This window comes from Salinicoccus roseus, from assembly GCF_003814515.1.
Classification (GTDB): Bacteria; Bacillota; Bacilli; order Staphylococcales; family Salinicoccaceae; genus Salinicoccus; species Salinicoccus roseus.
On the sequence record NZ_RKQJ01000002.1, the window covers coordinates 346,030 to 402,992 of the forward strand.

Sequence of the window (56,963 nt, forward strand, 5' to 3'; positions counted from 1 at the left end):
CGCCTGATGCGGTGCAGGGTGTTCAGTACGCTTCTTCTGTCGAGGGCGAGCTCCCTGCAGACATCGCTGATGCCATGGCCCTTTTCGAGGTGCTGGAGCACCTTCCTTTCAAGCGGAGAGCAGATCCCCCGCTTATGCATGAGATACTGGAGCTGCTCCTCCTTCACCATGATGTTGATGGGGTTGACCACCTTCTCCTCCGGTTCGGCCGGTTCCACTATACCTTTGTCCCCCGGCGGCACAAGCACCCTGTACGCCCTCATGTCCCGCTTCCTGCGCGAGCGCATTTCAAGATGCAGCGTGCGGAACAGATAATGGCGGTACCTCCCCCTGTCATGCTGATAGCGGCTGCACAGCCTGAGCGCCTGTTCCATCATCTCCTGCTCGACATCTTCACGATCATGGAAATCATTCATATACCGATAGCTCATACGGTGGACCTGCGGCCTCAGTCTGGCATCGATCAGATCGAAGGCCTCCATATCCCCCGCACGGACCCTGAACGCCAATGCATCCAGTTCATCATCGGAATCTTCCCTGACAAAAAAATGAAACGTGGCAATCTGGTACATATCCATCCCCCTATCCTGTTAATAGGAATGATAAGAGGGAACGGGGGCAAACACAATACGCTAGAATCGCCCCCGGCGCCATTTTTCAAGTTTCGCCTGGACATCATCGCGGATATCCAGTTTCTGCCTTGGCATTTTTTCATTAATCGTATCTATTTTCCTGCTGATATTCTTTTCGGCTTCCGCCAGGTTCACCCACATCTCCCGTGAGGGGATCCTGTAGGCACCGAGCGCAAATATTGCATTCTGTTCAGTCAGGTCGCTCGTCACCACACTGATTTCACATAGGTGGGGATGATAGTGGTCGTGGACGAAGCGCTCAATATACTCATCAGCCGTCTCCTTCTCCTTCGTATACACTACAGTGACACCATGATAATCAATGATGCTCTCTTTCGAGCGCACTTCGTAGGCATCGAATACGCAGATGATCTCGTAGTTCGCAACCGACTGGTATTCAGCCAAGGCTGCCAGTATCTTCTCTCTGGGCATCTCGAGCGAATGGAGGGACTCCCTATGCAGTTCCTGATCCGCACCAATCAGATTATAGCCATCCACAATCAGGATGCGCCTTTTCTTCCGCTTCATATCATCCACGCCTGACGTCGTTCTGCTTGCGGAACACTTCATACATCAGCAGTGCGGCCGATACCGAGGCGTTGAGGCTGGTGATGTGGCCCACCATCGGAATCTGTACGACAAAATCACATTTCTCCAGCGTCTTTCTGCTGATCCCTTTACCTTCGCTTCCTATCACAAGCGCTGTATTGACATCTGCCGCCATTTCCCGGTAATCCATCGTACCCTTGCCGTCACTGCCCGCAATCCAGAATCCCTTCTCCTTCAGCTTGTCGATGGTCTGGTTGATGTTCGTCACGCGGACGACCGGCACATGTTCTATCGCCCCTGTGGACGTCTTGGCGACCGTATCCGTCAGCTGTACGGAGCGGCGGTTCGGAATGATGACACCATCAAATCCGGTCGCATCACAGGTCCTGAGGATGGATCCAAGGTTGTGCGGGTCCTCCAGGCCATCAAGTATGACCAGGTTCGCACGCTTCCCCTCGATCCTTCCCATCAATGTTTCAAGCGGCATATAGTCGTGCGGACTGCCGAGGGCCACTACACCCTGATGCCGTTCATCAGTCAGCCCATCAAGCTTCGATTTGGGGACCGTCTGGACGACCACCTTCTTTTTTCTTGCGATATCAAGTATATCCTTGATCTGTCCCTTGTTTACGGAGTCCTGGATGAACACCTTGTTGATGTCTGCATCCCCCATGAGCGCCTCACGCACTGCATGGCGCCCCGCTATCACTGAATCACTCATCTCTATCCCTCCCTGATTCCAATATGATATGCATCAATTCATCAAGCCTCGCCTTCTCCCCCTTCAAATGGAGGTGGCCGATCAGCGCCTCCAGTCCCGAAGCATTCCTGTAATCCTTGATCGATGCGTTTTTTGCCCGTGTTGCACTCGACTTATTGCGTGCCTTCCGCGCAATATCCCACTCTTCCTCCGTCAGGACATGCTTGCGCAGATGGTCCAGGGCTTCTGCCTGGGCACTCGCCTTCACCATCCGGTTGGCCGCCTGATGGATGGCATCCGGTTTCAGATGGGGGCTTTCGACCAGGAGATGGGTCCGCACATAGACGGAGTACACTGCATCTCCGACAAAGGCGAGGGACAGGGGCTGCATACCGTCGGTATTATGCTCACCCACGTCTGAAACGCACGCCTTCCTTGGTATCCTCGAGGATGATCCCCTGCGCCTTCAGGTCGTCACGGATTTCATCAGCACGTGCGAAATCCCTGTTCTTTCTCGCTTCATTCCGTTCTTCAATCAGTGCCTCGATCTCCTCATCAAGCAATACTTCAGCCTCATCGAGCTCGAGGCCGAGGACTGTGCTGTAGATTTCGAACACTTCGACGAAGCGTTCCAGCACTCCTGTGGATGTCGTATGGCGGCGCAGATATTTGTTCAGTTCGGTCGTGAGGTCATGCCATGCCGTAATGGCATTTGCCGTATTGAAGTCATCATCCATATGCGCCTCGAATGTCTTGATGTTATCGTCGATGATCTTCAGCATCACCTCGTCCTCACCGTTGCCTACGGCACTGGCAAGACGTTCCTTTGCCTGCAGGTAGCTGGACTGGATCCGCTTCAGCCCGTTCTCGGCAGCCCCGACCAGTTCCCGGTTATAGTTGATCGGGTTGCGGTAATGGACGCTGATCATGAAGAAGCGGAGGACATTCGGATTGATTTCCTTGATGATGTCGTGGACCAGGATGAAGTTCCCGAGGGACTTCGACATCTTTTCATTGTCTATATTGATGTAGCCGTTATGCATCCAGTAGTTTGCGAATGTGCTGTCCGTCATGCACTCGCTCTGTGCAATCTCATTTTCATGGTGCGGGAAGGTGAGGTCCTGGCCGCCTGCGTGGATGTCGATCGTATCCCCCAGATGATGGCGCGCCATGACGCTGCATTCGATATGCCAGCCCGGGCGCCCTTCCCCCCATGGGGCGGACCATTTGATTTCATTCGGCTTGGCCTGCTTCCACAGCACGAAGTCCAGCGGATCCTGCTTCTTCTCCCCAGATTCAATCCTCGCTCCAACCTTCAGGTCATCCACCGACTGATGGGAGAGCTTCCCGTACCCATCAAAGGAACGTGTCCTGAAATAGACATCGCCGTCTGATTCATAGGCGTGCCCCTTGTCGATCAGCACCTGTATGAAATCTATGATATCGTCCATGTGGTCCATTACACGTGGATGGTGTGTGGCAGGCTTCACGTTCAATGCCCCCGTGTCCTCGAAGAAGGCTTTTATGAAACGGTCGGCGATGACCGGGACCTCCTCCTTCAGCTCGAGTGATGCCTTGATGAGCTTGTCATCGACATCAGTGAAGTTGGAGACATATTCCACTTCATACCCTTTATATTCAAGATAGCGGCGTACCGTATCGAATGCAATCGCCGGACGCGCGTTGCCGATGTGGATGTAGTTGTACACGGTAGGACCGCACACATACATCTTTACCCTGCCATCCTCCATGGGTTTGAATTCTTCCTTCTGCCGCGTCAAAGAGTTAAATATGAGAACCATTTTCTACCTCGTTTCTGACTTCGTGTCTAAAGTCCTTGATTTCATCTTCCAGTCCGTGGATCATATCGAGAATCGGGTCGGGCAGATCGGTGTGATTCAGATCCCTGGCGTTCTTGACCTTCTCTCCCGCCTGCTTGACCACATAGCCCGGAATGCCTACAACGGTCGCATCACGGGGTACATCCTTCAATACTACGGAATTTGCACCGATTTTCGAATTTTCGTGGATGCGTATATTTCCCAGTACTTTGGCACCCGCAGCAATGAGCACATTATCGTCGACGTCGGGGTGCCGCTTCTGCTCCTCCTTGCCGGTCCCGCCAAGCGTCACTCCCTGGTATATCGTCACATTGTCGCCGATGCGGCATGTCTCCCCTATTACCGTACCCATACCATGGTCGATGAACAGTCTGCGTCCGACCTGGGCCCCCGGGTGGATTTCGATGCCGGTGAAGAAACGGCTCATCTGGGAAATGATGCGCGCACTTGTCGTAAACTTCTTCTTGTACAATTTATGGGCAATCAGGTGCGACCAGATGGCATGGAGCCCTGAACAAGTGATAAATACTTCCATGCGATTTTTGGCTGCCGGGTCCAATTCCAGCACCATATCGATGTCTTCCTTCATTCTATCCAGCATTTCGTCTTCCTCCATTCTAATAAAAATGCCCCTGTCCATTTAGGACAGAGGCGCATTAAGCACGGTTCCACTCTGCTTGCAGCACATACTGCACTCTCGGTATGTTGAGATTTCCACAGAGGGCAATTCTGATCAGTGACCGGTTATCCTCACACCTGCCGGATAATCTCTGGTTTCCGTCAAAAGATCATACTCGTTTCTCTGTTCTAACAATCATAATGGATTCCGCCCCATGCTGCAACTGGTTTGCCCGGCTACTTCAACTTTCCGATGCGCACCAGTGCCTTTTCCCTGCCGATCAGTGAGATGGTCTCCGGCAGCTCCGGACCCTTCGTCTGGCCTGTCACGGCCACGCGGATCGGCATGAAGAGCTTCTTGCCCTTATAGCCGGTCGACTTCTGGACTTCCTTGATTGCCGCCTTGATGGCTTCTGGGGAGAAATCATCCATCATGCTGAACTTCTCATGCAGGGCTGCCATCAGTTCAGGGATGTGTTCCTGTGCGATGACTTCGTTCGCCGCTTCGTCAAATTCGATATCATCCTTGAAGAACTGCTCGGACAGGGTCGTGATCTCCCCTGCAAAGCTCATCTGCTCCTGATAGAGCGCTACGAGCTTGCGGGCCCAATCCAACTCGGCTTCGGAGGCGTTCTCTTCAACAAGTCCCTCCTTAACAAGATGGGGAAGTGCCATCTGGAAGACCGTTTCAGTATCCTTTTCCTTCATGTACTGGTTATTGATCCAAGTCAGCTTCTGCTTGTCGAAGAACGCCGGGGACTTGGACAGCCGCGTCTCATCAAACAGCTTGATGAATTCCTCCTTGGAGAAGATCTCCTCTTCTCCTTCAGGCGTCCAACCGAGCAGCGCGATGAAGTTGAACAGGGCCTCAGGCAGATAGCCGAGATCCTTGTACTGCTCGATGAACTGGATAATCGAACCATCGCGCTTGGAGAGCTTCTTCTTGTTTTCATTGACGATGAGGGTCATATGGCCGAACTTCGGCTCTTCCCAGCCCATCGCCTGATAGATCATCTGCTGTTTTGGTGTATTGGAGATATGGTCATCCCCGCGCAGTACGTGGGAGATCTCCATCATGTGGTCGTCGATGACGACAGCGAAGTTGTACGTCGGTACGCCGTCCTTTTTGACGATGACCCAGTCCCCGATACCGTTCGATTCGAATGACACTTCACCTTTTACGATATCCTCGAATACGAAGGTCTCATCCTTCGGCACACGGAAACGGATGCTTGGCTGCCTGCCTTCATCGATGAAGGCCTGCTCCTCCTCTTCCGTCAGGTTCGCATGCTGGCCGCCGTATCTCGGCATTTCACCGCGGGCGATCTGCGCTTCCCGCTCCGCTTCCAGTTCTTCCGATGTCATATAGCACCGATAAGCTTTACCTTCCTCCAGCAGCCTGTCGATGATCGGCTTGTAGATGTGCTGGCGTTCCGACTGGCGGTACGGTCCGTATCCTCCATCCTTATCCACACTCTCGTCCCATTCCAGACCGAGCCACTTCAGATAATGGAGCTGGGACTCTTCACCCGCTGCCACATTCCGCGCACTGTCCGTATCTTCGATCCGGATGATGAAATCTCCGTCATAGCGACGGGCAAAAAGATAGTTGAACAATGCCGACCGCGCGTTACCGATGTGCAGATATCCTGTCGGACTTGGTGCATACCTCACTCTTACTTTATCCATTGTTATTCCTCCACTTTTTCAATTAGAACTACCGCTTCAGAAGCGATGCCTTCGCCCCTGCCTGTAAAACCGAGCTTTTCCGTAGTTGTCGCCTTAATATTAACATTTGAAAGATCCGTCTTCAAAAGGGAGGCGGCAACATCCCGCATATCATCGATGTGCGGCCTGAACTTGGGACGCTCCGCCATGATGACTGCATCGATGTTCCCTATCCTGTACCCTTTTTTGACCATCATCTCGACCACTTCAGAAAGCAGCACTTTGGAATCCATATCCTTGAACGCCGCATCCGTGTCCGGGAAGAACTTGCCGATATCCCCGAGAGCCAGGGCCCCGAGGATGGCATCCGCCATCGTATGGAGCAGCACATCCGCATCCGAGTGTCCCTTGAGTCCACGGTCATGGGGAATCTCGATGCCACCGATGATCAGCGGCCGGCCTGCTTCGAACGCATGGACGTCAAATCCGTGACCAATCCTGAGCATGTCATTCACTCCCTTTCTTCATAATGGATTCAGCGACCTTCAGGTCTTCTTCAGTCGTTATTTTAATATTATCATAAGTCGACGCCGTCACGTGGACCCTTTTCCCGAGTGCTTCCACCATCATCGAGTCATCCGTCACGGAAAGGTTCTTCTCCGCCGCATTCTGATATGCACGCATGAGCAAATCATATTGGAAAGCCTGCGGTGTATGGACCGCGATGACCGACGCACGGTCGATCGTCTCTTCCACTTCGTCCCCGGATATACGCTTCAGCGTATCCTTCGGCTTTACGCCGCAGATGACTGCCTGATGCATTTCGACCGACGCCTTCAGATCATCCAGCGTATGCTGGCTGACGAAGGGCCTCGCCCCATCATGTACAAACACATAGTCTGCAGGTTCGATGGCCCCGAGGACATTATGGATGCTGTGCTGGCGTTCCCTGCCGCCTTCATGGATGCCTTTGACCTTGGTGCATCCCTGAAGCATCTCCCATAGTGTGTCCATTTCCCCCTTGCGCCCAGCAAGATGGATGGCTTCACAGTCGGGGTCTGCTTCAAATTTCTCTACAGTCATCCGGATGATCGGGGTGTCCCCCAACCTGATGAAAACCTTATTGTAATCCATATGCATTCTGCTGCCCATTCCGGCAGCCGGAATTATTACTGTATATTTCATTTCCTTCTCACTTTCCTAGCGAATACGATGCGCCCGGAATTTGTCTGGAGCACACTTACCACCTCTACTTTGACGGTCTTATTTATAAGGGACCTGCCTTCTTCAACCACGACCATCGTACCATCTTCAAGGTAGCCGACCCCCTGGTTCTCTTCTTTGCCCGTCTTCGAGATCAGCAGATTGAATGTGTCGCCCTGGATGACGACGACTTTGATTGCCTCGGACAGCTGATTCACATTGAGGACCGGGATCTGGTGCAGCTGGCATACCTTGTTCAGATTATAATCGGTGGTGATGATGGCACCCTGTTCCGCTTTCGCAGCTTCGATCAGCTGATGATCGACATCAAGCTTGTCGTAATCGACCGGCATGATGGTGACATTATCACTCTGCTCCTGCAGGGTGTTCAGCATATCCAGCCCCCTCTGCCCCTTGTCCCTTTTGATCGGGTCTGTAGCATCGGCAATGAGCTGGAGTTCATCCAGCACGAACTGCGGAATCACGAGCTCCCCTTCGATGAACCCCGTCTTTGCCACATCCACGATCCTTCCATCTATGATGGCACTCGTATCGAGGAACTTACGCGGAATCCTCTTCTCCTCTTCCTGGGATTTCGAAAAATTGCCGGGAAGGAAATCCAGAACTTCACTGAACTTCTTGAGCCCGATCTGGAACCCGAGATACCCCAGTATCACAGCCAGTATGAAGGGAATGATATCGCCGATCAGAGGAATGTCGATGGCATTGATCAATAGGGAAATTAAGACAGCAATTAAAAGGCCGACGATCATTCCTAGTGTGGCGGACACAATCTCTGCAAGGCTGCGGTTCAGGATCAGGGCTTCGCTCCTCCGGATAAGCGATTCGACCTTCGGCACCGTCCACAGGAAGAGGAGGAGAAACAGCAGCAGCCCGGCAAGGCCATGAACCAATACATTATCGATCACCATCGGCAGATCGAACGGAAGCAGCTGGAAGAGCGTCGGCATGAGCCAGACGCCGAGTGAAACCCCGATAAGTACGTACAGAATATAAAGCAGATACTTCAACATGGATATTCACCTCCCCTACTTCTTGATTGCGGCTTTCAGCGCATCCTTCAAGGTGCGGACGCTGATGACCTCGATGCCTTCCGGCACCTCCAGTCCACTCATGTTCGACGCCGGGATGATTGCACGGTTGAAGCCGAGCTTCGCCGCCTCCTGGAGCCTCTGTTCAATCTTGGTTACACGTCTGATCTCACCGGTCAGCCCGACTTCACCGATGAAGCAGTCGTCGCCGCGCACCTGTGCGGCCTTGAAGCTTGAAGCGATGCTGACGATGACGCTGAGGTCGACTGCCGGTTCATCCAGCCGGGCGCCCCCAGCGACCTTGATGTAGGCATCGTGCTGCTGCATGAGCAGCCCTTCACTCTTCTCCAGCACCGCCATCAGAAGCGACAGACGGTTCTGGTCGATGCCTGTGGCCATGCGCCGCGGGTTATGGAAGTGCGTCGGTGTGACGAGTGCCTGGACCTCAACCAGCAGCGCCCGCGTTCCTTCCATGGTGGCCACTATGGCCGATCCGGGGGTATTCTTCGAGCGTTCCTCGAGGAATACCTCCGATGGATTGAGCACCTCCTTCAGCCCTTCGCTCTTCATCTCGAACATGCCCATTTCATTCGTGGAGCCGAAGCGGTTCTTGACCGCCCGGAGCATCCGGTACGTATGATGCTGATCCCCTTCGAAATAGAGCACCGTATCCACCATATGCTCGAGCATCCTCGGCCCTGCAATCTGTCCCTCTTTGGTCACGTGGCCGACGATGAAGGTGGCGATGTTGCCGCTTTTCGCGATGTTCATCAGGCTCTGTGTACACTCCCGCACCTGCGAAACACTGCCGGGGGCGCTTGTCACATCCGGGTTGAATACGGTCTGGATGGAGTCGATGATCAGGAAGTCCGGATCCAGCCGCTTGATCTCGTCATGGATGTAGAAGAGGTTCGTTTCACTGTAGACGTTCAGCTGGTCGCTTCCTTCGGTCAGCCGGTCCGCACGCAGCTTTATCTGCTCCAGTGATTCCTCACCGGAAACATACAGCACTTCGTGGTTCTGGGACAGGGTCAGCGCAGTCTGGAGCAGAATCGTCGACTTCCCGATTCCGGGGTCACCCCCGATCAGTATCAGGGAGCCATCGACGATGCCGCCGCCGAGCACCCGGTCGAACTCGCCGCTCTGGGTCAGCGTCCTCGGTGTGTTGCTTTTGTTTACGCGTTCAAGCTTCCGGCTGCGCTGGCGGCCTTCTGCCTCAGGCTTGCCGAATGTTCCCCTGCCCTTGGTCTCCTTGTGGACCAGTTTCTCCTCCATCTGGTTCCATGCACCGCAGTTTGGACATCTGCCCATCCATTTGGGCGACTCATGTCCGCACGCCATACACTCGAAAATGTTTTTCGTCTTTGCCATGTCTAGAGACTCTCCTGTAATTTGAATTTATTATTAATATTGTATAACTATTACCTATGATTTTAAAGCGGAACCTCATTGCAGCCCGAGGCCCCATGATGAAAAAACCGGGATGGTTTCCCATCCCGGCGTGCCACTCCTTCTATTCCACTGCAACTTTTTCTTTCGTGCTTACATTGAATTCGTCATCCTTGTAGTCGATTGTGACGACTCTGCCTTCGAGTTCCTCGCCGGAAAGCAGGGATTCACTGAGCGTATCTTCGATATGACGCTGGATGGAGCGTGCGAGTGGACGCGCACCATATTCAGGGTCATATCCTTCCTCGGCAATCTTTTCGGTGGCCGACTCGGTGACTTCAAGATGGATATCCTGATCGCTCAAACGCTCTGTCAGCTGATTGATCATGAGCGTCACGATTTCTTTGAGGTGTTCCTTCTCGAGGCTGTGGAAGACGATGATATCGTCCACACGGTTGATGAATTCCGGACGGAAGCTGTTCTTCAGTTCCTTCATCATCGTATTTCTGATCGTGTCGTAGTCCTGGGACTGCGCCGTCGTACCGAAGCCTGCAAACTTGTTGTCCCTGAGCTCCTGGGCACCGACGTTCGATGTCATGACGATGATCGTGTTCCTGAAGTCGACGGTGCGTCCATTGGAGTCCGTCAGACGTCCGTCATCCAATACTTGCAGCAGCATGTTGAAGACGTCCGGGTGAGCCTTCTCGATTTCATCGAAAAGCACGAGTGAATAAGGTTTCCTCCTCACTTTTTCCGTCAGCTGGCCGCCATCATCATAGCCGACATAGCCCGGTGGTGAACCGACGAGACGGGAGACGGAGTGCTTCTCCATGTACTCGCTCATGTCGACGCGGATCATCGCATCCTCTTCGCCGAACATCGCTTCGCTGAGTGCCCTGGCAAGCTCCGTCTTACCGACACCCGTCGGACCGAGGAAGATGAAGCTGCCGATTGGACGCTTCGGATTCTTGAGTCCGGCGCGTGCCCTTCTGACCGCTTTCGAAATGGAAGCTACGGCGTCTTCCTGACCGATGACGCGGTCATGCAGGATGGACTCCAGGTTCATCAGCCTCTCCGACTCGTCCTCTGCAATCTTGGAGAGCGGGATGCCTGTAATGCTGCTGATGACAAGTTCTATATCACTTCTCGTTACAGACTGTGATGCCTGTCCCTGTTCCTTCTTCCAATTGTCTTCACGCTTCTTAAGCTCATCTTCAAGCTTCGTCTGCTGATCCCTGTAGTTCGCCGCTGCTTCAAACTCCTGGCTCTGTACGGCTGCGTCCTTCTCCTTCTTGATGGCTTCGAGCTTGCCTTCAAGATCCTTCAGATCCGGTGGGGACGTATAGCTTCTGAGCCTCACTTTGGATGACGCTTCATCAATCAGATCGATCGCCTTGTCCGGCAGGAACCTGTCCTGGACATAGCGGTCACTCATGACCGCTGCCGCTTCCAGCGCCTCATCCGTGATGGTAATCCTGTGGTGTGCTTCATAGCGGTCGCGGAGACCCCTCAGAATGAGTATCGCATCCTCGACATTCGGCTCATCCACCTGTACGGGCTGGAAACGGCGCTCCAGTGCCGCATCCTTTTCGATGTGCTTGCGGTATTCATCAAGCGTCGTCGCCCCGATGCACTGCAGCTCGCCGCGTGCAAGTGCAGGCTTCAGGATATTGGAGGCATCGATTGCACCTTCGGCGCCGCCGGCCCCGATCAGTGTATGCAGCTCATCGATGAACAGCACGACGTTGCCGGCCTTATGGATCTCCTCCATCACCTTCTTCATGCGTTCCTCGAATTCACCACGGTACTTCGTGCCTGCCACGACGGTCCCCATGTCGAGTGACATGACGCGCTTGTCCTTCAGTGTCTCCGGCACTTCGTTTTTGATGATCGCCTGGGCAAGGCCTTCGGCAATCGCCGTCTTGCCGACACCAGGTTCACCAATGAGTACCGGGTTATTCTTCGTCCTTCTGCTCAGCACCTCGATCACACGGGTGATCTCCTTGGATCTGCCGATGACCGGGTCGAGCATTTCATCACGGGCAATCTGCGTAAGGTCGCGGGCCAGTGAATCCAGGGTTGGTGTATTGTGGTCCTTCTTCATGCCGTCCTTCTGCTGGAATGACTCAGGGTTGCCGAGCATCTTGATGACTGCGGCACGGGCCTTCGTGATGTTCAGGTCGAGGTTGGAGAGCACGCGTGCGGCCACGCCTTCACTTTCCCTGATCAGGCCGAGCAGGAGATGCTCCGTGCCCACGAAGTTATGGTGGAGCTTGCGCGCTTCATCCATTGAAAGTTCAATGACCTTCTTCGCCCTCGGCGTGTAGTGGATGGAAGAGGAAGGTTCACTGCCTTCGTTGATCAGGTTGAACACTTCCTCCTTCACTTTCTCTTCAGTGATGTTGAAGGATTCGAGGACCTTCGCGGCAATGCCTTCGTTTTCCTTTACGAGCCCAAGCAGCAGGTGCTCGGTTCCGATATTCGAATGCTTGAGGTTGATTGCTTCTTCCTGTGCATAGGCCAGCACTTTTTGCGCTCTTTCAGTCAGTCTGCCAAATAACATATTATTCCCCTCCTAGTAATTGTCTCATCAAAGCCGCACGCTCTTCTTCAACAGCATGCTCCAAGGACGTGATTTCTATATCTTTTTCATTCAGGCGCATCTTGATGAATGCTGGCTGAATAAGTTGAATCCATTTCTGGAATTGGAAACCTTCCAGTTCAATCAGATTGAGGTCGGTGCCGAGCTTCAGATCGCTCAGACACTTTGCCGCTTCTTTCAATGGCATCCTGTAGGCATGCTTCAGGAGGCCGTAGGAGCGGTAGACCGAATCCTTCACTTCGAGAAGATGTTCACTTTCAAGCCATGAGCGCATCTCCATCTCTTCTTCGACAATGCGTTCCTTCAGTTCGTCAAGGTTGTTGATGATCTCCTCTTCCGTCTGCCCGAGTGTCAGCTGGTTCGACAGCTGGTATATATGTCCGAGCGGGACGGATCCTTCTCCATATATACCTCTTAATGTGAAACCGAAACGGCTCAAATTTGCAGACAGCGGCTGGATGCGGCTGCCGAAGGTGAGCGCCGGCAGATGGAGCATCACAGAGGCACGCAGCCCGGTGCCGACATTCGTCGGACAGGCGGTGAGGTAACCATACTTTTCGTCAAATGCATAATCGACTTCCGACTCCAGCATATCATCGATCGCATCCGCTTTTCTATAGAGATCCATCATCGGGAGGCCGACGCCCATCGTCTGGATGCGCAGGTGATCCTCTTCGTTGACCATGATGGAAACGGATTCGTCTTCACTAATATAACTGAGCAGCCCCTGCTTCGTAAACAATGGGCTCACCAGGTGCTTTTCGACCAGCAGCGCCTTGTCCTCGAACTGGAGGCCGGACATCTCCACACGCCGGTAGCCTGTGAGTGTCTTTTCCAGTTTCTCAAGCACCGGCGCAATGGCATCATTTCCCTTCATCATGTATGGGAAGGGCAGATGACTCACGTTACGGGCGAGCCTCACCCGCGCGGACATTTCAACCGGCAGCTCCTCTGATTCCTGCATCCACGGGCTGATGTGATCATATCCCATCATCATCACCTGCCTGTTCCAGCGCCTTGATTTCATCACGTACTACCGCTGCCTCCTCGAACTCCTGCGCTTCGACGAGCTTTGCGAGTTCACCCTTCAGCTGTTCGAGCTGCTTCTTCGTCTTCAGTTGGGCACGCGCCTTCACAGGCACCTTCCCGACATGCTCCGACTGGTGGGCCTGCACCCGGCTGATGATGTCGGCTGCCTGACTGCCGAAAGTGGTATAGCAGTCGGGGCATCCGAATTTCCCCATCTGTACGATGGTGTTGATGGTGGACCCGCATGTCGCACACTGCTTCGGACGCCGTTTTGTCTGCTGCAGGGATGGGTGCTCGGACAGTGATTTGAGCAGCTTCTGTATGTTGAAGCTGTCGTCCGGATAACTGAAGTCATTCTCGAATGAGGCATTGGCACACTGCTCGCACAGGAACTTTTCGGTCTTTTCGAAGCCATTGCCCTTTGAGATATGGATCGTTGCCTCTCTTTCGTTGCATGATTCACATTTCATCTCATCACTCCTCTGTGTAGAGAATGACATCTATCACCCTCATCAGTATATTCGCACGGAGGCGGTCACGGTATGGCAGATCGAGCATCAGAGATTCCCTCTCCAGTACTGCATCTATGATTTTCGCTTCCTTCATTGTAATTACTTCGTTCTCCATCAGCGACTGTACGATGTGCTTGGCATTCTGCTGAGAGATGCCGTCGCCGATCAGCTGCTTCAGGCGTGCCAGATACTCGGATTTGGAGTGGGTCTCCACCTTGGTGATCCGGATGTATCCGCCGCCGCCCCTCTTGCTCTCCACGGTGTAGCCATGTTCATTGGTGAAACGGGTCTTTATCACGTAGTTCAGCTGCGAGGGGACACAGTCGAATTTCTCTGCGATATGCGCGCGTTTTATTTCCACGACTTCACCGCCGGATTCTTCAATCAGCTGTTTGAGGTATTGTTCGATTATATCCGACATGTTGCGCATTACATCACCCCTTTTGACCTTCTTTGACTAAATTATATATCCTATAATCAAATATGGCAAATGTAATGTTTTTTTATATCCACCCTTTATTTTTGTAAACGTTTGCATTATAATGAATCGGGATGATTTTGTCACATGATTACATATACAGACAATAACGCCATGCTATATAATGAATACAACTTAATCTTTTATGAGGTGAAATTCTTGAATATTCTTATGGGTATCATCGGGATCGCATTCACTTTCTTCCTCGCATGGCTTGTGAGCAGCAACCGCAAGCTTGCCTTCAAAAAATGGAAGAACATTCTGATCCTGCTCGGTATACAACTGCTTTTTGCTTTCATACTTCTTTCCACAGGCGCCGGCCAGGCCGTCATCGAATTCCTGGCAGCCGGATTCAACACGCTGCTCGGCTTTGCCGCTGAAGGTGTCGGATTCGTCATGGGCGACCTGACGACACTCGGAGACGGTTCTCCGGCAGATGTCTTCTTCTTCAATGTACTGCTGCCGATCATCGTCATTTCGGCACTGATCGGTATTCTGCAGTTCACCAAACTGCTGCCGCTGATCATCCGCGGACTCGGCTTCCTGCTGACGAAGGTCACAGGCATGGGCTACCTTGAGTCCTACAACGGTGCGGCATCCATGATCCTCGGTCAGTCAGAGGTCTTCATTTCACTGAAGAACCAGCTGCCACACCTTCCGAGGCACCGCCTCTATACACTATCTGCACAGGCGATGAGTTCCGTATCCCTGTCCATCGTCGGTGCCTATATGACAATGCTCGAACCACAGTATGTCGTTACGGCGATCGTACTCAACCTGTTCGGTACATATGTCATCGTCCACATCCTCAACCCGTATGAAGTGACGGATGCGGAAGATGCGGCCGATGTCGATGACAACCCGGATGCAGGCAAATCATTCTTCCAGATACTCGGGGACTACATCATGGATGGTGCAAAAGTCGCCATGACCGTTGCAGCGATGCTGATCGGTTATATCGCACTCATCGCCATCCTGAACGAAGCGTTCCTGCTCATCCCGGGAATGGAGATCACATTCCAGGACGTCCTCGGCTACATCTTCATGCCGATCGCATTCCTCATCGGAATCCCTTGGTCTGAAGCCCAGCAGGCGGGCAGCCTGATGGCGACGAAGCTGATTACGAATGAATTCGTCGCCATGCTCGACTATACGGGAATGGCGGACGAGTTCAGCCGCAAATCCCAGGCGATGATTTCGGTATTCCTGGTATCATTCGCCAACTTCTCAAGCATCGGCATCATTGCAGGTTCCGTCAAAGGCCTGCATGACGACAGCGGCAACAAAGTGGCCCACTTCGGCCTGAAGCTCGTATACGGTGCTTCCCTGGTCAGTGTGCTCACTGCAGCAGTCGTCGGATTCTTCGCTTAAAATTGATACTGTATATGTAGAAAGACAGGCCTCCCAGCCTGTCTTTCTTTTATGGCCGGGAACGGTTTGATTGACTTCATCCCGGGGTTTACATGATACTTCTTGATAAATCGACCATACGGAGAGATCAATATGAGAATAGGCATCATTTCCGACCTGCATGTCGACCGCCGGCATGCACGCTACTCGATCAGTGATTTTGAACATCTGCTTGCAGACGAAGTCCACAGAAGAAAAATTGAACTGCTCCTCATCGCCGGGGACATCTCCAGCGACTATCGCATCACCACCAACTTCATCCATTCGCTCATGGTCCGGACAGGAATCGATATCCGCTTCGTTCCCGGCAACCATGACTACTGGCAGCCGGAATCGGAGGACACCTCAAGTGCCGATATATACAGATTCTACAGGGAGCACCCTGAGAGCATGATCGCCACCCCGCTCATACTGGATGACGACTGGGCCATCGTCGGACACAGCGGCTGGTATGACTATTCCTATGCCGATGCCCGCTTCAGCAGGGAGAAGATTGCGACCGGTAAATTCTATGGCGGCACATGGCAGGATAAGGTACGGACAAGCTGGCCGATGGACGACCCTGCATTGTCGAAGACCTTTGCTGATGCTGTTCGGCAGGATCTTGAAGAGGTCGGGGACCGCAACATCATCATGATGACCCACGTGGTGACGCACCGCAGTTTCGCCGTGCCGACACCGCATCGGCTGTTCGATTTCTACAATGCCTTCATCGGCACATCCGATTTCGACACCTTCTACAAGGAGTTCCCGATCCACTACAGTATCATGGGGCATGTCCACTTCCGCCACCAGTTTGAAGAAAATGGCATCCAATTTATATGTCCCTGCCTCGGCTACTCGCGCGAGTGGCGCACGGATGACCTTGCTGTGGAAATAAAGAATACGCTTCAAATAATTGACGTTTAGTATCATAATGTTTAATCATTTGAGTAGTATAGGATAACTAAACCCCCGATTTTGAACGGCTATTCAAAATCGGGGGTATATTCTTTGCTATTCAATTCATCTATTTTTGGCAATCAATTGAAGAACGAAATAATAAACTACTGTGAAAATGGCAACTGTAACGATAATGGGTATTACATTATTGATTCCAAAAGTCATACCTATAGTATCTGAGGACGTGGGTGCGCTATTGAAGAATACAGCGCCAAAATATGCTGTCCGATACCCAAGTTCTGCACTTGAAAACAGCAATATCAAGAAACTGACTGTTAAAATAATCAAAGTCGTCACAATCGAAGCAGCTGCACTATTAATAATCCGTACTACGATTTTCATATCTAACTCCTTCTTTAGATTTACTAACCCTTGGATACTGAAATAAACAACAAAAAATAGAATATAAGAAGCAATATCAGATGAAAACAGGATAGCTACTATCATAAGCATAATGAAAGCCATTCACTTTAAGCATGGATTACTCCTTTGGAAAGCAGATTCTTTTTCATGCACACTTTCTCCTCCCTTAATACGAGAGCCAACAATAAAACTAAATTATCCCATAGATTTTTCTCTGTTTAGGCAGTACGGATAATACATCTAAAAGATTACAAATTCATATTATGAAATCCAACACCTTAAAGGAAATTGTCATATTTTTTGCAGATATGAATAGTACTGATTGTCACAAGGTTACTTCGAGGAAACTATCATTCCTATTAGATATGATATGGCTTGCAGCAGTAGTGGTATATGTAAAATTAATAATTATGCCTAATTAAAATAAAATGACCTTAACCAAGTTAAGGTCATTCAGTCCATCCTGTCGATGATCATATGATACCCGTCGCTGCCGTAGTCCAGGCAGCGCTTGACCCGGGACACCGTAGCGCTCGAGGCACCTGTTTCATTCTGGACCTTCGAGTACGTCTGCCCCTCCTTTATCATCTTCGCCACCTGGAAACGCTGCTTCAGTGAAACCAATTCATTTGTGGTGCAGAGGTCATCGAAAAAGTGATGGCATTCCTCAACCGTTTCAAGCTTCAATATACCTTCGAAGAGGTCATCAAGCTCCTTGCCTCTCAGTTTGTCTATCTGCATATGTTTCCCCCCATTAATACGATTATCATATCAAATCACTTTAGCGTTTTAAAGTGTTAAACAAAATTGTCGGAAATCTCTTGTCATCACCAATTTAATTTGTTAATATCAGATTTATTGATTATTCTTTATTACGCTAAAGCATTAAAGGAGATATGGTATGAAAAATGATTTGATCATCCGACGCCTGAAATTTGCACAGGATTATACACAACTGCTTGCCGATGAAAACTATCAGCTGGTCGACATGAATATGGTGGAGCCCTTCAATATCGACGACAAGCGCCACCATTCCTCGACCATCATCTTCGAGCGCAACGAACAGCTCTTCTCTATCCGCAGCGACTGGACGCGCTCCCTGCTCAACTACAGTGAGGACTATCACCTCAGCCAGCGCTTCTTCGGGTACTTCGGCCCCGTGGTGAGGAACTACAAGACATTCCACCAGGCAGGCGTTGAACTCTACCGCCCCACTGATGAGGAGATACTGGCGAGCATCGACATGCACTTGTCGTTCGTCACAGAAGGATATGGCGAGAAGTTCCATTCGATCGTGGTCAACGATGATACGCTGCTCGACCTCTACATCGACAAGTATGACCTTGATTCCGGCATACGCAACCTGGTCCATGAAAAGAACCTGTCCGAACTCAAAAAACAGCTCGGCCAGACCCACCCGCTCTATATCCTGCTTTCGGCGAAGGTGAGCGATCAGATGGATCTTGTGAATGCCGAGTTCGGCGACAGTGACATCATGCGCTTCATCGACAGGCTGAAGCAGGCGCTTGAAGGCTACGGCATGAAATTCATTCTCGACCTGTCATTCCGATCTCCCCAGTCGTACTACAATGGTTTCTATTTCCAGGCCTTCCTGGATCACGACTATCCGCTCCTGAGCGGCGGGGAATACAACAGTAGCGCTTTCGGCATTGCGGTAAACCTATCTAACGGAGGATTGCTATGATTACAGTCGCACTTACGAAAGGCCGGCTTTTCAAGGACTTTCTCAAATATATGAACGAAAATGACCTGAACAACTATATCCGTGCCCTGGATGGCGAGACACGCTCGCTCTACACCATCGTCGACAATGTAAAATTCATCTTCGCCAAAGGGCCGGATGTCCCGACCTATGTCGAAAGCGGCGTGGCGGACCTCGGCATCGTCGGCTCCGACATCATCACCGAAGACACATTCAACATACTGAATGTCTCCCAGCTGCCGTTCGGCGACTGCCACTTCTCCGTGGCTGCCCTGCCCGACCAGGAGGAATTCAGGGTCATCGCGACGAAGTACACCAACATTGCCCATGAGTATTTCAAGAATAAGCGGCAGGATGTCTCATTGATCCACCTGAATGGCTCGGTGGAGCTTGCACCGCTGCTCGGACTCTCGGACGGCATCGTCGATATCGTCCAGACGGGCGGCACGCTCAGGGACAATGGACTCGTCGAGCACGAGAAGATTATGGACATTCATGCACGGCTCATTGCGAACAAACGGACCTTCTATACGAAAGAGGACGAAATATATGACTTCATCAAGGAAATCGGGGTGATCGAATGAATGCCCAGGAATTCAGGGAGATATTCGACCAGAAGCGTGCCGGCACGGGGTTCGACGGCTATAAGGATGTGATGGACATCATCGAACGCGTCCGCACGGAAGGGGATGCCGCCCTCCTGGACTACACGGAGAAGTTCGATGGCAGGAAGCCGGAATCCTTCAAAGTGCCTGCATCGGCACTCAAGGCGAGCTATGATGCCATATCCGATGAGGAGAAGACGGCGCTTGAGACGATCCGCACGCGCATCGAACGCTACCAGGAGAGCATCAAGTATGAAGACAGGGATGATGGAGAATTCCAGTACGTCTACCACCCGATCGAGAAGATCGGCGTCTATGTGCCGGGCGGTACGGCGCTCTATCCGTCAAGCGTACTGATGACCGTCGTGCCTGCGCTCGCTGCAGGCGTCAGGGAAATCCACGTCACCACCCCCACCTTCGATGAGAACAACATCACATTCGCCGCCCTCTACATATGCGGCGTGGAGGATGTCTACACCGTCGGCGGCGCCCAGGCCATCGCCGCGCTCGCCTACGGCACGGAGTCCATTCCGAAGGTCGACAAGATCGTCGGCCCCGGCAACTACTATGTCGCCTTGGCCAAGCGCCTCCTCTTCGGCGAAGTCGGCATCGACATGATTGCAGGACCGAGTGAAATACTCATCTATGTGGACCAGGACGTCCATGTCGATGCGATCGTCTATGACCTGTTCGCCCAGGCCGAGCATGACCGGAATGCACGGACATTCCTGCTCAGTGAGGACGAAGCAGTCATATCGGAAATCGAAGACCGCCTCGAGGAGCTGATCGATGCACAGCCGCGCAGCGAAATCATCCGTGCATCCATCAGGGACAACCATTATGCAGTCGTGGATTCCCGGGAGGCACTGCTCGATATGGTGAATCATATCGCTCCAGAGCACGTATCCATCCAGCACCGCGATGCCGACATGATCATCCGCAACATCAGGTATGCCGGTGCCGTATTCAACGGCTACTACTCCCCGGAAGCCATCGGGGACTACGCTGCAGGCCCTTCCCATGTACTGCCGACCGACCGGACGGGCAGATTCAGCCATGGGCTCAACGTGAACGACTTCATGACGAGCCATGCGGTCATCTCCCTCGGGCAGGAGACCTATACCGAAATCGCCGGACCGGCGAAGACCGTCGCGAAACGCGAACAGCTGGACGCCCACTACCAATCCCTACGGATCCGAACGGAGTGATGAAATGATCCACATGGACCGCAATACAAGCCCGATCTCCCCGCTCAGTGATGCGGCGATCGCAGAAGTCGTCAAAGAAACGCACATCCATGAGTACCCGAGCAATGAAATCACACGCTTCAAACAGCTCTATGCCGACTACTACGGCATAGACAGCAGTACAGTCGAAGTCGCCAACGGCTCGGATGAGTGGATCCAGAAGGCCATCATGACGCTCGGACAGAACGGCGTCATGACACTCGCCCCGGATTTCGTGATGTACCATGAATATGCCCAACAGGTGGATGTACCTGTATATACCGTCCCCTGCAACGAAGATTTCCAGTTCGACTTTAATCAGGTCATCCGGTCTGTCGAAGAGAAGAAACCGTCCCTCTTCCTCATATCGGTGCCCCATAACCCGACAGGCCAGATGTTCGCCGACAGCGAACTGAAAGCGCTCGCCGATGCCATGAAGGGCGTCGGCGGCTACCTCGTCCTTGATGAGGCATACTTTGAATTCGCACACGCCTACAAGCGGCCGGAAGGAAGCCACGTGCTCATCATCCGGACGCTGAGCAAGATGTTCGGCATCGCCGGACTCAGGGTCGGCATCGCCATCGCAGAAGGCGAGACATTCCGGAAGATCACCCGGCTCAACCACCCCTACCCCGTCAATTCATTGTCGTTGAATCTGGCGAGCAGGATATTCGGGGATGGGGCGGCCCTCGATGCATTCGTGCGCTACCAGCTTGACTCGAAAGCGCGTCTTGCCGAAGCATTCAGCCAGGTATCTGGTAAAATAAACATCATCGAATCACATACGAACTTCATCTTCACATACGGCAGGCGTGCACGTTCCCTCGGTACATACCTTCTCCAGAACGGCTACCAGCCAAGGATGTATGATGCCGCACCGCTCGGGGATGTCGTCAGATACTCGGTGATCCGGCCGGAGGACTACGACCAGATCAACCAATTAATCAAAGAATGGAGCAATCAATATGATCAAGAAGGAAAGAGCAACAAAGGAGACGAAGATCTCCATATCACTCGATGACGAAAAATCATTCAGGGAATCCTCCATTTCGACGGGAGTGGGCTTCTTCGACCATATGCTCACACTGTTCAGCTTCCACTCCGAGCTGTATCTGAATGTGGAAGCGGATGGCGACCTTGAGGTCGATGCCCACCATACTGTAGAGGATGTCGGTATCATACTGGGCCAGATGCTGCGTGAACTCTACGTGCAAAAAGAATCCTACCAGCGCTACGGCACGACATACATCCCGATGGACGAATCCCTTGCGCGTGTAGTGCTCGACCTCTCCGGCCGGCCTCACCTGAACTTCCAGGCGGCATTCTCGAAGGAGACGGTCGGCACGTTCGACACTGAACTCGTCATGGAGTTCTTCAATGCGGTCAGCATGAACAGCCGCATGACGCTCCATATCGACCTGCTGAAGGGCGGCAACACTCATCATGAAATCGAGGCGGTCTTCAAGGCGTTCGCCCGCAGCCTGAAGGCGGCCCTCGCTCCGAGTGACGCCGGCATCCCATCTTCGAAGGGCGTCATAGAATGATCGGCATCATCGACTATTCGCTCGGCAATATACAGAACATAAAGAATGCGCTCGAGAAGCTTGGATATGAGTATATACTTTCAAGCAAGTACGAAGACCTGGCGGAATGTGAAGCCATCCTGCTGCCGGGCGTCGGACACTTCGGCAATGCAATGGAGACCATCACCCGCCTCGGCATCAGGGAGGATCTGCTGAAGCTGGCGGAGACGAAGCGGTTCATCGGAATCTGCCTCGGCATGCAGCTGCTGTTCGAAGAGAGCGAGGAAGGCAATGCACAAGGGCTTGGACTGCTTGCAGGCAGAATCGCCAGGATGGAGACGCCCCACCCCGTGCCGCACCTCGGCTGGAACACGCTTGAGAGCACCTCCCCGGCACTTGACGGTAAGGATGTGTATTTCGTACACAGTTTCATGGCGACCGAAACGGACAGTACGATCGCTACGGCAGAATACGGCGTGACGGTGCCCGCCGTCGTAGGAAAAGGCAATATCATCGGCATCCAGTTCCATCCGGAAAAATCCGGTGACATCGGAGTGGAAATGCTGAAGCAGGCCATAGAAGGAGGCATATAGATGAACATCATTCCAGCAATAGACATCATAGAAGGCCAGAACGTCCGTCTGACACAGGGGGACTATGGCAAGAAGACGGCCATGAAGCGCACACCTGAAGAAGCCATCGCCTTCTACAGCAGCTTCGAACAGGTCGCACGCATCCATATCGTCGACTTGATGGGCGCACTCAAACAGGGTGCCCAGGAGACGACGGCCATCCAGAAACTGAAGGAAAAGACCGACCTGCCCCTCCAGATCGGCGGCGGGCTCAGGGAAACCGAAACGATTGAACAGTATGACGCCATCGGCATCGACTACTTCATCCTGGGCACACGGGCGATCATGGATCTCGACTGGCTTGAAACCGTCGTCAGCCGATTCCCCGGCCGCATCTTCGTCGGTGTGGATGCGAGGGAAAACGACATCTACGTCAACGGCTGGACGGAGAACAGCGGCATCACGATCGATGACTATCTGAAGAAGATCGAACCCCTCGATATCGCCGGCATCATCTATACCGACATCAACAAGGACGGCATGAACCAGGGGCCGAACTTCGAAAACACCCAGCGCATCAATGGACTGACCCGCCATGCGGTCATCGCAAGCGGCGGTGTCAGGAGCAAAGATGACCTGGACAGACTCGAAACGATGGGCATCACGCAGGCCATCGTCGGCAAGGCGAGCCACAGTGATGAATTCTGGAGGGATATAAGATGATCAAAAAACGCATCATTCCATGTCTTGATGTCAAGGAGGGCCGCGTGGTCAAAGGCGTCAATTTCGTCGGTCTCCGTGATGTCGGAGATCCGGTCGAGCTCGCTGCACGCTACAATCAGGAAGGCGCCGACGAACTCGTCTTCCTGGACATTTCAAAGACGCAGGATGGCCATGACCTGATGATCGACGTCATACGCGAGACCGCCAAGACCCTGTTCATACCATTGACCATCGGCGGCGGCATCTCCTCCGTAGAAGACATCCGCCAGCTGCTCAATGCCGGTGCGGATAAGGTCAGCATCAACTCTGCAGCCATCAGGAATCCGGAACTGATCAGGGAAGCGAGCGAAGTCTTCGGCAGCCAGTGCATCTGTGTCGCGGTCGATGTGAAATACGATGCAGCGGAAGATGACTACTTCATCCATACGCACGGCGGCTCCAAGAAGACTGATGTACGCGCCTTCGACTGGATTGTGCAGTGCGAGGCACTGGGCGCCGGGGAACTGCTCATCACGAGCATGGACCATGACGGGGTCAAACAGGGATTCGACATTCGATTCCTGAAGCAGGCCAACGAAATGGTGAATATCCCCATCATCGCAAGCGGCGGCGCAGGCAGCCCAGAGCATTTCACCGAACTGTTCCGTCAGACGGACGTCTCTGCCGGCCTGGCCGCCTCCATTTTCCATAACAGGGAAGTGGAGATCAAAGACCTGAAAGAAACGTTGCAGAATGCAGAAATAGAGGTGAGGACGACATGAAACCGGATTTCGAAAAAGGCGGCGGACTTCTGTCCGTCATTCTCCAGGACGAGCGGACTGGGCAGGTCCTGATGAACGGCTTCATGAATGAAGAGGCTTATCAGAAGACTACAGAAGAGAAAGTCGTATGGTTCTACTCCCGTTCAAAGGAACGCCTGTGGAAAAAGGGCGAGACGAGCGGCAATATCCAAGTCGTCAAAAGCATGGCGCTCGACTGTGATTCGGATGCACTCCTCATCCAGGTGGAACCGAAGGGCCCTACATGCCACCTTGGCACACAAAGCTGCTTCGGCGACGATCATTTCAATCTGCAGACGCTCGAAAAGATCGTCGACCGCAAGGTGGAAAACCCGGAAGAAGGATCCTACACGAAGTACCTCACCGATGAAGGCATCGACAAGATTCTGAAGAAATGCGGCGAGGAGATGACTGAAGTCGTCATCGCATCAAAAAATGGTGATCGGGAGGAGCTCATTGATGAAACGAGCGACCTCCTCTACCATACCCTCGTGCTGCTCAAGCATCAGGGCGTCTCCCTTGGAGATGTCGAAGCCCGGCTCGAAGCACGCCACGGAGAGAATCTCTCCTACAAAGTTCGTGGAGAAATAGAAGAATGGTAGTTGCAGTCCCCTTGAAGTATTCAAGGGGATTTTTATATTTTCAGAAATCGACGATTTAATTCCTACTTAAGTGCTTGTAATTGAAAAGTTCTTCATATATAATTCATATAATGAAAGTCAGAATTATACGGAGGGTTGATATGCAATGAAAGTCGATTTGAAGAACGTGAACAAGTCCTTCACCAAAGGAAAGAATGAAATTCTCCCTGTGCTTCAGGACATCGATTTCAGTATTGAAGCGGGGGAATTCGTCTCCCTACTCGGACCCTCAGGATGCGGCAAATCGACGATACTGAAGTTGATAGCCGGGTTGAGCCATCCTTCTTCAGGGGAACTGAAGGTCAATGATACACCGATAACCGGCCCGGGTACCGATCGGGTCGTAGTCTTCCAGGAAGGCGGGCTCTTCCCATGGATGACAGTGCTTGAGAACGTTACATATGGATTGAAGATCAAGAAGATGAGCAAAGGGGAGGCTGAGGAGAAGGCCATGGAAGGTCTGCGCATGGTCCACCTCGGCAACTTCACCAGTGCCTATCCGCATGAACTGTCCGGGGGCATGAAGCAGCGAGTGGCGATTGCACGTGCGCTCGTCATGGATCCGGACGTCCTGCTGATGGATGAACCATTTGCAGCACTGGATGAACAGACACGCCTCGTCCTGCATCAGGAACTCCAGGACATTTGGCAGAAGACGGGAAAAACGATACTTTTCATCACCCACAATATCAGAGAAGCCCTGACATTATCCGACCGCGTCCTTCTGATGAGTACACGGCCGGGCACCATCAAGAAATCATTCACCGTCCAGGCTTCACGCCCACGCAATCCTTCAGACAGTGTCATCGTCGATCTGGAAAAGGGTGTCATGGCGGAACTGGAAGAAGAGATGAATAAGGTATTGAAGGAGGAATTCGGCGATGACTACCGTTTTAAGACGGATAACGTTCGTGATCGTGATAATAGCGATATGGGAAGTCATATCTAAACTGCAGTTCTTCCCGACATTCATGTTTCCTCCCCTGATCATCCCAAATGATCCGGGAGGGGTGACTGTAATCAAGACCCTCGTAACCGGCATACTTTCCGGCCAGATCCTCGAAGCCACCGGCATCACCCTTGGAAGGCTCCTGATCGGATTCTTCATTGCCGTCATACTCGGACTTACATTCGGATTCCTCATCGCCCGCTACAAATGGGTCGATGATACACTCGGATTCTTCGTAACGGCACTCCAGTCCATCCCGAGCATCGTATGGTTCCCGCTCGCCATCGTATGGTTCGGCCTAGGGAATGTGGCCATCCTGTTCATCGTCGCCATTGGAGCGACGTGGACGATGACCGTCAACTCAAGTGCCGGATTCAAGAACGTCCCGAGCATCTATATCGATGCCGCCCGTACACTCGGGGCCTCAGGCACCCATCTGGTGCGGACCGTCATCATACCCGCCTCCGTCCCGCACATCATATCGGGACTGCGTGTTGCATGGGCATTCGCATGGCGGGCCATCATGGCCGGTGAACTGCTCGGTGCAGCCGGCGGACTCGGTCACCTTCTCGATCTTGGACGATCGATCCAGGCAATGGACCTTGTGCTGTCCATCATGATCGTCATCGGCATCATCGGCACCATCATCGACAACCAGGTCTTCTTGAGGATGGAACGTTCCGTCTCAAGACGCTGGGGACTCGGAACCTAAAAATCAGCATGGAGGGGAATTCCAATATGAAAAAATTTCTACCTGTACTCACTGCCCTGCTGCTCCTCATCCTCGCAGGATGCGGCGGCGAAGAAAACAGCAGTGCCGAAGAAACGGCAGATGAAGTCCGCATCGCATACTTCCCGAACTTTACGCATATCGCAACCATCGTTGCGTTGGAGAACGGCTACTTTGAAGAAGCATTCGGAGAGGAGGTCACCATCGATACGATGACATTCCCGAATGGCAGTGCCTTCATGGAAGCACTGTCCACCGACGAATTCGACATCGGGACAGTCGGGCCGACACCTGCCACGACGACATACCAGCGCAACGCAGGACATGAAATCATTGCAGGCGCCGTCAATGGAGGCGCCGTACTCGCGACAGCAGAAGACTCCGGAATCGAAAGTGTTGAAGACCTCGACGGTAAACGTGTTGCCGTGCCGACCATCGGCTCCACTCAGGACATCATGCTCCGCAAGGAGCTTCAGGAAGTCGGTCTGAACATTGAAGACGCAGGCGGCACAGTGAGCCTCGTACCACAGGCACCTGCCGATACTTCCACCCTCTTCCTGCAGGATGATGTCGATGCAGCAGCCACCCAGGAGCCTTGGGGCGTATTCCTGGAGAACCAGGCCAATGCATCCATCCTGCTTGATGAAGAAGAGTTTGCGTGGGGCACCGACCTGACGACGACGGTCGTCACTGCGAATAATACATTTACAGACGCCAACCCTGAACTTACACAGGAGTATTTGAGGGCACACCTTGAAGCCATCGACTTCATTGAAAACAACAATGAAGAAGCGGTACAGATCTTCGTCGACCATATAGAAGAGATTACAGGCAACACCCTCGACTTTGATGAAACGCTCGAAGCCAGCAACCGTCTGAATCCGGCATATGAAATCAACGAAGATGTAATCCAGGAGATGGCGACCATCAGCATGGAAGCGGGTTATATTCCATCCGATGATGTCGAAGGACTCGTGAACAGAGAGTATCTGGATGCGGTACTCGAAGAGGAATAGAATCAAAAAAGGAAGGGGGAGCATTATGCTCCCCCTTCCTTTTACTTGCTCAATAGACCGTCTGGTGCTCCACCGACTCGATACGGCTTCCCCTTCTCCAGTCGGCAGCGAGCCCGGCCACCGTCATTACTGCAAAGGGCAGCAGCCACCCGAGCGACACTTCAGACAGCGGCAGTGCCATGTACATGGTCGAAATGGCCTCCATTTTCAACAGGCCGCTAGTATGGATGATATCCATTATGGAAATCGGAATCGTGATCACGACAGGAAGAATATAGGCATACTTCATTTCGAAATGGATGAACATGTTCATGAACGACACCACGACCAATACGATCGCTACCGGGTAAAGAAACGTAAGCAGAGGCGCCGCCAGGGAAAGGATCGTGTTCAGGCCAAGCGTCGTAAACAGGAATCCGCCACCAGTGAAGATGAAGACATATACCTTGTATGGAATCCTGCTGTAATGCCTGAACCCGAACGCGGCACACGCATTGACCAGACCGATGCATGTCGTCAGGCAGGCCACGACGACGATGGCAGAGAAGATCAGGTCACCGGAACTGCCGAAAAGGCGCATCGAGCTGTATGTAAGGATGTCAGTCCCATTCTCATAGCCACCGCGTGCTGTCGTCCCGCCGATGTAGGCCAACGCCACGTAGATCACCGTGAGCAGCACGGAGGAGATCAATCCGGCCTTCAGGACGTGGGAAACGATGCCCTTCCTGTCGGTGACCCCCGAATACTTGAGCCCGCTGATGATCACCATCGAAAATGCCAGGGCCCCGATGAGATCCATCGTGAAATAGCCTTCCAGTATGCCGGATACCATCGGAGTAATGCCATACTCCTCCCGGGCCGGCTGCAGGCCCGTTTCCGGGCGGAAGACTGCAAATATTGAAAGCAGTGCGATTGCTGCAAGCAGAATGGGCGTCAAATACTTCCCGATGCTGTCGACGATCTTCGCCGGGTTCAATGCGACCATGAAGACGATGAGGAAGAAAACGACAGAAAAGCCGATAAGTGTAGATGCATCATGAACTGGCAGGAGATTCGCAGTCCCCACCTCATACGCCACATTCGCCGCTCTCGGTATGCCGTACAATGCACCGATCGACAGATAGACCAGAACAGCAAACACCATGCCGAATATAGGATGGACAGGCCTGCCCATGCGCTCCACACCTTCATCGAAATAGGCTACCACAACCACCGCGAGAAAAGGCAGCAGCACACCCGTGACGATGAAACCGGCCATCGCCGGCCACATTTCGACACCTGCCTTATGCCCGAGCATCGGAGGGAATATCAGGTTGCCCGCCCCAAAGAACAATGAAAAAAGCATCAGGCCGGAAATTAATGTTAAACGATTCATCAGAACACTCCTAGAATAAAAAAAGCACCATTTTAAGGACGGCAGTCATGCCGCGGCACTCCTCTCGATAATTCCCCTGATCCCCATCAGTTTGAAAATCCGTTCCATATGGATAATATGACAGGCTCCTTCCCCATACGGGAGCCATCTGTTGATAAGATGATATGAAAACACCTCACCAATTATATGACTTTTATAAATATTGTCAATATGATGGACAAATAGATTTGATGAATTTCAAGTCAAAAAAAGTGCAGAGCTCAAAATGAGCCCTGCACTTAATTTTATGCCATTACTACTTTAGCCATGTTCTCCCCGACCATATCGATGAAGTACTTATGGAAGACGAGAGAATCGGTCAGCTCTGGATGGAATGAAATGCCGAGATGGCGGTCGGAACGCACTGCGACGATCTTCTCCCCCACCTTGGACAGCACCTGCACGCCTTCACCGACAGCATCGATGTGGGGTGCCCGGATGAAGACCGCATGCGCCTTTTCCTCGAGACCGAGAATATCGAGTGCCACCTCGAAACTGTCCACCTGCCTGCCGAATGAATTGCGTTCGACGGTGATGTCGAGTTTGCCTAGATGTCCGCCTTCCTGACCGATGATCCTTTCAGCGAGCAGGATGACCCCGGCACAGGTGCCGAACATCGGCAATTCACTTTCCCTCAGTGCTTCTGTGAAGCCATATCGATCCATGAGGCGCCGTATGGCCGTAGACTCCCCTCCGGGAAGGATGAGACCGTCAATGTCCGTGAGTTCTTCGACACGCTTGATGGCGACCGCTTCCTGACCGCATGCCTCGACCATCTGAAGGTGTTCCCTCACAGCCCCCTGCAGGGCAAGTACACCGATCCTCATTACCAGCCGCGCTCCTGCATCCTGTCTTCGAGGGAGAGCTGGTTGATGTCGAGGCCTTTCATCGCTGTACCGAGTTCCTTCGCAAGCTTTCCGATCAGTTCGTAGTCCTGATAGTGGGTCGTTGCTTCCACAATCGCTTTGGCGAACTTCTCAGGGTTATCCGATTTGAATACACCGGAACCGACGAACACGCCGTCTGCACCAAGTTCCATCATCAGTGCCGCATCCTGTGGTGTTGCGACACCGCCTGCTGCAAAGTTGACGACCGGCATTTTACCGAGTTCCTTGATTTCCTTCAGGATATCATATGGTGCACCATGGTTCTTCGCCTCGGTCATAAGCTCGTCATCGCTCATTACAGTGATCTGGCGGACCTGCTGGTTGACCATGCGGATATGCCTCACCGCCTCCACGATGTTGCCTGTACCCGGCTCCCCTTTCGTTCTGAGCATGGCTGCACCTTCTCCGATACGCCTTGCCGCTTCACCGATGTTTCGGCAGCCGCATACAAACGGCACTTTATAGTCATCCTTCTTCAGGTGGAAGACTTCATCTGCCGGTGTCAGCACTTCGGATTCATCGATGTAGTCGACGCCCATCGCTTCCAGTACACGGGCTTCCGTGATGTGGCCGATCCTGCATTTCGCCATGACCGGGATGGAGACGGCGTTCATCACCTCTTCGACGATCCTTGGGTCACATGCCCTTGCCACACCGCCTGCTGCACGGATATCGGAAGGTACACGCTCCAGTGCCATGACTGCTACGGCACCTGCCGCCTCGGCGACTTTCGCCTGTTCTGCGTTGACGACATCCATGATGACGCCGCCCTTCTGCATTTCCGCCATTCCTCTTTTAACTTTTTCAGTACCTGTCTGCTGCATCTATAACGACTCCTTCTATTGATATTATATTGGAATAGTATAAAATTAAATCTGAATACTTAGAAGTATCAGTTCAGAATAATTTTAGGGGGTCAGATTATGCTGATCAATTTGGATAGGCAGTCGGAGACACCACTCTTCGAACAACTATACAGTGCACTGAAGGAGCAGATACTGAAGGGAGAACTCGCAAACGATGAGAAGCTTCCGAGCAAAAGGCAGCTGAAGGCGGACCTTTCGATCAGCCAGACGACGATCGAACATGCCTATAACCTGCTGCTGGATGAAGACCTGATCTACAGCAGGGAGAAGAGCGGATTCTATGTATCCGCGATTGAACAGCTGAAGCAGGTGGCATCGGCCACCACACCGGAAATCAGACGACCCGAAAAGAAAAGCTACACCCTCCCCCTTGGCACCATCGATACGACACTCGTCCAGAGCGACGTCCTGAAGCAGATCGCAAGGGAAGTCTATTCAGATGACGAACTGCTGAATAAAGGGGAGGAGAGTGGAGAAACGGTGCTGAAGGAGCAGATCAGGCACTACCTGAACATCAACCGGGGGGTCACATGTTCCACAGACCAGATTTTCATCGGCCCTTCGACGGAATTCCTGCTGGAACAGCTGATGTACCTGCTCCAGTATCCGGAGATGACGATCGAGGACCCCGGGTACCCCGTCATCCGCAAAGTGCTTGAGCGGCTCGACAGTGGCACGGATGCGGCCCAGGTGCTTGAGGACGGCATAGATGTCGATCAGGTTGCCGACCTTGCCAATCCGGTCGTACATGTGACCCCTTCCCACCAGTTCCCGAGCGGTGCGGTCATGTCCCTCCAGAAGCGCATCCAGCTGCTGAACCATGCGAGCAGCAATGACCGCTTCATCATCGAAGACGACTACGACAGTGAGTTCAGGTATACGGGACGGCCTCTGCCTTCCCTCCAAGGGCTCGACCAGAACGACCGCACCATATACATGAGTACATTTTCGAAATCCCTCTATCCTTCCCTCAGGCTCTCCTGCATGGTGCTGCCAGCCTCACTTGCAGAGCTTTATTATGAAAAGGAGCTCTCGTGCAATGTCCCCCGGCAGATGCAGCACATCGTCGCCCGCTTCATGGAACAGGGCTACCTGACCCGGCACATCAACAGGATGCGGAAAGTCTACCGGAAGAAGATGGAGGCCATCACCACATGGATTGCAGCGCATCATGATGTTGAAATACACGGGGAACATACAGGCATGCACTTCATCATCAGGATCCCCGGGATGGATCTTGAAGAAGCGGCAGACAATCATAGACTGGTCCATGGCAACGTCTATTCCTATGAAAGGGACCTCGGAGACACCATCATTGTGGGTATCGGGGAAAAGGACACCCGGGAGATAATCGACATACTGGACCGTTTCCTCGAGGAAGCAGGTGTTTGAGGCGTAACGACCGCAAATCAGCCCAATTGGTGCAAAATAAAAAGACATGGATATTTCCATGTCTTTTGAGTGGGCCTAAGTGGACTCGAACCACCGACCTCACGCTTATCAGGCGTGCGCTCTAACCAGCTGAGCTATAGGCCCCTGTTATGTAATTGAAAATGAAAGTGGAGACTAGCGGGATCGAACCGCTGACCTCCTGCGTGCAAAGCAGGCGCTCTCCCAGCTGAGCTAAGCCCCCATGATGTAAATATGAAAATAAGAGTCGGGAAGACAGGATTCGAACCTGCGACCCCTTGGTCCCAAACCAAGTGCTCTACCAAGCTGAGCTACTTCCCGTAAGTTATTGAGCGCGCCCGAGAGGAGTCGAACCCCTAACCTCTTGATCCGTAGTCAAACGCTCTATCCAATTGAGCTACGGGCGCATGAAACAAAAAAATAAAACGGCATGACCGCTTAAAAAATAATGGAGCGGAAGACGGGATTCGAACCCGCGACCCCCACCTTGGCAAGGTGGTGTTCTACCACTGAACTACTTCCGCTTAGTATTATGAAATTGAATATATGATGCGGGTGAAGGGACTCGAACCCCCACGCCGTTAAAGGCACTAGATCCTGATTCTAGCGCGTCTGCCAATTCCGCCACACCCGCATATATGATATAGAGGAGGATATCCCCGTTTGATTTCCGTCATCTGTCAACTGGAGTATGACTTCTTGCAGATCAGATGGTGCCGGCCAGAGGAATCGAACCCCCAACCTACTGATTACAAGTCAGTTGCTCTGCCAATTGAGCTAGACCGGCTGAATCATTAAGTTTTAAATGGTGGAGAATGACGGGTTCGAACCGCCGACCCTCTGCTTGTAAGGCAGATGCTCTCCCAGCTGAGCTAATTCTCCTGAAAGATGTGTTGCTCAATCACGACTGTTTCATAATATCCTATATCAGCCGTCCGCGTCAACATTTTAATGGATTTTAATAGGGAAATAATACACCCAAATGGATATTTGGGCGCATTATTATATTTTTTCATTATTTTTGTCTCATATAAGGGAACAGCAGCACGTCGCGGATGGAAGCTGAATCGGTCAGCAGCATCACGAGGCGGTCGATGCCGATGCCGAGTCCGCCGGTCGGCGGCATACCGTATTCAAGCGACTCGAGGAAGTCCTCATCCATTTCATGTGCTTCATCGTTGCCCGCTTCCTTTTCGGCAACCTGTGATTCAAACCGCTGTCTCTGGTCGATCGGATCATTGAGCTCCGTAAATGCATTCGCATGCTCCCGGCCGACGATGAACAGTTCAAAACGGTCCGTGAAACGGGGATCATCCGGATTCTGCTTCGCTAGTGGTGAGATCTCGATCGGGTGGCCGTACACGAATGTCGGCTGAACAAGCGTCTCTTCAACTTTCTGTTCGAAGAATTCATTCAGGATATGACCATACTTCATCGTATCCTGCACCTCGATGCCGTGCTCCTTCGCCAGCTGATGCGCCTCTTCATTAGATTTCACTTCGTAGAAGTCCACACCCGTCTGCTCCTTGATGGCATCCACGATGTGCACGCGTTTCCACCTTGGTGTCAGATCGATCTGCTCCCCGCCATATTCGACGACCGTCGTTCCGTTGACATGCTCGGCAATATGGGCGATCATTTCTTCCGTCAGATCCATGATGTCATGGAAATCTGCATACGCCTCATATAATTCTATCATCGTGAATTCAGGGTTATGGCGGGTGGATATGCCCTCATTTCTGAATACACGACCGATTTCATACACTTTTTCAAGGCCGCCGACGATGAGGCGCTTCAGATGCAGTTCAATCGCAATACGCATGAAGAGCTCCATATCGAGTGCATTGTGGTGTGTGACGAATGGACGGGCCTGTGCACCGCCTGCAATGGTGTGCATCATCGGCGTTTCGACTTCCAGGAATCCGCGCTGGTTCAGATAGTTGCGCATTTCCTGGATGATCCTGCTGCGCTTGATGAACGTATCTTTGGAGTCTTCGCTCGTAATCAGGTCGAGATAACGTTTGCGGTAGCGCTCTTCAACGTCCTTCAGGCCGTGATACTTGTCCGGCAGCGGGCGCAATGCTTTCGTCAGCAGAGTGAATTCCTGCGCCTTGACCGAAAGTTCTCCGGTGTTCGTCTTGAACATTACACCTTTGACTCCGACGATATCCCCAAGGTCTGCCTGCTTCCAGATTTCAAATGCCGCTTCACCCACCTGGTCTTTACGCACGTAGATCTGGATCTGCCCCTTGATGTCCTGGATGTGGGCGAAGCCGGCTTTACCCTTGCCGCGCTTCGTCATCAGACGCCCTGCAATGACGGTTCCGGATGCTTCTTCCTTCTCTGCAAGTTCTTCCTTGGAAAACGCATCCCACTCCTCTTTAAGTACATCCGTGTAGGCTGTACGTTCGAACTTTTCACCGAAAGGATCGATGCCAAGATCGATGAGCTGCTGCATTTTTTCTCTTCTGACGGTTATCTGATCATTTATTTCTTCACTCACTGATTTTCTCTCCTATACTATCATTTCATTTTGTTGTTCCATTTGTTCCTGAACGAATCCATCTATCGCAGAGACAACTGCCTCTCTTGTTTCCGCCTGGTTGATCGCCCTGCGTACATTGCCGTTGCCCTTTATATTCTTCAGGTACCATGAAGCATGCTTGCGCATCTCCATGACAGCGACCTTTTCACCTTTGAGGGTGATCAGGCGGTCCATATGGAGCTTGAGCACTTTCATCTTCTCTTCAAGTCCAGGCTCCCCGATCAGTTCGCCTGTTTCAAGGTAGTGCACCGTCCTGTAGATTATCCACGGATTGCCGAGCGCTTCCCTTCCGATCATCACCGCATCCACACCGGTCTCATCCAGCATCTTCTGCGCACGTTCCGGGGATGTGACGTCACCATTGCCGATGACCGGAATGCTGACGGCTTCCTTGACCTGACGGATGATGTCCCAATCTGCTTCACCTTCATACATCTGCTCACGTGTGCGGCCATGCATGCTGATGGCGGAAGCACCGGCCTTCTCTGCCATTTTGGCATTCTCCACTGCATATATATGATCGCTGTCCCAGCCGATGCGCATCTTCACCGTCACTGGTTTCGATACATTAGCGACGACTGCACTGACCATATCGTAGATCTTATCCGGATCGAGCAGCCAGCGGGCACCGGCTTCACACCGGATGATCTTGGAGACCGGACATCCCATGTTGATGTCTATGATGTCGGCTGTCGTATTCTGATCCACATATTTGGCCGCTTCCACAAGCGTATCCTTTTCCCCGCCGGATATCTGCAGAGACATCGGCCGTTCATTTTCATCTATATAAAGCATCTTCATCGTCTTTTCATTGCCGAACAGGAGTGCCTTGTCGCTGATCATCTCGGCACAGACGAGCCCTGCACCGAATTCCTTGACCGTCAATCTGAACGCAGCATTGCACACGCCTGCCATCGGGGCAAGCACGACCCTGTTGGCCATCTCCACATCGCCGATCCTAAACATTCGTCTCACCCGCTTCAAGTGCTCTCCTCATTGCTTCTATCGTCCTTCCAGTTCCCGGATGAACCACATCACCGGCGATTTCCGACAGGGGCTCAAGGACGAAACTGCGCTTATGCATTTCCGCATGGGGAATATTCAACTCATCCAATGAAAGTTCCAGATCCTCATAAAGCAGTATGTCGATATCGATCGTCCGCGGGCCCCATACTTCCTTCCGGACACGCCCCAGATCGTGTTCGATCGACAGGACGACTTCCAGCAGATCCAGAGGGGATACACGTGTTTCAATCATCACGCACATGTTCATGAAGTTCGGCTGGTCTGTCTTTCCATAGGGCTCTGTTTCAAGGATGGAGGAACGATTGACAACTTCTATCGCTTCATGGTCATCAAGTTTTTGGATGGCGGATTCCAGGTTGTCCCTGCGATCCCCCATATTGCTTCCAAGTCCCAAATATACAACCGCCATTAATCTTCCCGCTTTCTATTCAAAGTAATGCTGACGTTATCATAATTTCCCTCTATCGGAGGGTTCACTTTAGTGATGGTCACTTCTGTCCCTACTATTTTATCATATTGGTCAAACAGTGCTTTCGACACTTTTTCGGCAAGATGTTCTATCAGGTTTACAGGTTCCCCCTTGATGATCTCCTCAATCATCTGGTAGGCCTCCCCGTAGTGGACGGTCCCGTTCAGGTCGTCTGTTGTGGAAGCAGGGGTGAGGTCCAGATGCATCACGACATCCGTAATGAAGAACTGTCCAAGTGTGCGTTCAGCATCGAATACCCCATGGTATGCATATGTCTTTATGCCATTGATTCTGATGTTATCCATCCATATCCTCCTTGAGCTTCATATAGGCATCTGCAAGTTTCCTGTTCAGGGCCACATTGTGCACGCGCACCGCCCTGACACCCTTATCGATGCCGTATATCGTCGTTGCAGCAGTGGCTTCATCCCGTTCGGATGCCTGGGTGTCCTCACCGGCGAGCTCCCTGATCATACGCTTCCGGCTTGTCGCAAGAAGGATGGGGTAGCCTGTCGCCACAAGTTCTTCCAGGCGGCGCATCACGGTGAGTTCCTCACTGCGTGTTTTGACGAATCCGATGCCCGGATCGAGCCAGATCTTATCGTCCTTCACGCCGTGCGCTTTTGCCAGGGCCACGGAGGCCAACAGTTCTTCGATCATGTCTTCGACGACATCACTGTAGCTGGCATGGGTGTTGTTGTGCATCAGGAAGATCGGCACTTCATATTCGCTGGCGACATCGAGGATCGTTTCATCATACGTGCCCCGCCACTGGTCATTGATCATCGTAGCACCCGCATCGAGTGCCGCCCGGGCCACATCCCCGCGGAAGGTGTCGATGGCTATATCCACACCGATATCCCTGATTGCTTCGATGACGGGAACGATCCGTCGAATCTCCTCTTCGGCACTGATTTCCTCATGCCCCGGCCGCGTGGAATATCCACCGACATCAATGATGTCTGCACCTTCCCCGACCATCTCCCGTGCCCGCTCGACAGCATCATCCACAGCCTGATATTTGCCGCCGTCGCTGAATGAATCCGGAGTGACATTCAGGATTCCCATTATCTGCAGTCGTTTCATACTATCATCCTCTATTCCACAATAATAGACATATTATAACATGTATAAGTGATGAAATATAATGGCTTCCAGGTAAAATAAAATACCATACCCCCAAAGGGATATGGTATTCAAGATGACTGGCATCAGCCTTCGAAATTGAACAGCGGTGTTGAAAGGTATCTCTCACCGTTGGATGGCAATACTGTAATGACGCTCTTTCCTTTTCCAAGCTTCTTGGCGACTTCAATACTTGCCAGCACTGCCGCACCGGAGGAGATGCCACCGAGTATGCCTTCTTTGGCTGCGAGTTCGCGCGCCCACTCCATCGCTTCCTCATTGCCGATCTGAATGACTTCATCATAGATTTCAGTATTCAGCGTCTTCGGCACAAAACCGGCACCCAGTCCCTGGAGTTTATGCGGACCAGGGTCGCCCCCGCTCAGTACCGGAGAGTCCTTCGGTTCCACAGCATAGATGGCAAGCTCCGGGTATGCCTCTTTCAATGCCTTGCCGGCACCTGAAATCGTGCCGCCTGTACCGATGCCTGAAACGAATCCGGCTACATCGAGGCCTTCCGTCTGCTCAACCAGCTCACGGCCTGTCGTACGCTCATGGATTTCAGGGTTCGCCATGTTCTCGAACTGCTGCGGCATGAAGTAGCCATGCTTTTCAACAAGTTCGCCAGCCTTCTTGATTGCACCCTTCATGCCTTCAGCACCAGGGGTAAGGATGAGTTCTGCGCCATATGCCTTGAGCAGGTTCCGGCGCTCCTTGCTCATCGTGTCCGGCATGACAAGGATGGTCTTGTATCCTTTGCTTGCTGCCACCATCGCCAGACCGATGCCGGTATTCCCGCTTGTTGGTTCGATGATCGTCGTCCCTTCGGTCAATACGCCTTCTTCTTCAGCGCGTTCAATCATGGAAAGGGCAATGCGGTCCTTGACTGAGCTTCCAGGGTTCATGAATTCCAGCTTCACGTAGATGTCGGCCATGCTGTCGTCTGTCAGGTTGTTAAGCTTCACGAGTGGCGTGTTTCCGATGACTTCTGTAATGCTATTATAAAGTTTACTCATAACAATCTCCCTTTTATCCCTACTTATTAGCTATGGATAACATACCATTTTTAGCTTCCCAAATCAATTTTAATGCGTAATGAGCTCCTGCAGTTCTTCCTTTTCGATCCATACTTTATTGCGGCAGAAGTGGCAGTCCGCTTCAGCTCCGCCATCTTCCTTGATCATGGCGACGATTTCGGACGGATCGAGGGAGGCGATCGCATTGATGAACCGCTCCTTCGAACAGCTGCACTCGAATTCCACCGGCATTTCATCCAGTCCTCTCCAATTCTCTCCTCCGATTGCCTCATCAATGATCTCCTGGGGCGACAGCCCCTGATCGATCAGTTTGGACACAGGGGTCATTTCCTTTGCCCGTTCATCAAGGAAGGCCATCGTTTCATCACTTGCCCCAGGCATCACCTGGATGATGAAGCCGCCGGCAGACTTGATTGTGTTGTCGGGATTGACGAGCACTCCAAGCGCCACGATGGATGGCACCTGTTCACTGGCATAGAAATAGTAGGAGAAGTCCTCTCCGATTTCACCGGAGACGATTTCGGTGGAGCCTGTAAAATGCTCCTTCAACCCTATATCCTTGGCGACATTGACGAATCCATCGGTTCCTACCGCACGGCGCACATCGAGCTTCCCGGCATTATTGAGTGGGAAATGCACCTGTGGATTCCCAAGGTAGCCGCGGACTTTGCCCTTCGCATTGCTGTCGACGACGATTGCACCGATTGGTCCGCCGCCCTGGACGGTCACCGTCACCTTTTCCTCATTCTTGAGCATGGCGCCCATCATGAGGCCTGCAGTCATCGTACGACCCAGTGCAGCCGCTGCTGTCGGATATGCCCCATGCCTTTCCACTGCTTCATTTACTGTTTCTGTAGTATCTACAGAGAAAATACGAATTTCATCATTCATTCCAATCCCTCTAATCAGGTGGTCCATTGGAATTCCTCCTTATAAATCACCAAAAGTCGCCCGGAGGCGACTTGGCATTAGTTTCTTCTGTTATCTTCTTCCCACCGCTGTTCCTTCTGTCTCTGCCTGTCTGCAAAAGGATTTTCCTCAGTGCTGCGCTCCTGTGGGGATTCCCTCTGTTCAACCGGCTGTTCTCTGCGCTGTTCATCGTAGCGGGAAGTTTCTTCCTCTTCAACCGCATCACGTGATTCCGCTTCGTCTGCATGGTCGCTCAGGCCTTCTTTGACATCTTCATAGGATGGTCCAATCTTGTCATCTTCCGTCTGGCTGTCGTCATAATTGCGCTCCGGCAACTTGCCATGGTAGAAGAGGCCTTCGATCTGTTCACGATCCAATGTTTCTTCAACAAGCAGTGTTTCTGCTATGAGGGTGAGCTGTTCACGGTGTTCCGTCAATATCTCACGGCAGCGTTCATACTGCGTTTTGATGATGTGCTGCATCTCCTGGTCTATCTCGTAGGCGATCCGGTCGGAGTAGTTGGCATCCGACTGCATATCCTTGCCGAGGAAGACCTGGCCGTTGGACTCCCCGAATTGGAGCGGTCCAAGTTTGTCACTCATGCCGTATTCAGTCACCATGCTGCGTGCAATGCCTGTGGACCTCTGGAAGTCGTTATGGGCACCAGTGGATACTTCACCGAAATTGATCTCTTCGGAAACACGGCCCCCAAGCAATCCGACAATCTTGTCTTCGAGCTCAGGTTTCGTCATGAAGTAGCGGTCCTCCTTGGGAAGCATCACTGCATAGCCGCCTGCCTGTCCACGAGGGACGATGGTGACCTTGTGGACCATATCAGCATCATCGAGCACCATGCCGATGACCGTATGGCCGGCTTCGTGGAATGCAACGATATTGCGTTCCTTCTGGGATATGACACGGCTCTTCTTGGCCGGTCCGGCGATGACCCGGTCTGTCGCTTCATCGACATCACGCATATCGATCTTGGTTTTATTCTGCCTTGCAGCAACGAGCGCCGCTTCATTCAGCAGGTTCTCAAGGTCCGCCCCTGAGAAGCCTGGCGTCCTCGCAGCAAGGGCTGCAAGATCCACCGTATCATCGAATGGCTTGCCTTTGGCGTGTACTTTGAGTACCGCCTCACGACCTTTGACATCCGGACGGCCGACAGGGATCTGCCTGTCGAAACGGCCTGGACGGAGCAATGCCGGGTCAAGGATATCGGGTCTGTTGGTTGCTGCGATCATGATGATGCCTTCGTTCTCGCCGAAGCCATCCATCTCTACAAGCAGCTGGTTCAATGTCTGCTCACGTTCATCGTGACCGCCGCCGACGCCTGCACCACGCTGGCGTCCCACTGCATCGATCTCATCGATGAAGATGATGCATGGCGCGTTCTTCTTGGCATTCTCGAACAGGTCACGTACACGGGATGCACCGACACCGACGAACATTTCGACGAAGTCGGAACCACTGATGGAGAAGAAAGGTACGCCCGCTTCTCCGGCCACCGCTTTTGCGATCAGCGTCTTACCTGTACCCGGCGGGCCGACGAGCAGCACACCTTTCGGGATCTTCGCACCGATGCGGTCAAAGCGGCGTGGGTCCTTCAGGAAGTCCACCACTTCGATGAGTTCCTGCTTTTCTTCATCCGCGCCCGCTACATCTTCGAAGCGGACCTTCTTCTTGCTCTGGTCATAGAGCTTAGCCTTGCTCTTGCCGAAGTTCATTACGCGGCCGCCACCGCCACCGCCGCCTTGCGCCTGACTCATCAGGAACAGGAAGAGGAAGAGGATCAGGAGCAGCGGAATGAACGTAAACAGCATGCTTGTCCAAGGGCTCTGCTCTTCAGCAGGTTCAATTGTAAAGTTCAAGTCTTCCTGGGCTCTTGCTGTTTCAAGAATCTGATCCAGGTCCTGAGTGCTGTTGTATGGAATCACAGAGGTGAAGGATTCCTGCTCATTCTGGCCGGCTAGACGGCCTTCGATGAGATATACGTTCTGCTCTGGCTGAATTGTGAGTTCTTCTATATTACCGGCATCCAGTTCTTCAAGGAATTCTCCATATTGGAGTTCCTCCTCAAGTGCTGAATCGCCATTGAAACTTTGAAATATACCAAACATTATTACTGATAATATCAATATCAGCACTATGTTACGGCCTACATTCTTAGGCATCCGTAAACCTCCATTTCTAGTACGACTAAAAGAAATAATACCATGTTTTCACACTATTATTCCACTGTTTTGACTTACTGGTAGAGCTCTGGTTTCAATAGTCCGATATATGGCAGGTTCCTGTATTTTTCATCAAAATCCAGACCATAACCGACGACGAATCCATCAGATATTTCCGTTCCTACGTATTTCACATCAACTTCAAGCTTCCTGTTGATCGGCTTGTCCAGCAGTGTCACTATTTCCAATGACGCTGCATTCCTGTATTCGATCAGGTCCATGATGGAATTCAGTGTCGTGCCTGTTTCTATGATGTCCTCGACCACGATGACATGGCGCCCGTCGACAGAAGTGGACAGATCCTTGAGGATTTTGACCTCACCGGAGGATTTCGTTCCCACATAGCTTGAAACATCCATGAAATCTATTTCCAGATGTGTATCTATGTACTTGATCAGATCTCCCATGAACATGATGGATCCTTTGAGCAGACCGACCAGTATCGGCGTCTTGCCTTCGTAGTCTTCAGTAATACGTCTGCCGAGCCTTTCTGCTATGTTTTGAATTTCCTCTTCAGATAATACAACTTCGCTTATATCATTTCTCAGGCTCATCCGTAAACTCCTTTTCAATAAGTAATCGACTGTTCATTTCCTTGCTACCCATTATATTATAAATTTCACCCAGTGCAATGATTTGGCGGTCCGGATCCAGGATGACCGGCATTTTTTCCCGCTCATCCCTCGGTACTTTACCGTCTATGAAAATACGGGAAAGCTTTTTTGTGCCGATGCCCGGTAACTGCATGCGGTCCCCCGCCTCCTTCGTCCTCACCATGAGCGGATACTGATGCGGCTCCAGCCTCGAGGTGATCCTGTACCCGTTGAAGACATGGCTGCCATCGCCTTCAATCATCATCATACCTGCATTTTCACCCTTACCCTGTTTTCTGATGATATGATCATATGAAATGACAATCCTCACATCTCCAGCTTCAAAGGAGGCATTTGCCGTATCCGATGCGATGACCGACATGATCTCTTCGATATACCGGCGCCTCGGCTCCACACCATCCTCCTTGAGCCAGGCCTGCATGATATAGAGCCTGATGATGTGCTTCTGCGCGTTGAAGTCCTTCCGCGGAAGGTCCGCCCCCCGACCTTCCAGAAAAGCCTCCGCTTTCTCCTGGAGAAGATCATCGATCTCCGCCATATCATCACGCAGACGGAGCAGATGGGCTTCCTGCAGATTGGTGCTTTCCTTAATCGGCGGCATGAGGCGGTGCCGGATGTAGTTCCTCGTGTAATCGGTCCGGCTGTTCGTCTCATCTTCGAAATGGACGACGCCGTGCTTCTGTGCGTATGCTTCGATTTCCTCACGGGATACGCTGATCAGTGGGCGCACGATCCTGTACTCTTCCCTTCCCCGCTCAGCAGGGATGCCCATGGATCCAGGCAGATGACGGCCGGACAGCAGGGAATGGAGAATCGTTTCATACTGGTCATCCAGATGGTGGGCGGTGAGCAGTACATCAGCGCCATACCTTTTCATCATCACATCGAAAAAATGGTAGCGGGCTTGTCTCGCACGCTCCTGGCTGAATGCATCAGAAGGTATGCTCAAAGTTTCAATCTCGCATATATGACCATCCTGCTGCGCCATCTTTTCTATATATGCCGCCTCTTCAACTGAAGCAGCCCGCTGGCCATGATTCACATGGAGGAGGATCAGCCGTCCATAGGCCTGTGCATGTATTGTGCTGAGCAGATGATACAGCACCATGGAATCCACCCCGCCTGATATGGCAAGGGCGACCGTGTCATCCTTTTCCCATGGTCGGAAGAGTTCCATACTCTCACCCTTCTCAAAATAAAATAAGACGATTACTGGAATCGTCTCTATATCTATTTATTTTTTGCCTCTTCCACCGCGGCGTGATTCGGTTTGTCTTTTGATGGTAGACATGCGGTCTTCGCTGTCCTTAAGGAAGCTTGAAAGTTTCTTCTCAAAGTCTTCCGGAGACGGATCCTTGCGCGGTTTCGGCTTAGGTTTTGGTTCTTTCGCTTTTTTGATGGACAGACTGATCTTGCCGTCATCACCAACGGTTAGGACCTTCACTTCAACTTCTTCGCCTACACTAAGGTGCTCATTGATATCCTCTACATACTGATCTGCAACCTCACTGATGTGAACGAGTCCTGTCTTGCCGCCCGGCAATTGGACAAATGCCCCGAAATTCTTTATACCCGTGACTTTCCCTTTTACTATACTGCCCACTTCAACTGACATGTTAATATATTATCCTCCCAATTATCATTTAATCTTCTTCTATCATATCACTAAAAAGAAAAATAATCATTACATTATTGTAATGACTATTCCCCATTTTCATCTTTTTCTGCTTTCTCTTCAGGCGTCTCCAGATCGGAGAGATTGAAGACGATCTCCCCCTCTTCCGACAGGAAGAATTCACTGCGCGCTATACGTGTAATATAGTCCTCATCATTCAATTGCCTAATCTGCTGTTCCAGGTCCTCCGCTTCATTTTTGCGTTCGTCGAGCACGACCTGTGCCTGGACCAGCTCTTCATGGATCAGCTGATTCTGGTTCTTCTGATTAAAGGCTACGATGAGCAGGATTCCCGCCACCACCAGCAGCATGCTGCCGAACAGCAGAGTACGCCTTTTTGCTACACGATTTTCGTCCTGTTTCGTTTTCTTTTCATTTTCACGTTTTCTAGTGTAATTATTGATGACCTTAACAACTTTGCTCACGGCAACACACCCTCAATTTGTCCGTTGTCTATCTTTAAAATACACTATAAACATGCTGTTTGCTAGAGAAAACTGGAATCCTTCTCAATTTTCTGTTCTTTTATTATCCTGTACATCCGGTCGGCGTCTTCCTTCTTCGCATGCGCTTCGAGCTGCACCACTTCGAGTGTGACGATCTTCCTGCCGAATTCTATCTCGACGATGTCCCCGACAGAGAGATCCGTGCCTGCCTTTGCCGCCCTGTCATTGACTTTAACCCGGCCTTCATCACTGATTTCCTTGGCGAGTGTACGCCTTTTGATCACCCTCGACACTTTCAGGAATTTATCAAGTCTCATCCATATCCCTTCTTTCTTTTATAATATCTTCCAGTGGACGCTCATGATGGATCGTCTCCTTCATCCATTCCAGAACGATTTCACCATACGCCTTCTCGTATTTCACCTTTTCCTTCTTGCCTTCTTTCGCCTTCGCCTCAGCCCACACGCGGCTCAGGTCATCAAGTGATTCCACCGATGCTTCCCCGAACACGTGCGGATGGCGTCTGACGACTTTGGCATTCAGGCTGTCCAGCACATCATAGAAGTCGAAATATCCATTCTTTTTGCCGATGGCGCTGTGGAGGGCGACCTGCAGGAGAATATCCCCAAGCTCCTCGACGATTCCCTCATCATCCTGCCGTTCGATCGCCTCTATCACTTCATATGCCTCTTCTATCAGATGGCGTTCAATCGACTCATGTGTCTGGACCTTATCCCACGGGCACCCCTCTTCACTGACAAGTGTATCAAATATTTCCGTCATATGATGAATGTCGCGCTGTGCCATGCTGCTGTCCTCGACACGGGGGATGTAGAGGCAGAGGAGGTTGCTCTGTATATCCAAGTGGTCGATTTCATGAAGCGCCATGCTGTAGACCTGTTCACTTGCGCTGCCCGCAGCCTCCACAATCTTCGCTTCGGTCTCTGCCGGATAATAGTCCAGGAGGGATATCTTCGCTTCGCCGAGACTGTACTGGTCATAGACCTGTGTAACGAGCGTGTGCTTCCGGTAATCCAGCTCACCTGGCTTGAAGCTCGTCCCGTCAAGCACCTGGAATCCTTCATTCACCGGAATCCTGAGGGTGGTGATGACCGGATCGAGGAAGCTCTGGCCGCCGGATATTGCCAGAGCCACTTCCCCCTGCCTCTCCTGTTCGATCAGAAGTTCCGTCGTCGTTTCATAGAAAAGCGGATGGCCCGGTACAGCGTAGAGCACGTCACCCTGCTCGGCTTCTTCCATAAGGGCCGATACTATGGCTTCATAGGTTGCCTCAAACGTCTCATGCTGTTCATAGAGATGGTCGTAATCCACAAGATCCACTCCACGGGCAGCCAGGGCCTGGACTGCCGGATGATCCTTCGTCCGCAGATGTATGCGTCCGGCACTTTCCAGTCGGCGCCAGATGCCGAGGGGCATCTGGTCGAGATCTGAACTTCCAAGGCCGATTATTTCAATGCGTTTCATACTGCTTCCTCCATTCTGCTGTCCTGAACTGCCTTCAATATTTCTACAAGCTGGGAAACATCCCTGCTTCGAATCGTGATGCGCATCTCGCCATCCTGTACGGATATGTTCATGATGCGCCCGAATTCCTGTGTATCCATAAACAGCTTCTCTCCATCAATCTGGCTGGTCGCCTGCTTCGAGACATGCAGATAGAAATTGCGCTTATCCTCTTTGACATGATAGATGCCGAACATCAATGCATATACCTTGATCCGCACAAGCTGCAGGAGGCGTTCCACTTCCACAGGGTAGTCACCGAACCGGTCCAGCAGCTCATCTTCAATGTCCCTTACGACTTCTATGGACTCGGCTTTCCTCAATCGTTTATAGATATCGATCTTGGACTGTTCATGTGAAATGTAGGATGCCGGGATATAGGCATCCAGCGTCACATCAATCGGTATGTTCACCGGCTCCGGTTCAGGCGCCTCGCCCTGCTTCTCCTTGACCGCCGTCTCCAGCATCTCGGAATAGAGTTCATAGCCTACCGAATCGATGAATCCGGACTGGTGCTTGCCGAGCAGGTTGCCGGCACCGCGGATATTCAGGTCGCGCATCGCGATTTTGAAGCCGCTGCCGAGTTCCGTATACTCCTTGATCGCTTCAAGCCTTTTTTCAGCCACTTCAGTCAGCACCTTATCCGGCTGGTGGAAAAGGTAGGCATAGCTGATGCGGTTGCTCCGTCCCACACGGCCGCGCAGCTGATAGAGCTGGCTGAGTCCGAAGCGGTCGGCATCCTCGATGATCAGTGTGTTCGCATTCGGGACATCGACACCCGTTTCGATGATCGTTGTCGTGACGAGTACATCGTACTCGCCGTTGACGAACGCCATCATCGTCTCCTCCACTTCCTTCTCATTCATCTTCGCATGCATGACGCCCACTTCTGCGTCAGGCACCATGGCCTCGACATGTGCCTTTTTCTGATAGATCGTGTCCACACGGTTATGCAGATAGAACACCTGACCGTCACGTGCGAGCTCCCGTTCGATCGCTTCGCGCACGAAATCGGCCTGGTATTCGAGCACATATGTCTGGACCGGGAAACGGTTTTCAGGTGGCGTCTCGATGACGGAGAGGTCCCTTACACCAGAGAGGCTCATGTGCAGTGTCCTTGGAATCGGTGTCGCAGTCAGCGTCAGTACATCCACATTGGTCCGGAGCTGTTTGATCTTCTCCTTATGGCGGACACCGAAGCGCTGCTCCTCATCGACGATGAGCAGGCCGAGATCCTTGAATTCGACATCCTTCCCAAGGATCTTGTGTGTCCCCACTACGATGTCGACGGTCCCCTTCTTAAGGCCTTCCTTCGTCTTCTTCAGCTGACCTGAAGTCCGGAAGCGGCTCATCATATCCACGTTAATTGGGAAATCTTCTATCCGCTCGATCATATTTTCGTAGTGCTGGGCTGCAAGAATCGTCGTCGGCACAAGGAAAGCCACCTGTTTGCCATCCTGCACCGCCTTGAAGGCTGCACGTATTGCGACTTCCGTCTTGCCGTATCCCACATCTCCACAGAGGAGGCGGTCCATCGGACGCAGGGATTCCATATCCTTTTTGATTTCATTGATGGATGCCGACTGGTCGGGCGTCGGCTCATAGGGGAACCGCTCTTCGAAGGACGACTGCATATCCGTATCGTCCGAAAATGAAAAACCTTCGGCCTGGCTTCTTTCCTGATAAAGCTTGATCAGCTCTTCGGCAATTTCATTTACATTTGCCTCAACCTTCGCCTTCGTCTTCTTCCATTCCGTACCGCCGAGCTTATGCATCTTCGGCTGGCCGTCATCACTCGCAATGTATTTCTGCACGAGGTCCATCTGATCGACCGGGATATAGAGCTGATCGGTCCCCTTGTATTGGAGCTTCATATAATCATTGTGGATGCCGCCGACCTCAAGCGTCTCGATTCCGTGGTAGCGTCCCACCCCGTGGTGGACATGCACCACATAGTCACCGACATTCAGTTCCTGATATGACTTGATCTTTTCAGCGTTGGAAATCTTCTTTGCACGCTTCTTCTTGCGGGCTGTCTTGTTGTACAGCTCCTTCGAACCAAGTACAGCCACTTGCATGAATGGCAGTATGAAACCTTTCGATAACGTTCCCTGGGTCAGGACGATGCCCGAATCGACTGGAATCTCTTCGATGTAGCTCGGTATCTTCAAATCTTCCAGCAACTGGCGTGTCTTGTCGATTTCATCCTCGTCACGGAGGACGATGTTGATCATGTAGCCATCATTCAGCATCTTGTTGAGGTTTGAGGCGAGTATGTCGTACTGTCCGTAATAGATTTCAGTCGGACGCACAGAAATCTTGACGATATGCCCCATTTCGACAGGCATGCTTTTTGTGAAGAGGGTGAAGTAGGTGCTGCCCGGCAGGGAAAGCAGGCGTTCATACTGACCTTCCAGGAAGTTCCCGCCCCCCTTGAACATGCGCCCCGCCTCCACCATCGACTCATAGTAGCTGCTGACCGAGTTGAACTCCGACTCATAGGCCGCCGCCATATTCTTCACTTCATCGATGATGACGCGGTGCTCATCACTGATATAGTCGAGTATGGAGATGTCACGATCTGTAAGCAGCCGGCTGTAGTGGACGAGATGATTGAAGGTCTGATCCGGATGCGTGACCGTATCATAGTATTCATCCAGTGTTTCCCTGCCTGTCTGATCGAGCTTTTCGCGCGTCTCCTGATAGAGCGTCTCTATCTTCTTAAGCAGCTGCTCGCGTTCCTCACGTTCAATGATATATTCCGCATACGGCTCCATCGTGATGGAGCTGATGTTTTCGATTGAACGCTGTGTTTCCGCATCGATGGACCTGAGTGAATCGACTTCATCATCAAACAGTTCAAGTCGGACGAGCTGTTCCGGCATGTATATGTCGATGATGTCCCCGCGTACTGCAAATTCACCGAAATGGACAGCCTGGTTCATCCTTCTGTAGCCGAGGCTCACCAGATCCTCGATGAACTGGTCATAATCGAGTATGCTGCCCACCTCGATCGTCCTTTCATAGCTGAGCAGCTTCTCTTTCGGCATCACCGGCTTGAGCAGTGCGTGCACAGGTACGACAAATAGCCCTGGCTCCTTGTGGGCCAGAGCAAACAGGCTGCTCATCCGTGACTTCATAAATTCGGGACTCTGCTTGGCATGATTTTCTATCATGATGTCGCCGACCGGGAAGGTATGGACATTATCCATCATATCCATCAATGGATTCGCCAACTTCTCCATCTGATGATTATTCTGGACGAAGAGGACCACCGGCCGGTCTTCAGCCTGGACCAATTCATACAGCAAGGCAGGCTTGAAGTCGTCGTTGATGCCTGTCACCATCATATTCAATCCATCCTTGTGTCCGGCGACCTCAAGGAAGCGTTCATCGTTCTGGATCCTCTGGGATACTTTGTCATTCATCTACATCACCATTATATTCCGTCATTACTTCTTCGAACGGCTCAGTTAAAAATGCAGCCGATGCTTCGGAGGTACGTGTAATGATCTTTTCTATCAGGGGCTGTTCACTTTTTGGGAACCTGGCAAGCACATAGCCAGGTATCGAGGCGCCGGGTGCCGGGCGGTCGATGCCTATCCTGATACGCTTATACTTTTCGGTCCCCAGATGCTGATTGAGTGATTTGATGCCATTGTGTCCGCCACCGCTGCCTTTCTTTCTGAGACGCAGCCTGCCGACAGGCAGGTCAAGATCATCATACAGCACCAGGATATCCTCCACTGCCACCTTGTAATAGTCGAGGAGCGGACGCACCCCTTCACCACTCAGATTCATGAAGGTCTGGGGTTTGACGAGCATCACCTTCTCACCCTTGTGGTAGCCGACACCGATGAGGCACTTGAATTTCTTGTTCGCCATTTCGATGCCGAGCATATCAGCCATATGGTCCACAGCCATGAAGCCTATATTATGCCTCGTATTATCATACTTCTTCCCTGGATTTCCAAGTCCAATCACGCATTTCATTTCCATCACCTCATACAACGTTAAAAAAGGCGATGGGAAGTCCACCGCCGTAATCAAACATGATATTACTCTTCGTCTTTATTCTCTTCCTCGGAAGATTCTTCAGCATCTTCTGCTGCTTCTTCGGATTCTTCGCCTTCAACCTCTTCGCCTTCTTCGTCTTCTTCAGGCTCTTCCTGCTGAGGTGGAACGACTGTAATGACCGCTTCGTCATCTTCGTTCTCGATTGTGAAGTTGCCTTTTGAGCGAAGATCGGAAACGTAGAGTGTATCTCCGATTTCCATGTCTTCTACATTGACTTCGAGGGATTCAGGGATGTTATCCGGTGTCGCTGTAACGGAAACTTCAAAGATCGGGTGCTCGATTACGCCGCCTTCTTTGACGCCTGCAGCCTCTCCAACGACCTCAATCGCTACATCCACTGTAACTTCAGACTTCATGTTGATTGCTACGAAGTCGATGTGTGTAATCTGGTTCTTGATGGAGTCGAACTGGTATTCAGTCACCATCACCTTAACCGATTTTCCGTTGACATCGAGGTCGATGACACCGTTACGTCCGACTTCACGGATCACTTTGATGAACTCATTCTCATCTACGGCTACAGGAGTGTTCTCCACCTGATAACCGTATAGGATTGCAGGGATTTTCCCTGTCGTACGCAGTTCAGTTACTTCTGAACGCTTTGCCTTGCCTTCTCTATTCGTTGTGGCCAAATTTGCCATGGTATATTTCCACCTTTCATTTACAGACAGTTTTCAATACGTCTTTTAACACATAGCCATGCATAATAATAGCATATTACCCCGGCTTTTGTAAAAAAAACATGTTATTTTTACATTAATTATCAAAGAGGATGCTTACGGACTCTTCCTCATAGACGCGGACGATCGCCTGGGCCATCAGTTCACCGACGGAAAGTTCGGTGATCTTCTCACTTTTCTTATCTTCAGGCAGCTGAATGGAGTTTGTGACGACCAGCTCCTTGATGACCGATTCTTCAATCCTGGAAATCGCCGGACCTGACAGTACAGGGTGTGTACAGCATGCATAGACTTCTTTGGCGCCTTTATCCAGCAGGGCCTGGGCGGCAAGCTTCATTGTACCGCCGGTATCGATGATGTCATCGATGATGATTGCAGTACGCCCTTCGATTTCTCCAACGATGTTCATGACCTCTGCCACATTCGGCTTCGGACGCCTTTTATCGATGATGGCGATCGGCGTCTTCAGACGGTCCGCCATCTTGCGTGCACGGGTCACCCCACCATGGTCTGGAGAGACGACGACGACTTCGTCGAAATCGAGATCCTTGTTCTCCATGAAATAGTCACTCAGGATCGGCACACCCATGAGGTGGTCGATTGGAATGTCGAAGAAGCCCTGGAGCTGCGGTGCGTGGAGGTCCAGGGAGATGACACGGTCGGCGCCTGCAGTCTCGATCAGGTTGGCGACGAGCTTTGCAGTGATCGGTTCACGGGAGCGGCTCTTCCTGTCCTGGCGTGCATACCCATAGTAGGGCATTACAATGTTGATTGTTGCTGCAGAAGCCCTTTTCAGCGCATCGATCATAATGAGCAGTTCCATCAGGTGTTCATTGACAGGCTGGCTTGTGGATTGGACGACAAACACATCACACCCACGAACGCTTTCTTCTATATTGATCTGGACCTCTTCGTCGGAAAAGCGGTTGACCTGGCATTTACCCAAGGGGATTCCGATATGGTCTGCGATTTCTTGTGCGAGCGGTTCATTCGCCTTCAGGGAAAAGAGACGTAGGTTTGAGTTCTTGTACTGATTGCTAGAAGCTAACATGTTCATCCTCCATTAATTATCTTTTTTATAGTATCCATCTTTTGTCGTCTGCCTGTTTCTAGCAATGGCAAGGCTGTCTTCAGGTACCTGATCCGTAATTGTGGAGCCGGCAGCTATGAAGGAGCGGTCTCCGATGCTGACCGGGGCAACAAGGTTTGAATTGCACCCGATGAACGCATCCTGGCCGATCTCCGTCCTGAACTTGTTCTTGCCATCATAGTTCACGGTGATGGTGCCGCAGCCGATATTGGCGCGTGCACCGATTGTAGCATCCCCGATGTAGCTCAGGTGCGATACTTTGGAGCCATCGTCGAGCTGGGATTTCTTCACTTCGACGAAGTTGCCGATCTTCACTTCCTCTCCAAGTTCAGACTGTGGCCTCAGCTGGGCGAATGGCCCGACCTTCGTTCCTCTTCCAACCCTCGATTCAGTGACTACGGACTGCCTTATCTCCACTTCGTCCTCGATGATCGAATCCTTGATTTCGGATCCGGAGGAAATTACAGCATCCTTTCCGATCTTCGTGCTGCCACGGATGATGGCTCCTGGATGGATGACGGTATCTGCGCCTATTTCAACTTCTGCATCGATATACGTCGCCTCAGGATGAATCAGCGTTACACCGTTCTGCATATGTAGTGTATTGATCCGTTTCCTCAGGATGGCTTCTGCATTCGCGAGAGCGACTTTGTCATTGATGCCGAGCGTCTCTTCAAAATCAGGCGTCACATAGGCTTCTATACGCGCGCCCCTGTCACGCATGATGGAGATGACGTCGGGAAGGTAGTATTCATTCTGTGCGTTGTCATTGTCCACTTTATCAAGCGCTTCGAACAGCATGCGGTTGTCGAAGATGAAGGTTCCGGAGCTCACTTCCTTTATCTCCCGTTCAGCATCCGCTGCATCCTTCTCTTCCACAATGCGTTTGACAGACCCGTTTTCCTTCCTGATGATCCGCCCGTAGCCGAATGGCGTTTGGGTGCGGGAAGACAGGATGGTCGCCTTGGATCCGGTCTTGAGGTGATAGTCCATGAATGCCTGCATGGTCGTCTCGCTTATCAGCGGTGTGTCGCCGCACACGACCATAGTGTGGCCGTCCTCATGCTGGAGCTCTTCCTTCCACTGGCGCACCGCATGGGCAGTGCCGAGCTGTTCCTCCTGGATCGTCTTATGGATCTGCTCCCCAAGGTAGTTGCTCACTGTCTCGGAACCATGCCCGAGGACAGCATAGATTTCTGAAATGCCCGCTTGCCTTAAATTGCCAATGACATGCTGAATCATCGGCGTGCCGCATACTTCATGCAGAACTTTGTACTTTTCGGAACGCATCCGTGTCCCTTTTCCAGCCGCCAAGATAATTGCTCTCGTTTGCATAGTGTCCCTCCATTTTATAACTATCCTAATTATATTTTAGTGGTGCACGAGTTTCAAGGTATAAGAGAATATAATCACATACCTATCCCCATAAAAAAACCCGCAAAGCATACGCTTCACGGTTGAGTGCTACTTGTCATCTCCGATTTCAAGGTCGCCCTGCTTCGGTGCGTCCCTGTGATGCGCCTCGTCTTGTGCAGCGGCATCCTGAGATGGATCTTCAATCGTCTCTGCCGTCTCGGGTGCAGCATCATCCGAAGATGTCTGCTGCTCTTCCGGTTCCTGAGGTTCAGGATCCTCCGTTTCGTCATAGACCCGCATGACCTCTTCCTGCACATGCTGGCGCATGTCGGAATGGATCGGGTGGGCGATATCACGGAATTCTCCGTCAGGCGTCCTCTTGCTTGGCATGGCGACGAATAGTCCGTTATTACCTTCAATGACCCGGAGGTCATGGATTACGAATGCATCTTCAAAAGTAATGGATACGAGCGCTTTCATTCTGGTGTCTTGGTTGTTAACTTTTCGCAGTCTTACATCTGTTATCTTCATCGTTTGTTCCCCCAATAATAGTTATTGTTGGATCGAATGTGTACTGCTTGAGCCACCCAGATTATTCGTTCGCTTCAGATGCAATAACCTCTATCTCTACTTTCACATCTTTGGGCAAACGACTGACCTCTACACATGATCTTGCTGGTAGTTTACCCGTAAAGTAGCTGCCATAAACTTCATTGATGAGGGGGAAGTCGTTCATGTCGCTGATGAAAATCATCGTCTTGACCACATCGCCATACCCAAGGCCTGCCGCCTCAAGCACATGTCCGACATTCGTCATCACCTGCTTCGTCTGTTCCTGGACATCCTGTGAAACGATCTCCCCTTCAAGGTTCAGTGGGATCTGACCTGAAGAATAGAACATCTGTCCGACTTTCATACCATGGCTGTATGGGCCGAGTGCTTCTGGTGCTTTTGATGAATTGATGGGTTGCATTATAAAACTCCTTTGACTATGGATTGGTCTTTCCGTTTCTTTCTTCAATATACTCCAAACAGTTGCCTTCTTCTACCAGGAAGGACTGGTTGAACTCATCGATTTCCGATACCTTAAGCAGCGAAGTATAGTCGGTGAAGCGTCTGTTCTCCACCTGCTTCGCTTCTACAAGCACACTCACGCCGACCACTTCCGCAGAGAATTCCTCCATCAGATTGATGACCCCGGTGATCGAGCCGCCTGCACGGAGGAAGTCATCCACCACCAGCACTTTGGAGCCTTCCTTCAATGTCCGTTTCGAAAGGACCATCGTTTCAATCTTCCGTGTGGATCCTGATACATAGTTGACGGAAACCGTGGACCCTTCCGTCACCTTATTGTCCTTCCTGATGACTGCCACAGGCACATTCAGTTTTCTGGCAACCGCATTCGCGAGTGATATCCCCTTTGTTGCCACCGTGACGACGGCATCGATCGTCTCATCGCCATACATTGTTGCAATCAGTTCACCGATGTCGCTCATCAGATGGGGGTTGCCCATGATGTCGGACATGTACAGGTACCCCCCCGGGAGCAGCCGGTCCTTCATTTTCAACACTTCCATGAAACGGCTGACGACTTCCCGGGCACGGTCATCACTGATCCTGGGCTGGAATGTCACACCGCCGCCCGCACCAGCCGTCGTCTGCACTGTGCCGATACCTTCATTTTCAAAGACATCTTTAAGTATTCTGATATCCTCGCTGATGGAAGATTTTGCCTGTGTGAACTTATCGACGAAATAAGTGAGCGGAATCAGCTGGTTCGGATGCGTGGTGAGATGCTGAGTCATGAAGACCAGACGTTCACTACGTTTAAATTTCATAAGATAACTCCTAATACCGTATTTAATATAGTGATATTACCATAAAAGTTCGGCTTTCAGCAATCATCCAAGCAATCTTACTTTATAAACTTCGTTGCAGCATCCCTTCATTGCATTGTAGAGATGCGTTGCCTGCCTCTCCTTGTGTGCGAACCCGAAGACTGTCGGGCCGCTTCCACTCATCATGGCACCATCCGCACCATTGCTGAGCATCGTATCGATCAGCTTTCTGACATCCGGGTACTTCTTCATCGTCACTTCCTGCAGATCATTCTTCAGTCTCTGCACCATCAGGGCATAGTCTCTGCTCCTTATCGCTTCGACCATCTCCGGGGAAGCCGGTTCATTTTTTCCCGGCTCGAGCGCCTGGTAGATCGTCCTTGTGGAGACGTTCACTTTGGGCTTTGCCAGTACCACCCAGGCATTCGGGGGTTTGGGCAGGTGCTCTATCTGTTCCCCTCTCCCTGTTGCCAGCGCCGTGCCCCCATACACACAAAAAGGGATGTCCGACCCAAGTTTTCCCGAAAGCTCGGCGAGTGTATCGATATCGAGTTCCAGATTGTAGAGGGCGTTGATGCCCCTGAATGCTGCAGCAGCATCAGCAGATCCACCGGCGAGCCCCGCGGCAATCGGTATGTTCTTTTCGATTGAAATGGTCACGCCGCTCGTGATGCCATATGTATCCATCATGAGTTCCGCTGCCTGATAGGCCAGGTTCCGGCGATCTGATGGCACATACTGGTGTTCGGTCTCAATGACTATCTTTCCATCTGCTCTTTTCTCAAAAGAGAGCTGATCGTTCAGATCGACGGTCGTCATGACCATATTCACTTCATGATATCCATCGTCCCTTTTGTATAGTGTATCCAGAGTAAGGTTGATCTTGGCTGGTGCAGTTTCAAAATGCATGCTTTCACTTCCATTATACGGTCATTTTTGTATCAGTTTATCATAAATCCACCGGCTACAATATGACTTTGGAAGATCTATTTGACTTCATCGCTCATACGCTTTCTGAAAGACCAGGTGACATAGAGGAAGCTTACAAGTGTCCAGGCCAACAGAATGAGCAATGGCACCGTTGTTTCTTCCCCATGCAGGGAAATATTTTGATACAGTGGAAGGTAGTCGGTCAGCCGTCTGATGAAATGATCCGAATCCGGTACAATCGTCTCGATCATTGGTGTGAAACCGAATATGAACATTATCGGCAGCAGATAGACTGAGGTTGTAGCCACACTATCAACGGTCAGCCCGACGGCTATGCCGACGTTGAGGAAAAATAGTGCCAGCAGTATCAGACCTCCAATCGAAGCAATCGACCATTCAAATGCCACATCCATGATAAGGAAGGATATTATAAGCGAGACGGCAGTCATCAGAACAACGACGAGGCTCTTGCCGGCCAATATATCCAGCATTGATGCTGGTGACTGCATCAGCCCTCTCAATGTATTCTTTTCATTTTCCTCAGCCATCATGGTCATGATGCCGCTGCATAATATCGCCGAAAACGCGACACCGACAATAAGATATGCAAGCATTGCAGGCAGAGCCTCTTCTCCCCCTCCCATCCTCGAGTACATGAATGCCAGAATAATAGGGAGCAGTATCGTCGTGAAAAGCATTGCGTTTCTCGTGAACTCTTTCAGATCCTTTTCAAATATTGCCATGATTCTTCCTGTGTTCATATTAGACAAGCTCCTTTCCGGTTACTTTTTTGAATACTTCGCCCAATGTTGGATAGTCGCTTTCTATATTAACGGCTTCCGGATCGAATAGGGCCGTTTCCAGTTGTGATCTATTTTCTATGGTTCTCTGTATATGTCTGGTCGTTCCATTTCTATACGTTATATGAATCTCATTGGTCTTGTAGGCCTGCCTGAGCGACTCCGGAGAGCCCATATCGGTGATTGTTCCATTGTTCAGAAACGCAACCGTATCGCAAAGTGCTGTCGCCTCGTCCATATTATGCGTCGTCAGCATGATTGTTGTGCCTTGTGCCTTGATTTTAAGGAGCATGTCATGAATGCTCTCCGTCGTGGCAGGGTCAAGGGCACTCGTCGGTTCATCAAGGAAGAGCACTTCCGGTTCATGAAGGACCGCCTTGCACAGCAGTATGCGCTGCTTCATACCTTTGGACAGGTCTTTGACCCTCTTATTGATATGTTTTTCCAAACCTACATCTTTCAGTACCTGATCCACTTTCACCTGATCTGTATTGTATAGCTTTCTGAAGAGCGCCAAGTTGTCCTTTACAGTAAGA

At 51.6% G+C, this 56,963-nt stretch carries 60 protein-coding genes and 8 tRNA genes (2 of these 68 only partly in view); 15 read left to right on the top strand and 53 right to left on the bottom strand.

Annotated elements, in window-relative coordinates:
• The 15 genes from EDC33_RS08750 to EDC33_RS08820 all read right to left on the bottom strand — a co-directional run.
• A protein-coding gene (locus tag EDC33_RS08750; protein ID WP_170156387.1) for an RNA polymerase sigma factor crosses the window boundary here: on the bottom strand, positions 1–572 show its 5' portion. 61 nt of this gene lie to the left of the window's left edge; only the first 572 of its 633 coding nucleotides appear in the window; the start codon lies at positions 570–572; its stop codon lies beyond the left edge, outside the window.
• A gap of 60 nt (positions 573–632) precedes the next feature.
• A complete protein-coding gene (locus EDC33_RS08755; RefSeq protein ID WP_094906128.1) occupies positions 633–1,160 on the bottom strand; it encodes an NYN domain-containing protein in 528 nt (175 codons plus the stop codon).
• A 1-nt stretch (position 1,161) separates the two neighbouring features.
• Entirely contained in the window at positions 1,162–1,902 is a 741-nt protein-coding gene (gene rlmB / locus EDC33_RS08760) for a 23S rRNA (guanosine(2251)-2'-O)-methyltransferase RlmB (RefSeq protein ID WP_040106284.1), read from the bottom strand.
• On the bottom strand, positions 1,895–2,296 hold the full coding sequence (locus EDC33_RS08765; RefSeq protein ID WP_229716693.1) for a Mini-ribonuclease 3: 402 nt from the start codon (positions 2,294–2,296) through the stop codon (positions 1,895–1,897). Before EDC33_RS08765 ends, rlmB begins: the two co-directional genes overlap by 8 nt.
• Positions 2,289–3,683 carry a cysteine--tRNA ligase gene (gene cysS, locus EDC33_RS08770; RefSeq protein WP_124010887.1) on the bottom strand — a complete coding sequence of 465 codons (1,395 nt, stop codon included), beginning with the start codon at positions 3,681–3,683 and terminating at the stop codon, positions 2,289–2,291. Before cysS ends, EDC33_RS08765 begins: the two co-directional genes overlap by 8 nt.
• The gene (gene cysE, locus EDC33_RS08775; RefSeq protein WP_124010888.1) at positions 3,667–4,323 is read right to left on the bottom strand and encodes a serine O-acetyltransferase; all 657 of its coding nucleotides are present in this window, start codon (positions 4,321–4,323) and stop codon (positions 3,667–3,669) included. The genes cysS and cysE overlap by 17 nt, the downstream gene beginning before the upstream one ends.
• 254 nt (positions 4,324–4,577) lie before the next feature.
• On the bottom strand, positions 4,578–6,029 hold the full coding sequence (gltX, locus tag EDC33_RS08780; RefSeq protein ID WP_124010889.1) for a glutamate--tRNA ligase: 1,452 nt from the start codon (positions 6,027–6,029) through the stop codon (positions 4,578–4,580).
• Between the two features lie 2 nt (positions 6,030–6,031).
• A complete protein-coding gene (gene ispF / locus EDC33_RS08785) occupies positions 6,032–6,514 on the bottom strand; it encodes a 2-C-methyl-D-erythritol 2,4-cyclodiphosphate synthase (protein WP_124010890.1) in 483 nt (160 codons plus the stop codon).
• A gap of 1 nt (position 6,515) precedes the next feature.
• Positions 6,516–7,193, bottom strand: a complete 678-nt coding sequence (gene ispD, locus EDC33_RS08790) for a 2-C-methyl-D-erythritol 4-phosphate cytidylyltransferase (protein ID WP_124010891.1) — start codon at positions 7,191–7,193, stop codon at positions 6,516–6,518.
• A complete protein-coding gene (locus EDC33_RS08795) occupies positions 7,190–8,245 on the bottom strand; it encodes a PIN/TRAM domain-containing protein (protein WP_179287249.1) in 1,056 nt (351 codons plus the stop codon). Before EDC33_RS08795 ends, ispD begins: the two co-directional genes overlap by 4 nt.
• Positions 8,246–8,260: 15 nt before the next feature.
• Positions 8,261–9,634, bottom strand: coding sequence for a DNA repair protein RadA (radA, locus tag EDC33_RS08800; RefSeq protein ID WP_124010892.1), 1,374 nt, complete (start codon positions 9,632–9,634; stop codon positions 8,261–8,263).
• A 142-nt stretch (positions 9,635–9,776) separates the two neighbouring features.
• Positions 9,777–12,215, bottom strand: a complete 2,439-nt coding sequence (locus tag EDC33_RS08805) for an ATP-dependent Clp protease ATP-binding subunit (protein ID WP_124010893.1) — start codon at positions 12,213–12,215, stop codon at positions 9,777–9,779.
• A gap of 1 nt (position 12,216) precedes the next feature.
• Positions 12,217–13,281, bottom strand: coding sequence for a protein arginine kinase (locus EDC33_RS08810; RefSeq protein ID WP_229716692.1), 1,065 nt, complete (start codon positions 13,279–13,281; stop codon positions 12,217–12,219).
• Positions 13,235–13,783 carry a UvrB/UvrC motif-containing protein gene (locus tag EDC33_RS08815; RefSeq protein WP_229716691.1) on the bottom strand — a complete coding sequence of 183 codons (549 nt, stop codon included), beginning with the start codon at positions 13,781–13,783 and terminating at the stop codon, positions 13,235–13,237. Before EDC33_RS08815 ends, EDC33_RS08810 begins: the two co-directional genes overlap by 47 nt.
• Entirely contained in the window at positions 13,758–14,225 is a 468-nt protein-coding gene (locus EDC33_RS08820) for a CtsR family transcriptional regulator (RefSeq protein ID WP_124010894.1), read from the bottom strand. The genes EDC33_RS08815 and EDC33_RS08820 overlap by 26 nt, the downstream gene beginning before the upstream one ends.
• A 207-nt stretch (positions 14,226–14,432) precedes the next feature.
• Here EDC33_RS08820 and EDC33_RS08825 point away from each other — a divergent pair, with 207 nt between their 5' ends.
• Both EDC33_RS08825 and EDC33_RS08830 read left to right on the top strand, forming a co-directional pair.
• Entirely contained in the window at positions 14,433–15,644 is a 1,212-nt protein-coding gene (locus tag EDC33_RS08825; protein ID WP_124010895.1) for a NupC/NupG family nucleoside CNT transporter, read from the top strand.
• A gap of 132 nt (positions 15,645–15,776) precedes the next feature.
• Positions 15,777–16,592 (top strand): metallophosphoesterase, encoded by an 816-nt coding sequence (locus EDC33_RS08830; RefSeq protein ID WP_124010896.1) that lies wholly within the window; start codon positions 15,777–15,779, stop codon positions 16,590–16,592.
• Positions 16,593–16,688: 96 nt separating this feature from the next.
• Here EDC33_RS08830 and EDC33_RS08835 read toward each other — a convergent pair whose 3' ends face one another.
• Positions 16,689–16,967: a hypothetical protein gene (locus EDC33_RS08835; RefSeq protein WP_148087054.1), complete on the bottom strand. Its 279-nt coding sequence runs from the start codon at positions 16,965–16,967 to the stop codon at positions 16,689–16,691.
• Between the two features lie 474 nt (positions 16,968–17,441).
• Positions 17,442–17,729 carry a YerC/YecD family TrpR-related protein gene (locus tag EDC33_RS08840; protein ID WP_124010897.1) on the bottom strand — a complete coding sequence of 96 codons (288 nt, stop codon included), beginning with the start codon at positions 17,727–17,729 and terminating at the stop codon, positions 17,442–17,444.
• Positions 17,730–17,889: 160 nt separating this feature from the next.
• On the opposite strand from EDC33_RS08840, the gene EDC33_RS08845 reads away from it, so the two are divergent.
• The 12 genes from EDC33_RS08845 to EDC33_RS08900 all read left to right on the top strand — a co-directional run bounded on the left by EDC33_RS08845 (position 17,890) and on the right by EDC33_RS08900 (position 27,475).
• Positions 17,890–18,693, top strand: a complete 804-nt coding sequence (locus EDC33_RS08845; protein ID WP_031545980.1) for an ATP phosphoribosyltransferase regulatory subunit — start codon at positions 17,890–17,892, stop codon at positions 18,691–18,693.
• Positions 18,690–19,295 (top strand): ATP phosphoribosyltransferase, encoded by a 606-nt coding sequence (gene hisG, locus EDC33_RS08850; protein ID WP_040106299.1) that lies wholly within the window; start codon positions 18,690–18,692, stop codon positions 19,293–19,295. Before EDC33_RS08845 ends, hisG begins: the two co-directional genes overlap by 4 nt.
• Positions 19,292–20,524 carry a histidinol dehydrogenase gene (gene hisD / locus EDC33_RS08855; RefSeq protein WP_040106300.1) on the top strand — a complete coding sequence of 411 codons (1,233 nt, stop codon included), beginning with the start codon at positions 19,292–19,294 and terminating at the stop codon, positions 20,522–20,524. The genes hisG and hisD overlap by 4 nt, the downstream gene beginning before the upstream one ends.
• 4 nt (positions 20,525–20,528) lie before the next feature.
• The gene (locus tag EDC33_RS08860; protein WP_124010898.1) at positions 20,529–21,563 is read left to right on the top strand and encodes a pyridoxal phosphate-dependent aminotransferase; all 1,035 of its coding nucleotides are present in this window, start codon (positions 20,529–20,531) and stop codon (positions 21,561–21,563) included.
• The gene (gene hisB, locus EDC33_RS08865; protein WP_094906108.1) at positions 21,508–22,086 is read left to right on the top strand and encodes an imidazoleglycerol-phosphate dehydratase HisB; all 579 of its coding nucleotides are present in this window, start codon (positions 21,508–21,510) and stop codon (positions 22,084–22,086) included. The genes EDC33_RS08860 and hisB overlap by 56 nt, the downstream gene beginning before the upstream one ends.
• Positions 22,083–22,658 carry an imidazole glycerol phosphate synthase subunit HisH gene (gene hisH / locus EDC33_RS08870; RefSeq protein WP_040106302.1) on the top strand — a complete coding sequence of 192 codons (576 nt, stop codon included), beginning with the start codon at positions 22,083–22,085 and terminating at the stop codon, positions 22,656–22,658. Before hisB ends, hisH begins: the two co-directional genes overlap by 4 nt.
• Positions 22,659–23,360, top strand: coding sequence for a 1-(5-phosphoribosyl)-5-[(5-phosphoribosylamino)methylideneamino]imidazole-4-carboxamide isomerase (gene hisA / locus EDC33_RS08875; protein ID WP_124010899.1), 702 nt, complete (start codon positions 22,659–22,661; stop codon positions 23,358–23,360).
• A complete protein-coding gene (gene hisF / locus EDC33_RS08880; RefSeq protein ID WP_124010900.1) occupies positions 23,357–24,121 on the top strand; it encodes an imidazole glycerol phosphate synthase subunit HisF in 765 nt (254 codons plus the stop codon). Before hisA ends, hisF begins: the two co-directional genes overlap by 4 nt.
• Entirely contained in the window at positions 24,118–24,741 is a 624-nt protein-coding gene (gene hisIE, locus EDC33_RS08885) for a bifunctional phosphoribosyl-AMP cyclohydrolase/phosphoribosyl-ATP diphosphatase HisIE (protein WP_124010901.1), read from the top strand. Before hisF ends, hisIE begins: the two co-directional genes overlap by 4 nt.
• Positions 24,742–24,886: 145 nt before the next feature.
• Entirely contained in the window at positions 24,887–25,729 is an 843-nt protein-coding gene (locus EDC33_RS08890; RefSeq protein WP_124010902.1) for an ABC transporter ATP-binding protein, read from the top strand.
• Positions 25,662–26,441 (top strand): ABC transporter permease, encoded by a 780-nt coding sequence (locus tag EDC33_RS08895; RefSeq protein ID WP_094906102.1) that lies wholly within the window; start codon positions 25,662–25,664, stop codon positions 26,439–26,441. The genes EDC33_RS08890 and EDC33_RS08895 overlap by 68 nt, the downstream gene beginning before the upstream one ends.
• A 26-nt stretch (positions 26,442–26,467) precedes the next feature.
• Positions 26,468–27,475 carry an ABC transporter substrate-binding protein gene (locus EDC33_RS08900; RefSeq protein WP_124010903.1) on the top strand — a complete coding sequence of 336 codons (1,008 nt, stop codon included), beginning with the start codon at positions 26,468–26,470 and terminating at the stop codon, positions 27,473–27,475.
• A gap of 49 nt (positions 27,476–27,524) precedes the next feature.
• Here EDC33_RS08900 and brnQ read toward each other — a convergent pair whose 3' ends face one another.
• The 3 genes from brnQ to pdxS form a co-directional block, all read right to left on the bottom strand.
• Positions 27,525–28,850: a branched-chain amino acid transport system II carrier protein gene (brnQ, locus tag EDC33_RS08905; RefSeq protein ID WP_124010904.1), complete on the bottom strand. Its 1,326-nt coding sequence runs from the start codon at positions 28,848–28,850 to the stop codon at positions 27,525–27,527.
• Between the two features lie 284 nt (positions 28,851–29,134).
• Positions 29,135–29,716 (bottom strand): pyridoxal 5'-phosphate synthase glutaminase subunit PdxT, encoded by a 582-nt coding sequence (gene pdxT, locus EDC33_RS08910; protein WP_124010905.1) that lies wholly within the window; start codon positions 29,714–29,716, stop codon positions 29,135–29,137.
• On the bottom strand, positions 29,716–30,600 hold the full coding sequence (pdxS, locus tag EDC33_RS08915; protein ID WP_124010906.1) for a pyridoxal 5'-phosphate synthase lyase subunit PdxS: 885 nt from the start codon (positions 30,598–30,600) through the stop codon (positions 29,716–29,718). The genes pdxT and pdxS overlap by 1 nt, the downstream gene beginning before the upstream one ends.
• A 99-nt stretch (positions 30,601–30,699) precedes the next feature.
• On the opposite strand from pdxS, the gene pdxR reads away from it, so the two are divergent.
• Positions 30,700–32,034 carry a MocR-like pyridoxine biosynthesis transcription factor PdxR gene (gene pdxR, locus EDC33_RS08920; protein WP_124010907.1) on the top strand — a complete coding sequence of 445 codons (1,335 nt, stop codon included), beginning with the start codon at positions 30,700–30,702 and terminating at the stop codon, positions 32,032–32,034.
• Between the two features lie 70 nt (positions 32,035–32,104).
• Here pdxR and EDC33_RS08925 read toward each other — a convergent pair.
• The 33 genes from EDC33_RS08925 to EDC33_RS09085 form a co-directional block, all read right to left on the bottom strand.
• Positions 32,105–32,178: transfer RNA gene (locus EDC33_RS08925), tRNA-Ile, on the bottom strand.
• 24 nt (positions 32,179–32,202) lie between these two features.
• Positions 32,203–32,275: transfer RNA gene (locus EDC33_RS08930), tRNA-Ala, on the bottom strand.
• A gap of 24 nt (positions 32,276–32,299) precedes the next feature.
• Positions 32,300–32,373, bottom strand: a tRNA-Pro gene (locus EDC33_RS08935).
• 12 nt (positions 32,374–32,385) lie between these two features.
• Positions 32,386–32,459: transfer RNA gene (locus EDC33_RS08940), tRNA-Arg, on the bottom strand.
• 42 nt (positions 32,460–32,501) lie between these two features.
• Positions 32,502–32,576 (bottom strand) — tRNA-Gly (locus EDC33_RS08945).
• A gap of 26 nt (positions 32,577–32,602) precedes the next feature.
• Positions 32,603–32,686 (bottom strand) — tRNA-Leu (locus EDC33_RS08950).
• A gap of 77 nt (positions 32,687–32,763) precedes the next feature.
• Positions 32,764–32,839, bottom strand: a tRNA-Thr gene (locus EDC33_RS08955).
• Positions 32,840–32,858: 19 nt separating this feature from the next.
• Positions 32,859–32,934, bottom strand: a tRNA-Val gene (locus EDC33_RS08960).
• Between the two features lie 133 nt (positions 32,935–33,067).
• Positions 33,068–34,555: a lysine--tRNA ligase gene (gene lysS, locus EDC33_RS08965; protein ID WP_124010908.1), complete on the bottom strand. Its 1,488-nt coding sequence runs from the start codon at positions 34,553–34,555 to the stop codon at positions 33,068–33,070.
• A 12-nt stretch (positions 34,556–34,567) separates the two neighbouring features.
• Positions 34,568–35,563, bottom strand: a complete 996-nt coding sequence (gene dusB, locus EDC33_RS08970) for a tRNA dihydrouridine synthase DusB (RefSeq protein ID WP_124010909.1) — start codon at positions 35,561–35,563, stop codon at positions 34,568–34,570.
• Positions 35,556–36,032 carry a 2-amino-4-hydroxy-6-hydroxymethyldihydropteridine diphosphokinase gene (gene folK, locus EDC33_RS08975; protein ID WP_124010910.1) on the bottom strand — a complete coding sequence of 159 codons (477 nt, stop codon included), beginning with the start codon at positions 36,030–36,032 and terminating at the stop codon, positions 35,556–35,558. The genes dusB and folK overlap by 8 nt, the downstream gene beginning before the upstream one ends.
• On the bottom strand, positions 36,032–36,397 hold the full coding sequence (folB, locus tag EDC33_RS08980) for a dihydroneopterin aldolase (RefSeq protein ID WP_094906094.1): 366 nt from the start codon (positions 36,395–36,397) through the stop codon (positions 36,032–36,034). The genes folK and folB overlap by 1 nt, the downstream gene beginning before the upstream one ends.
• Positions 36,390–37,178 carry a dihydropteroate synthase gene (folP, locus tag EDC33_RS08985; protein WP_124010911.1) on the bottom strand — a complete coding sequence of 263 codons (789 nt, stop codon included), beginning with the start codon at positions 37,176–37,178 and terminating at the stop codon, positions 36,390–36,392. The genes folB and folP overlap by 8 nt, the downstream gene beginning before the upstream one ends.
• A 125-nt stretch (positions 37,179–37,303) precedes the next feature.
• Complete coding sequence (gene cysK, locus EDC33_RS08990; protein WP_124010912.1) at positions 37,304–38,233, bottom strand: cysteine synthase A; 930 nt, start codon at positions 38,231–38,233, stop codon at positions 37,304–37,306.
• A 69-nt stretch (positions 38,234–38,302) separates the two neighbouring features.
• On the bottom strand, positions 38,303–39,172 hold the full coding sequence (gene hslO / locus EDC33_RS08995; RefSeq protein ID WP_040106319.1) for an Hsp33 family molecular chaperone HslO: 870 nt from the start codon (positions 39,170–39,172) through the stop codon (positions 38,303–38,305).
• A gap of 50 nt (positions 39,173–39,222) precedes the next feature.
• Positions 39,223–41,337: an ATP-dependent zinc metalloprotease FtsH gene (gene ftsH, locus EDC33_RS09000; RefSeq protein ID WP_229716688.1), complete on the bottom strand. Its 2,115-nt coding sequence runs from the start codon at positions 41,335–41,337 to the stop codon at positions 39,223–39,225.
• Between the two features lie 74 nt (positions 41,338–41,411).
• A complete protein-coding gene (gene hpt / locus EDC33_RS09005; RefSeq protein ID WP_094906415.1) occupies positions 41,412–41,945 on the bottom strand; it encodes a hypoxanthine phosphoribosyltransferase in 534 nt (177 codons plus the stop codon).
• Positions 41,935–43,188 (bottom strand): tRNA lysidine(34) synthetase TilS, encoded by a 1,254-nt coding sequence (tilS, locus tag EDC33_RS09010; protein ID WP_124010913.1) that lies wholly within the window; start codon positions 43,186–43,188, stop codon positions 41,935–41,937. The genes hpt and tilS overlap by 11 nt, the downstream gene beginning before the upstream one ends.
• Positions 43,189–43,245: 57 nt before the next feature.
• Positions 43,246–43,626: a S1 domain-containing RNA-binding protein gene (locus EDC33_RS09015; protein WP_040106322.1), complete on the bottom strand. Its 381-nt coding sequence runs from the start codon at positions 43,624–43,626 to the stop codon at positions 43,246–43,248.
• 86 nt (positions 43,627–43,712) lie between these two features.
• A complete protein-coding gene (locus EDC33_RS09020) occupies positions 43,713–44,111 on the bottom strand; it encodes an FtsB family cell division protein (RefSeq protein WP_124010914.1) in 399 nt (132 codons plus the stop codon).
• A 62-nt stretch (positions 44,112–44,173) separates the two neighbouring features.
• Positions 44,174–44,449 carry an RNA-binding S4 domain-containing protein gene (locus EDC33_RS09025; RefSeq protein WP_040106324.1) on the bottom strand — a complete coding sequence of 92 codons (276 nt, stop codon included), beginning with the start codon at positions 44,447–44,449 and terminating at the stop codon, positions 44,174–44,176.
• The gene (locus EDC33_RS09030) at positions 44,439–45,617 is read right to left on the bottom strand and encodes a MazG nucleotide pyrophosphohydrolase domain-containing protein (RefSeq protein WP_124010915.1); all 1,179 of its coding nucleotides are present in this window, start codon (positions 45,615–45,617) and stop codon (positions 44,439–44,441) included. Before EDC33_RS09030 ends, EDC33_RS09025 begins: the two co-directional genes overlap by 11 nt.
• Positions 45,614–49,084 carry a transcription-repair coupling factor gene (gene mfd / locus EDC33_RS09035; protein ID WP_124010916.1) on the bottom strand — a complete coding sequence of 1,157 codons (3,471 nt, stop codon included), beginning with the start codon at positions 49,082–49,084 and terminating at the stop codon, positions 45,614–45,616. The genes EDC33_RS09030 and mfd overlap by 4 nt, the downstream gene beginning before the upstream one ends.
• Complete coding sequence (gene pth, locus EDC33_RS09040) at positions 49,077–49,649, bottom strand: aminoacyl-tRNA hydrolase (protein ID WP_040106327.1); 573 nt, start codon at positions 49,647–49,649, stop codon at positions 49,077–49,079. Before pth ends, mfd begins: the two co-directional genes overlap by 8 nt.
• 65 nt (positions 49,650–49,714) lie before the next feature.
• Complete coding sequence (locus EDC33_RS09045) at positions 49,715–50,374, bottom strand: 50S ribosomal protein L25/general stress protein Ctc (protein ID WP_124010917.1); 660 nt, start codon at positions 50,372–50,374, stop codon at positions 49,715–49,717.
• Positions 50,375–50,489: 115 nt separating this feature from the next.
• The gene (locus EDC33_RS09050) at positions 50,490–51,464 is read right to left on the bottom strand and encodes a ribose-phosphate diphosphokinase (protein WP_094906083.1); all 975 of its coding nucleotides are present in this window, start codon (positions 51,462–51,464) and stop codon (positions 50,490–50,492) included.
• Positions 51,465–51,476: 12 nt separating this feature from the next.
• Positions 51,477–52,838 carry a bifunctional UDP-N-acetylglucosamine diphosphorylase/glucosamine-1-phosphate N-acetyltransferase GlmU gene (gene glmU, locus EDC33_RS09055; protein ID WP_124010918.1) on the bottom strand — a complete coding sequence of 454 codons (1,362 nt, stop codon included), beginning with the start codon at positions 52,836–52,838 and terminating at the stop codon, positions 51,477–51,479.
• A gap of 129 nt (positions 52,839–52,967) precedes the next feature.
• Positions 52,968–53,390, bottom strand: a complete 423-nt coding sequence (spoVG, locus tag EDC33_RS12795) for a septation regulator SpoVG (RefSeq protein WP_094906081.1) — start codon at positions 53,388–53,390, stop codon at positions 52,968–52,970.
• Positions 53,391–53,451: 61 nt separating this feature from the next.
• Positions 53,452–53,832, bottom strand: a complete 381-nt coding sequence (locus tag EDC33_RS09065; RefSeq protein WP_094906080.1) for a RidA family protein — start codon at positions 53,830–53,832, stop codon at positions 53,452–53,454.
• A 16-nt stretch (positions 53,833–53,848) separates the two neighbouring features.
• Entirely contained in the window at positions 53,849–54,697 is an 849-nt protein-coding gene (purR, locus tag EDC33_RS09070; RefSeq protein ID WP_040106333.1) for a pur operon repressor, read from the bottom strand.
• Between the two features lie 63 nt (positions 54,698–54,760).
• Positions 54,761–55,606 (bottom strand): 4-(cytidine 5'-diphospho)-2-C-methyl-D-erythritol kinase, encoded by an 846-nt coding sequence (gene ispE, locus EDC33_RS09075; protein ID WP_124010919.1) that lies wholly within the window; start codon positions 55,604–55,606, stop codon positions 54,761–54,763.
• A gap of 77 nt (positions 55,607–55,683) precedes the next feature.
• Positions 55,684–56,388, bottom strand: a complete 705-nt coding sequence (locus EDC33_RS09080) for an ABC transporter permease (RefSeq protein WP_124010920.1) — start codon at positions 56,386–56,388, stop codon at positions 55,684–55,686.
• Position 56,389: 1 nt separating this feature from the next.
• On the bottom strand, positions 56,390–56,963 hold the 3' portion of the coding sequence (locus EDC33_RS09085) for an ABC transporter ATP-binding protein (RefSeq protein WP_124010921.1). 275 nt of this gene lie beyond the right edge of the window; only the last 574 of its 849 coding nucleotides appear in the window; its start codon lies beyond the right edge, outside the window — the gene reads right to left on this strand; the stop codon is at positions 56,390–56,392.

Coding starts and splice junctions, on each gene's coding strand:
- EDC33_RS08755 (WP_094906128.1), bottom strand. CDS start 1,160: ATGAAGCGGAAGAAAAGGCGCATCCTGATTGTGGATGGCTATAATCTG.
- rlmB (WP_040106284.1), bottom strand. CDS start 1,902: ATGAGTGATTCAGTGATAGCGGGGCGCCATGCAGTGCGTGAGGCGCTC.
- cysS (WP_124010887.1), bottom strand. CDS start 3,683: ATGGTTCTCATATTTAACTCTTTGACGCGGCAGAAGGAAGAATTCAAA.
- cysE (WP_124010888.1), bottom strand. CDS start 4,323: ATGCTGGATAGAATGAAGGAAGACATCGATATGGTGCTGGAATTGGAC.
- gltX (WP_124010889.1), bottom strand. CDS start 6,029: ATGGATAAAGTAAGAGTGAGGTATGCACCAAGTCCGACAGGATATCTG.
- ispF (WP_124010890.1), bottom strand. CDS start 6,514: ATGCTCAGGATTGGTCACGGATTTGACGTCCATGCGTTCGAAGCAGGC.
- ispD (WP_124010891.1), bottom strand. CDS start 7,193: ATGAAATATACAGTAATAATTCCGGCTGCCGGAATGGGCAGCAGAATG.
- EDC33_RS08795 (WP_179287249.1), bottom strand. CDS start 8,245: ATGTTGAAGTATCTGCTTTATATTCTGTACGTACTTATCGGGGTTTCA.
- radA (WP_124010892.1), bottom strand. CDS start 9,634: ATGGCAAAGACGAAAAACATTTTCGAGTGTATGGCGTGCGGACATGAG.
- EDC33_RS08805 (WP_124010893.1), bottom strand. CDS start 12,215: ATGTTATTTGGCAGACTGACTGAAAGAGCGCAAAAAGTGCTGGCCTAT.
- EDC33_RS08810 (WP_229716692.1), bottom strand. CDS start 13,281: ATGAAATCAAGGCGCTGGAACAGGCAGGTGATGATGATGGGATATGAT.
- EDC33_RS08815 (WP_229716691.1), bottom strand. CDS start 13,783: ATGTCATTCTCTACACAGAGGAGTGATGAGATGAAATGTGAATCATGC.
- EDC33_RS08820 (WP_124010894.1), bottom strand. CDS start 14,225: ATGCGCAACATGTCGGATATAATCGAACAATACCTCAAACAGCTGATT.
- EDC33_RS08830 (WP_124010896.1), top strand. CDS start 15,777: ATGAGAATAGGCATCATTTCCGACCTGCATGTCGACCGCCGGCATGCA.
- EDC33_RS08835 (WP_148087054.1), bottom strand. CDS start 16,967: ATGAAAATCGTAGTACGGATTATTAATAGTGCAGCTGCTTCGATTGTG.
- EDC33_RS08840 (WP_124010897.1), bottom strand. CDS start 17,729: ATGCAGATAGACAAACTGAGAGGCAAGGAGCTTGATGACCTCTTCGAA.
- EDC33_RS08845 (WP_031545980.1), top strand. CDS start 17,890: ATGAAAAATGATTTGATCATCCGACGCCTGAAATTTGCACAGGATTAT.
- hisG (WP_040106299.1), top strand. CDS start 18,690: ATGATTACAGTCGCACTTACGAAAGGCCGGCTTTTCAAGGACTTTCTC.
- hisD (WP_040106300.1), top strand. CDS start 19,292: ATGAATGCCCAGGAATTCAGGGAGATATTCGACCAGAAGCGTGCCGGC.
- EDC33_RS08860 (WP_124010898.1), top strand. CDS start 20,529: ATGATCCACATGGACCGCAATACAAGCCCGATCTCCCCGCTCAGTGAT.
- hisB (WP_094906108.1), top strand. CDS start 21,508: ATGATCAAGAAGGAAAGAGCAACAAAGGAGACGAAGATCTCCATATCA.
- hisH (WP_040106302.1), top strand. CDS start 22,083: ATGATCGGCATCATCGACTATTCGCTCGGCAATATACAGAACATAAAG.
- hisA (WP_124010899.1), top strand. CDS start 22,659: ATGAACATCATTCCAGCAATAGACATCATAGAAGGCCAGAACGTCCGT.
- hisF (WP_124010900.1), top strand. CDS start 23,357: ATGATCAAAAAACGCATCATTCCATGTCTTGATGTCAAGGAGGGCCGC.
- hisIE (WP_124010901.1), top strand. CDS start 24,118: ATGAAACCGGATTTCGAAAAAGGCGGCGGACTTCTGTCCGTCATTCTC.
- EDC33_RS08890 (WP_124010902.1), top strand. CDS start 24,887: ATGAAAGTCGATTTGAAGAACGTGAACAAGTCCTTCACCAAAGGAAAG.
- EDC33_RS08895 (WP_094906102.1), top strand. CDS start 25,662: ATGACTACCGTTTTAAGACGGATAACGTTCGTGATCGTGATAATAGCG.
- EDC33_RS08900 (WP_124010903.1), top strand. CDS start 26,468: ATGAAAAAATTTCTACCTGTACTCACTGCCCTGCTGCTCCTCATCCTC.
- brnQ (WP_124010904.1), bottom strand. CDS start 28,850: ATGAATCGTTTAACATTAATTTCCGGCCTGATGCTTTTTTCATTGTTC.
- pdxT (WP_124010905.1), bottom strand. CDS start 29,716: ATGAGGATCGGTGTACTTGCCCTGCAGGGGGCTGTGAGGGAACACCTT.
- pdxS (WP_124010906.1), bottom strand. CDS start 30,600: ATGCAGCAGACAGGTACTGAAAAAGTTAAAAGAGGAATGGCGGAAATG.
- pdxR (WP_124010907.1), top strand. CDS start 30,700: ATGCTGATCAATTTGGATAGGCAGTCGGAGACACCACTCTTCGAACAA.
- dusB (WP_124010909.1), bottom strand. CDS start 35,563: ATGTTTAGGATCGGCGATGTGGAGATGGCCAACAGGGTCGTGCTTGCC.
- folK (WP_124010910.1), bottom strand. CDS start 36,032: ATGGCGGTTGTATATTTGGGACTTGGAAGCAATATGGGGGATCGCAGG.
- folB (WP_094906094.1), bottom strand. CDS start 36,397: ATGGATAACATCAGAATCAATGGCATAAAGACATATGCATACCATGGG.
- folP (WP_124010911.1), bottom strand. CDS start 37,178: ATGAAACGACTGCAGATAATGGGAATCCTGAATGTCACTCCGGATTCA.
- cysK (WP_124010912.1), bottom strand. CDS start 38,233: ATGAGTAAACTTTATAATAGCATTACAGAAGTCATCGGAAACACGCCA.
- hslO (WP_040106319.1), bottom strand. CDS start 39,172: ATGGACCACCTGATTAGAGGGATTGGAATGAATGATGAAATTCGTATT.
- ftsH (WP_229716688.1), bottom strand. CDS start 41,337: ATGCCTAAGAATGTAGGCCGTAACATAGTGCTGATATTGATATTATCA.
- tilS (WP_124010913.1), bottom strand. CDS start 43,188: ATGGAACTCTTCCGACCATGGGAAAAGGATGACACGGTCGCCCTTGCC.
- EDC33_RS09015 (WP_040106322.1), bottom strand. CDS start 43,626: ATGTCAGTTGAAGTGGGCAGTATAGTAAAAGGGAAAGTCACGGGTATA.
- EDC33_RS09025 (WP_040106324.1), bottom strand. CDS start 44,449: ATGAGACTTGATAAATTCCTGAAAGTGTCGAGGGTGATCAAAAGGCGT.
- EDC33_RS09030 (WP_124010915.1), bottom strand. CDS start 45,617: ATGAAACGCATTGAAATAATCGGCCTTGGAAGTTCAGATCTCGACCAG.
- mfd (WP_124010916.1), bottom strand. CDS start 49,084: ATGAATGACAAAGTATCCCAGAGGATCCAGAACGATGAACGCTTCCTT.
- pth (WP_040106327.1), bottom strand. CDS start 49,649: ATGAAATGCGTGATTGGACTTGGAAATCCAGGGAAGAAGTATGATAAT.
- EDC33_RS09045 (WP_124010917.1), bottom strand. CDS start 50,374: ATGGCAAATTTGGCCACAACGAATAGAGAAGGCAAGGCAAAGCGTTCA.
- EDC33_RS09050 (WP_094906083.1), bottom strand. CDS start 51,464: ATGTTAGCTTCTAGCAATCAGTACAAGAACTCAAACCTACGTCTCTTT.
- glmU (WP_124010918.1), bottom strand. CDS start 52,838: ATGCAAACGAGAGCAATTATCTTGGCGGCTGGAAAAGGGACACGGATG.
- spoVG (WP_094906081.1), bottom strand. CDS start 53,390: ATGAAGATAACAGATGTAAGACTGCGAAAAGTTAACAACCAAGACACC.
- EDC33_RS09065 (WP_094906080.1), bottom strand. CDS start 53,832: ATGCAACCCATCAATTCATCAAAAGCACCAGAAGCACTCGGCCCATAC.
- purR (WP_040106333.1), bottom strand. CDS start 54,697: ATGAAATTTAAACGTAGTGAACGTCTGGTCTTCATGACTCAGCATCTC.
- ispE (WP_124010919.1), bottom strand. CDS start 55,606: ATGCATTTTGAAACTGCACCAGCCAAGATCAACCTTACTCTGGATACA.
- EDC33_RS09080 (WP_124010920.1), bottom strand. CDS start 56,388: ATGAACACAGGAAGAATCATGGCAATATTTGAAAAGGATCTGAAAGAG.